This is a genomic window from Motilibacter aurantiacus, assembly GCF_011250645.1.
GTDB lineage: Bacteria > Actinomycetota > Actinomycetes > Motilibacterales > Motilibacteraceae > Motilibacter_A > Motilibacter_A aurantiacus.
In genome coordinates, this window is sequence record NZ_JAANNO010000004.1 from 114261 (window position 1) to 161343 (window position 47083).

Here is a 47083-nt window from a genome sequence, read left to right on the forward strand (position 1 = left end):
GGCTGCCCTTGTCGATCGCGAGGTCGACGTCCGTGAAGATCTCCAGCGAGCCGTACGACTTCGACAGCCCCGCCGCCATGAGCGGGGTCTTTCCGCACGGCGCCGGCTCCGGGAACCGCAGCTTGGCCACCTTGTCCGAGGCGCGGATGTCCTCGAGCCCGGACAGCATCTTCTCGGCCCGCTTGGCCATGCCCTGGGCGGCCTTGGCCTTGGTGGCCTTGGCGCCCATCTTCGCGGCCTGGGCGAGCAGCACCGACGCCTGCTTCTCCGCGTTGGCCCGCTCGCGCTTGCGGCGCCGCTCGTCCGCCTCGCGGGCCTCGAGGTACGCCTTCCAGCCCACGTTGTAGGTGTCGATCGTCGCGCGGTTCGCGTCCAGGTGGAGCACCCGGTTGACCGTCGCCTCGAGCAGGCCGACGTCGTGGCTGATGACGACCAGCCCTCCCTTGTGCCGCGGGAGGAACTCGCGCAGCCAGGCGATCGAGTCGGCGTCCAGGTGGTTGGTCGGCTCGTCGAGCAGCAACGTGGTGTCCGAGTCGGTCCCCGAGAAGAGGATGCGCGCGAGCTCGACACGGCGACGCTGGCCGCCGGACAGGGTGTGCAGCGGCTGGCCCAGCACACGGTCGGGCAGCCCGAGGCTCGAGGCGATCGTGGCCGCCTCGGCCTCTGCCGCGTAGCCGCCCTTGGCGGTGAACTCCGCGTCGAGGCGGGAGTAGCGGCGCATGGCGCGCTCGTGCGTCTCGGGGTCGACGCTCGCCATCTGGCCCTCGGCCTCGCGCAGGCCGCGCACGACCTCGTCGAGGCCGCGCGCGGAGAGGATCCGGTCACGGGCCAGCACGTCGAGATTGCCGGTGCGAGGGTCCTGGGGGAGGTAGCCGATCGCCCCCGAGTGCGTCACCGTGCCGGCCGCGGGCAGCCCCTCGCCCGCGAGCACCTTGGTGAGCGTCGTCTTGCCGGCCCCATTGCGGCCGACGAGCCCGACCCGGTCACCAGGGGCGATACGGAAGGAGACTTCCGACATCAGAATGCGGGAGCCGGCGCGCAGCTCCAGGCCAGTTGCGGTGATCACGAGGGGCTCTCCGGTACGGCGGGTCGACGGGCGGACGGGGGCGGCGTCCCGCAGCGGGCGGGGCCGGACGCCGGCGCGTCAGGGCGTACGGACGGAAGGCACGACAGCAGTCTACGCCAGCACGCAGCGGCGGCTCGGCCTGGTTTTCCGGCCTCACAATCAGCGCGTGACGTACCTAACGTCGCTGAACGGACGGTCAGGTACGGCGCATCCTTTGTCAGGGGCGGCGATCCGCCCGCCCTCGACAATCTCGCACTCCGAGGAGTAGCCCTTTGCAGTTCCGACGGCTCCCGCTCCCCCGCCCCTGGACCTCCCGCACCGCCCCCGGCCGCGCGACCTCGCTGCGCTCGCGCGGCGCCGCACTGCTGACCGCGGGGGCCACGGCCCTCCCCCTCGTCGCCGCCCTCCCCGCGCCCGCCGCCTCGGCGGCCACGGTGACGGTTCCCAAGGCGTACTTCGGGATGCACCAGACCGCCCTCGGCAACGGCGTCTTCCCCGGCGTCCCCGTCGGCTCGGTGCGGCTCTGGGACGTCGGGGCCCTCTGGCGCGACGTCGAGCCCTCCCGGAACCGGTGGGACTTCAGCAAGCTCGACACCGCCGTCGCCACGAGCATCGCCAAGAAGGCCCAGCCGATGATCGTGCTCGGCCAGACGCCCACCTGGGCCGCCTCCCGGCCGACGCAGGCCAGCCCGTACGGGCCGGGCGCGGCGTCGATGCCGCGCAGCCTCGCCTACTGGAGGGAGTACGTCACGAAGGTCGCCCAGCGCTACAAGGGCCGCGTCCGCACGTACCAGATCTGGAACGAGCCGAACGTCGAGACGTTCTGGACCGGGACGCCCGCGCAGATGGCCCAGCTGACCCGGGAGGCGAGCAGGATCATCAAGCGCGTCGACAGGAACGCCACCGTCGTGAGCCCGGGCTTCGCGACGCGCCGCCCGACCAACATCCCGTGGATGACCCGGTTCCTCAAGGCCGGAGGCGGCGCCGCCGTCGACGTCGTCGCCCTGCACCTCTACCCCGCTCCGACCGCCGGCCCGGAGGGCTCGGTCGCGCTGCTCAACTCGGCCAGGCAGGCGCTGCGCAGAGCCCGCGTCTCCAAGCCGATCTGGAACACCGAGGTCAACTACGGCGCCGGCTACAACGGCGCGCCGCCGCGCAGCTACTCGGACTCGACCGCCGCCTCGTACGTCTCGCGGACCCTGCTGCTGAATGCAGCCAACGGGGTGTCGCGCGTGTTCTGGTACGGCTGGGACACCCGCGGCTTCCTCGGCATCGACCTGAGCCGCGACAACCGGCAGACCCGGGCCGGGCAGGCCTACCGGATCACGCAGAAGTGGATGCAGGGAGCACGGCTGCAGGGGTGCACGGTGGACGGCCGACGTACCTACACCTGCACGCTGCGCTACTCGAGCCGCTCGTACGCCACGGTGATGTGGAACCCCTCGCGCGCCGTGCGCGTCCGAACCACGAAGTTCACGACAGGTGTCGAGTTCGTCAACGGCCGCACGCTGCGGTTCCGCGGCGCGCGCAACCAGACGGTCATCGGGAGCCCGGTGCTCCTGCGCAGCACCCGGCTCTGACGTATCGCGTCGGAACGCGGATGAACGTTTCCCCCGCTACGGCGCGTCTTTCGCAATAGGGCCCAGACGGCCCGCTAGAAAAGGACTCGTGAGGAGAAACCCAGTGCCACACCGTCCGCTCCGTGCCCGCCTCGCCGGCCTCGCCGCCGCCGCGGTCGCAGCCCCGCTGCTCGCAGCCCTTCCCGCGTCCACCGCGTCGGCCGCCACCGTCACCGTCCCCCGCGCGTACTTCGGCCTGCACCAGGCCACGCTCGCCAAGGGCGTCCAGCCCGGCCTCCCCGTCGGGTCCGCCCGCCTCTGGGACGTCGGCGGGCGCTGGAACGAGGTGTCGCCCGCCCGCGGAACCTGGAACTTCACGGCCCTCGACACCGCCGTGAACACGGCGAACCGGTACGGCGCGTCGCCGCTGGTCGTCCTCGGCGCGACGCCGGCCTGGGCGTCGTCGAAGGCCACGTCCCAGGACGTCTACGGCCTCGGCGCCGCGGCGATGCCCCGCAGCGTGACCTACTGGCGCGAGTACGTCACCGAGGTGGCGCAGCGCTACAAGGGCCGGGTCCGGGCCTACCAGATCTGGAACGAGCCGAACCTCTCCACGTTCTGGACCGGCACGGTCGCCCAGATGGTGCAGCTCACCCGCGAGGCGCGAACGATCATCAAGCGGGTCGACCCGACCGCCACGGTGGTGAGCCCCGGCTTCTCGCTGCGCAACCCGAGCGACCAGGCGTACTTCCGCACCTTCCTGCAGGCCGGCGGCGCGAGGTACTCCGACGTGATCGGGCTGCACCCCTACCCGGCGCCGACCGCCGGCCCGGAGGGCTCGCTCGCGCTGATCAACACCGCCAAGGCGGCGATGGCGACCAGCCGGGTGAGCAAGCCGATCTGGAACACCGAGATCAACTACGGCGCGCAGCTGAACAACGCAGGCGCGCCGCGGACGTACAACGACGCCAACGCCGCGTCGTACGTCGCCCGCACGCTGCTGCTCAACGCCGCCAACGGCGTCTCCCGCGTGTACTGGTACGCCTGGGACACGAAGGGCTACATGGGGATCGACCTGAGCCGTAACGGCCAGCCGACGCGGGCCGCCGAGTCCTACCGCATCGTCGAGCAGTGGATGCTCAACAACCAGCTGCAGGGCTGCACGACGGACCGGGCGCGGACCTACACCTGCGTCCTGCGGTTCCGCGACGGCAGCTACGGCAAGGTGATGTGGAACCCGTCGCGCACCATCCGGGTCCGCACGACGGCGTCCACGACCGGCATCCAGTTCATCAACGGGCGGACGCTCACCTTCAAGGGCGCCCGCAACCAGACGGTCATCGCCAGCCCGGTGCTCATCCGCTCGACGCGGCTCTGACGCTCCCGTCCCCCCGCACGGGCGGGCACCTGCATCCCGCAGGTGCTCGCCCGTTCGTGCGAGTGAGGCGCGTTCCGACCAAAGTCGTGGCGCCGGCTGCCGATCTGCGGGCGTGACCCCCGCCCGCCCGCGCGACCTGCTGGACGCCCCGCGCCCGGTACGCGTGGTCCTCGTGGCGGTGCTGGCCGGCTACACGCTCCACTTCGTCGTGGCCTCCCTGGGGCTGAACCGGAGCGGAGCGGGCGCGAGCGTCGACGCGCTCGCCGAGCTCTGCCTCTCCGTCACCGGCACGGTGCTGATCCTCGTGCGCGGCGCCGGGCGGTCGCGGAGCGGGCGGCTGCCCTGGCTCGTGTTCGGCGGCGGGCTGCTCGTCTACGGCATCGGCTCGCTCGCCATGTCCGGGCTCGTCCCGAACCGCACGCTCGTGGGCTCGGTCCGGGTGTCCGAGGCGTGCTGGCTCGCGCTCTTCCCGTGCTCGTTCGTCGCGGCCATGCTCATGCTGCGGGACCGGGTGTCCCGCCTGCCCTCCACCTTGTGGCTCGACGGCGTGATCGCCGGCCTGAGCGCCGCCGGGCTCGGCGTGCTGCTCGGCGCCTGGGCTCCTACCTCGGCCGGGGGCCGGCTCTCCACGGCGATGTTCCCGATCGCCGACCTGCTGCTCGTCATGCTCGTCGCCCTGATGTTCGCCGTCGCGGACTGGCGGCCCGAGCGCAACCTGCTCCTGCTCGGCCTCGGCCTGCTGGCCCAGACCCTGGGTGACACGGTGTGGCTGGCGCAGTCGGCTGCGGGCACCTACACCCCGCACAACCTGCTGCCCGACCTGCTCTACGGCAGCGCGGTGTGCCTGTGCCTGCTGGCCGCCTGGGCACGGCCGCGTGACCGGGTCACGCGGCCGCTGGCGTGGTGGGCGGTCCTCGCCGTGCCGACGGCGCTGGGCACCGTCGCCGTCGTCACCCTCGTGCTCGCGGGGCTGAGCCGGCAGCCGGCCTCCTGCGTGGCGCTCGCCGCCGCGGCGGTCGTGGGCGTCCTTGCGCGCGCGGTCCTCGCCGTGCGGGACGTGCACTCGCTGGCGCAGAGCAGGAAGGAGGCGCGGACCGACGAGCTCACCGGGTTGGCGAACCGGCGCGCCTTCCACGAGGCGGCCGAGCGCCACTTCGGCGACCATCCCGACGTGCCGGCGGCGGTGCTGCTCTTCGACGTCGACCGCTTCAAGGAGGTCAACGACTCGCTGGGGCACAGCGTGGGCGACGAGCTGCTCGTCGAGCTCGCCGCCCGCTGGTCGGCGTGCATCCCGGGCTCCGGGCTGCTCACCCGGCTGGGAGGTGACGAGTTCGCCGTGCTGATCCCCGCCGCGGGCGAGCAGGAAGGGCTCGCGCTGGCCAGCAGGCTGCGGCGGAGCCTCGACGGCCCGGTCGCCCTGGCCGGCATCGCCGTCCACGTGTCGGCCTCCGTGGGGGTCGCGGCGGGTGGGGCGGGCGAAGGCGTGGCGGAGCTGCTGCGCAGGGCCGACATCGCGATGTACGCCGCCAAGGCCGGCCCGGGAGCCCGGGCGTACTCCACCGTCGACGACGAGCGGCTGGACCGGCTGCGCCTCGGGGAGAGCCTGCGCGCGGTCCTCGGCGGCGAGGCGGGGCACGGGCGCCTCGTGCTGCACTACCAGCCCCAGCTGTGCCTGCGCAGCGGCGCGGTCCTCGGGCTGGAGGCGCTCGTCCGCTGGAGCCACCCGGGGCGCGGCCTGGTCGGCCCGGCGGAGATCCTGCCGCTGGCCGAGCTCATCGGGCGCGGGCGCGACCTGGCGCGCGCGGTCCTGGGGCAGGCGGTCGAGCAGGCCGCCCGGTGGCACGGCGCCGGGGCCCGGCCGAAGCTGTCGGTCAACCTCGCGCCGGCCGACCTGCTGATGCCCGACCTGCCCGACCTGGTGGCGTCGCTCCTGTGGCGGCACGGGCTCGAGCCCGAGTTCCTGGTACTCGAGATCACCGAAGACAGCTTCATGAAGGAGCGTGCGCAGACGCTGCGTGCGTTGGAGGCCCTGCGGAGGATCGGCGTGACGATCTCCATCGACGACTACGGGACGGGCTACAGCTCGCTGAGCTACCTGCGGGACCTGACGGCGTCCGAGCTGAAGATGGACCGCAGCTTCGTCGGCGACATGACCACGTGCCCCCGCTCGGCCGCGATCGTCCGCTCCACCATCGCGCTCGCCCACGACCTCGGCCTCGTCGTCGTGGCCGAGGGGGTCGAGACGCCCGAGACGGAGGAGGAGCTGCGCCTGGCCGGGTGCGACGTCGCCCAGGGCTACCTCTACGCGCGGCCGCTGCCCGCCGAGCAGGTCTCCCTGGAGGCGCGCGCCCTGCCGGCGCCGCTGCGCTGAGCTACGGGCCGGTGACCCCGTCGAGCAGCTGGCGGGCGGCGTCCAACTGCCCGAGATGACGGGCGTACTCCTGCAGCAGGTGGAAGAGGATGCGCCCCATGGGCGGCGCGGCCTCGGGCGTCGGGAACCGGCCCCCGACGGCCGACGGCTCGTCGAGCCCGGCAGCCGCGGTGATGGCACGCGACCGCTCCACCTGCGCGCGGTAGGCCGCGACGACGTCCGCGGTCGGCTCGTCCGGCTCGATGCGCCACTCGGCCGGCGTCCCGCCCGGCGGCCGGCCGAGGACGTCCTCGGCCAGAAAGCCCCACCGCAGCCAGCGGCGCTCGACCCACCCCAGGTGCTTGACGAGCGCCAGCACCGGCCAGCCGAGCCCCTCCACCGGGGTGCGCAGCTGCTCCTCGGTCAGGCCATCGAGCTTGCGGAAGAGCGCCTCGCGGTACCAGTCGAGGTAGCCCAGCAGCAGCGCCCGCGGGTCGGACTCCCCGACCGGCGGGCCGGCCAGCAGCGGGCCGGTGTCGGGTGGCGTCTGCACGCCGGCGACCCTAGCGGGCGACGGTCAGACGTTGAAGCCGAGCGCGCGCAGCTGGTCGCGGCCGTCGTCGGTGATCTTGTCCGGCCCCCACGGCGGCATCCACACCCAGTTGATGCGGACGTCGTCGACCATGCCGTGCAGCACCGAGCGGGTCTGGTCCTCGATGACGTCGGTCAGCGGGCAGGCCGCCGACGTGAGCGTCATGTCGAGGACGGCGGTCCGCGAGCGGTCGTCCACGGTGATGCCGTAGACCAGCCCCAGGTCGACCACGTTGATGCCGAGCTCGGGGTCGACGACGTCGCGCAGGGCCTCCTCGACCTCGTCGACGGTCGCCAGATCGACCGCGTCGACCGCAGCGTCCGTCCCGGTCGGCTGCGTCACGGGCTCCGTCATCGCACTGCCTCCTGCTCGTCGTTCGTGCTCTCGTGTGCAACCGCGCGGGCGGTCGCGTCCTTCCATGCCATCCAGCCGAGCAGGGCGCACTTCACCCGGGCCGGGTAGCGGGCGACGCCGGCGAACGCGACACCGTCGCCGAGCACGTCCTCGTCGGCCTCCGCGGCGGTGCCGCCCTGCAGGAGCGCCAGGAAGGAGTCGGCCGCCTGCATGCCCTCGGCCACGGTGCGGCCGGTCACCAGCTCGCTGAGCACCGAGGTCGACGCCTGGCTGATCGAGCAGCCCTCCCCGGCGTACGAGACGTCCTCGACGGTGGCCGAGTCGCCCGAGCCGGACAGCCTCACCCGCAGCGTGACCTCGTCACCACATGTGGGGTTCACGTGATGCGCTTCGGTCGTGAAAGGCTCGCGCAGGCCCTTGTGCCGCGGGTTGCGGTAGTGGTCGAGGATGATCTCCTGGTAGAGCGCGTCGACGCTCACCCGAACCACTCCTTCACCTTCGCCAGCCCCGTGACCAGCGCGTCGACCTCGTCCGTCGTGGAGTAGACGTAGAACGACGCGCGCGTGGTCGCGGGCACGCCGAACCGGTCGCACACCGGGCGGGCGCAGTGGTTGCCGACCCGCACGGCCACGCCCTGGGCGTCCAGCACCTGGCCGACGTCGTGCGAGTGGACCGGGCCACGGGCGGTGTCGAGCACGAACGAGACGGCTCCCCCGCGGTCGACCGGCGACCACGGGCCGATGACGCGCAGCCCCTCGACCTCCTGCAGCCGCTCCAGCGCGTACGCGGTGAGCGCCTGCTCGTGCGCGGCCACCGCGGCCATGCCGAGCTCGGTGAGGTAGTCGACCGCGGCGCCGAGGCCGACGGCCTGCGCGATCGGCGGGGTCCCGGCCTCGAACTTGTGCGGCAGCGCCGCGTAGGTCGAGCCGGCCATGGTGACGACCGAGATCATCTCGCCGCCGCCGAGGAAGGGCGGAAGCTCCTCGAGGACCGCGCGCCGGCCCCAGAGCACGCCGATGCCGGTCGGCGCGAGCATCTTGTGACCGGTGAACGCGACGAGGTCGACGCCGTCGGCGGCGAGCGCGGCGACGTCGTACGGCAGCTGCGGCACCGCCTGCGAGGCGTCCACGACCACGAGCGCGCCGGAGACGGCCTTGGCCCGGCGGGCGATCTCGGACACCGGGTTCACGGTCCCGAGGATGTTGGACACGTGCACCAGCGAGACGACCTTCGTCCGCTCGGTGAGCAGCTCGTCGAGCTGGGCCAGGTCGAGCCGGCCGTCGTCGGTGATGCCGATCCAGCGCAGGGTGGCGCCGGTCCGCTCGCACAGCAGCTGCCACGGGACGATGTTGGAGTGGTGCTCCATCTCGGTGACGAGCACCTCGTCGCCCGGGCCCACGCGGTACGGCCCCGCGCCCCACACCAGCACGTTGGCCACCAGGTTGAGCGCCTCGGTGGAGTTCTTCGTGAAGACGATCTCCTCGCGGGCCGCGCCGACGAAGGCGGCGACCTTGTCGCGGGCGCCCTCGTAGAGCGCCGTGGCCTCCTCCGCGAGGGCGTGCACGCCACGGTGGACGTTGGCGTTGTGCAGCGCGTAGTAGCGGTCGAGCGCCTCGAGGACCTGCCGCGGCTTCTGCGAGGTCGCGGCGCTGTCGAGGTAGACCAGCGGCTTGCCGTCGTGGACCGTGCGCGCGAGGACCGGGAAGTCCGCGCGCACGCGGGCGACGTCCAGCGGCGGCTCCGCGAACGGAGCCGCCGGGCCGGTGACGGCAGGAGACGTCACGAAGCCTTCTTCACGTACCGCTCGTAGCCCTCGGCCTCGAGCCGGTCGGCGAGCTCCTTGCCACCCTCCTCCACGACCTTGCCCTCGACGAAGACGTGGACGAAGTCGGGCTGGATGTAGCGCAGGATGCGGGTGTAGTGCGTGATCAGCAGGACGCCGGTGTCGCCGGTGGCGCGCACCCGGTTGACCCCGTCGCTGACGACCTTGAGGGCGTCGATGTCGAGGCCGGAGTCGGTCTCGTCGAGCACGGCCATCTTCGGCTTGAGCAGCTCGAGCTGGAGGATCTCGTGGCGCTTCTTCTCACCGCCGGAGAAGCCCTCGTTGACGTTGCGCTCGGCGAAGGCCGGGTCGATGCCGAGCCGGTCCATCGCCTCGCGGACCTCCTTGACCCAGGTGCGCAGCGCGGGGGCCTGGCCGCGCACGGCGGTGGCCGCGGTGCGCAGGAAGTTCGACACGGAGACGCCAGGGACCTCGACGGGGTACTGCATCGCGAGGAAGAGGCCCGCCCGCGCGCGCTCGTCCACGCTCATCGCGAGGACGTCCTCGCCGTCGAGCGTGACCGACCCGCCGGTGACGGTGTACTTGGGGTGGCCCGCGATCGAGTAGGCCAGCGTGGACTTGCCGGAGCCGTTCGGGCCCATGATCGCGTGCGTCTCGCCGGAGCGGATCGTGAGGTCGACCCCCCGCAGGATCTGCTTGGCACCCGTCTCGCCGGTGTCGACGGTGACCTGGAGGTCGCGGACCTCGAGCGTGGACATTGGAAGAAGGCTCCTCAGCTGGCTTCGTTGAGCGCGACCTCGACGTCGACGAAGACGTCGTCGCCGTCGACGGTCACGGGGTAGACGGGAACGGGCTTGGTCGCGGGCAGGCCGGACGGCTCGCCGGTGCGCAGGTCGAACATCGACCCGTGCAGCCAGCACTCGATCCGGCAGTCCTCGACCTCGCCCTGCGACAGCGGCACGTTCGCGTGGCTGCAGGTGTCGTGAATGGCGAAGACGCCCTCGGCGGTGCGCACGACGGCGACGGCGGTGCCGTCGACCGTCACGCGCTTGGGCTCGTCGAGCTCGAGCTCGCCGAGCGCGCAGACGCGCGAGCTCATGCGCCCTGCTCCGCGGGGGCGTACGCGGACGCGAGCTCGGCCTCGATCGAGCCGAGCAGCCGCTCCTGCAGCTCCGGCACGCGCACGCGCTGGACGAGCTCGGCGAAGAAGCCGAGCACGACGAGGCGGCGGGCCTCGATCTCCGGGATGCCGCGGGCCTGAAGGTAGAACAGCTGCTCGTCGTCGAAGCGGCCGGTGGCGCTGGCGTGGCCGGCACCCTCGATCTCGCCGGTCTCGATCTCGAGGTTCGGCACCGAATCCGCGCGCGCCCCGTCGGTGAGGACGAGGTTGCGGTTGAGCTCGTAGGTGTCGGTGCCCTCGGCCTCGGCCCGGATCAGCACGTCGCCGACCCAGACGGTGTGCGCCGAGTCGCCCTGCAGCGCGCCCTTGTAGAGCACGTTGCTGCGGCAGTTCGGGACCGCGTGGTCGACGAAGAGCCGGTGCTCCTGGTGCTGGCCGGCGTCGGCGAAGTAGAGGCCGAGCAGCTCGACGTCGCCGCCGGGGGCGTCGAACGCGACCTGCGGGGTCACCCGGACGACGTCGCCGCCGAGGGTGACCACCAAGTGCTTGAGCGTGGCGTCCCGGCCCAGCCGGATCGTGTGCTGGGACAGGTGCACGCCGTCGTCGTCCCAGTCCTGGACGGACACGAGAGTCAGCTGCGCGCTGTCGCTGACGAGCACCTCGAGGCCGGCGGCGTACGCCCCGCTGCCCCGGTGGTCGAGCACGACCGTCGCCTGGGCGAACGGGCCGAGCTCGACGAGGGTGTGCCCGAACGCGGTGCCGCCCTGGCCCTGCACGGTGAGGTAGGTCGGGCGCGAGGCCACGGCCTCGGCGGGGAACGAGACGACCGTCGCCTTCTCGAAGCCCGCCCACGCGCGCGCCGCGACCCGGTCGCCGGGCTTGCCGGCGCGGCCGAGCCGCTCGTCGTCGCGGCCGACGACCTCCACGCGCGCCTCGGGGGCGGCGTCGACGTCGACCCTGGCCTCGCCGTCGGCCCCAGCAGCGGCATCGCCGTCGCCCTGCAGGCCGCGCAGCCGGTCCAGCGGCGTGAACCGCCAGTCCTCCTCCCGGCCGGTCAGGGCCGGGAAGTCCGCCGGGTCGAACGACGCGGGACGGTCCGCGCGGTTGCGGACGTCGATCGCCGCACCGCCGTGGGAGTGCTCCTTGACGGCCACGCCCCCGGCGGGGGCCGCCACGACGGCCCCCGCGATCTCGGTACCGCTGGGAATTGCCTGCTCGGTCATCCGACCGCGCCCTCCATCTGAAGCTCGATGAGCCGGTTGAGCTCGAGCGCGTACTCCATGGGCAGCTCGCGCGCGATCGGCTCGATGAAGCCGCGCACGATCATGGCCATGGCCTCTTCCTCGCTCATGCCGCGGGACATGAGGTAGAAGAGCTGGTCCTCGCTGACCTTGGAGACCGTGGCCTCGTGCCCCATCTGCACGTCGTCCTCGCGGACGTCGACGTAGGGGTAGGTGTCCGAGCGGCTGATCGTGTCGACCAGCAGCGCGTCGCAGCGGACCGTGCTCTTGCTGTGGTGCGCGCCCTCCAGGACCTGGACCAGGCCCCGGTAGGACGTCCGGCCGCCACCGCGCGCGACCGACTTGGAGACGATCGAGCTCGAGGTGTGCGGCGCGGCGTGGACCATCTTCGACCCGGCGTCCTGGTGCTGGCCCTCGCCGGCGAACGCGACCGACAGCGTCTCGCCCTTGGCGTGCTCACCGACCAGCCAGACGGCCGGGTACTTCATGGTGACCTTGGACCCGAGGTTGCCGTCGATCCACTCCATCGTCGCGCCCTCGTGGCACACCGCGCGCTTGGTGACGAGGTTGTAGACGTTGTTGGACCAGTTCTGGATCGTCGTGTAGCGGCAGCGGGCGCCCTTCTTCACGATGATCTCGACGACGGCCGAGTGCAGCGAGTCGCTCGAGTAGATCGGCGCCGTGCAGCCCTCGACGTAGTGGACGTAGGCGTCCTCGTCGACGATGATCAGCGTCCGCTCGAACTGGCCCATGTTCTCGGTGTTGATCCGGAAGTAGGCCTGCAGCGGGATCTCGACGTGGACGCCCTTGGGCACGTAGATGAACGAGCCGCCGGACCACACCGCCGTGTTGAGCGCGGAGAACTTGTTGTCTCCGGTCGGGATGACCGAGCCGAAGTACTCCTTGAAGAGCTCGGGGTGCTCCTTGAGCGCGGTGTCGGTGTCGAGGAAGACGACGCCCTGCTCCTCGAGGTCCTCACGGATCTTGTGGTAGACGACCTCGGACTCGTACTGCGCGGCGACACCCGCGACGAGGCGCTGCTTCTCCGCCTCCGGGATGCCGAGCCGGTCGTACGTCGCCTTGATGTCCTCGGGGAGCTCCTCCCACGAGGCCGCCTGCTTCTCCGTCGACTTCACGAAGTACTTGATGTTGTCGAAGTCGATTCCGGTGAGGTCCGAGCCCCAGTCGGGCATCGGCTTCTTGCCGAACAGGCGGAGGCCCTTGAGGCGCGCCTCGAGCATCCACTCGGGCTCGTTCTTGCGGGCCGAGATGTCGCGGACGACGTCCTCGTTGAGGCCACGCCGGGCCACGGCGCCGGCCGCGTCCGGGTCGGCCCAGCCGTACTCGTAACGGCCGAGGCCCTCGAGCTCGGGGTGGGCGGTCTGGGTCATCGGGACGTCCCTCCAGACGGAGTGGTGGTGCGGGATGGCGAGCCCCCACGGACGTGGGGGCTGAGGTCGGAAGCAGCGGACGAGCCGCTGATGTGGGTCGTGCACACGTGCTCGCCGTGGGCGAGAGTGGCCAGCCGGCGCGCCGGCGCGCCGACGAGCCGGGCGAAGGACTCGGCCTCGGCGTCGCACAGCTGGGGGAACTGCGCGGCCACGCTCTGCACCGGGCAGTGGCCCTGGCAGAGCTGCGCGCCGCCCGCCGGCCCGGAGTGCACGCTGGCCGCGTAGCCGTCCGCGCTGAGGGCCGAGGCGAGGGCGCGCACCCGGTCCTCGACGTGGGGGCCGGCCGCGTCGACCGCGGAAGCGTAGCGGGACTCGATCTCCGCGGCGCGCGTCTGGGCGAAGGCCTCGACGGCCCGGTCGCCGCCGGTCGCTCCGAGGAACCGCAGCGCCGCGACGGCCAGGTCGTCGTACGCCGTCGTCATGGCGGCGTGCCCGCTGACCGTCAGCGCGAACTCCTTGGCCGGGCGGCCGCGCCGGCGGGGGCCGGCCACGCGCTGCTCGCGCGTCTCCACCAGGCCCGCCTCGACGAGGGCGTCCAGGTGGCGGCGGACGGCGGTCGGCGTCAGCCCGAGCTGCTCGGCGAGCGCCGCGGCGGTCGTGGGGCCGCCCTCGAGGATCGCGCGGGCGACCCGGTCGCGGGTGCGAGCGTCCGGCCCCTGGGGTCCGGCAGCGTGCTGCTGCACAGGGGCAGAGCTCTCCGAAGTATCGGCCACGCTTTGCACAACACAAGTGTGTCGTAAATAGCTTCCCGCTGCCGACAGCCGCGCGGTGGCCCTCGTCACGGAAGGCTGCCCTAACCGGAGCTGCGATCGCTGCCCAGGGTCAGTGGCACCTACCATCGGATGCGTGCCCACCCCTGCCGCCGTCGAGGTCACCGACCTCGTCAAGCGGTACGCGTCGGTGCGCGCGGTGGACGGGCTGAGCCTGCGCGTGGAGCGCGGGACGGTCACCGCCGTGCTCGGGCCGAACGGCGCGGGCAAGACGACCACGATCGAGACGTGCGAGGGCTACCGGCGCCCGGACGCGGGGCAGGTGCGCGTGCTCGGGCTGGACCCCGTGCGCGACGCGCGGCAGCTGCGGCCCCGGGTCGGCGTCATGCTCCAGGGCGGCGGGGTGCCGAACGCCGTGCGGCCCCTCGAGGTGCTGCGCCACGCCGCAGCCCTGCACGCGCACCCGCTCGACCCGCAGCTGCTCATCGAGCGGCTGGGCCTGCGCCCGGCGCTGGGGACGCCGTACCGCCGGCTCTCCGGCGGCCAGCAGCAGCGGCTGGCGCTGGCGCTCGCGGTCATCGGCCGCCCCGAGCTGGTCTTCCTCGACGAGCCCACCGCCGGGCTGGACCCGCAGGCCCGGCACGCCACGTGGGACCTGGTCAACGACCTGCGCGCCGCCGGGGTCACCGTGGTCCTCACCACGCACCTGCTCGACGAGGCCGAGCGGCTCGCGGACATGGTCCACGTCATCGACGCCGGGCGGGTCGTCGCGTCCGGCACCCCGGCCGAGCTGACGGCCCGCGGCCCGGACGAGTCGCTGACCTTCGACGCCCGGCCCGGCCTCGACCTCGCGGACCTGCTGCTCGCGCTGCCGGAGGGCGCCTCCGCGGTGGAGGCGCTGCCGGGCCGCTACCGGGTGGCCGGCCCCATGACGCCGCAGACCCTGGCGACGGTCACCGCGTGGTGCGCCGCCCACGGGGTGATGCCGGAGGGGCTGTCGGTGGGACGCCGCACACTGGAGGACGTGTTCCTCGACGTCACCGGCCGGGAGCTGCGCGCGTGACGGCCGTCCCCTCGGCCGCGACGGCCCCGCTGAGCGGCGCGGCGTCCGCGTTCGCACCGCGCCCGGGAGCGGCGCCGGCGCGCCGCATGGTGCTCGCCCAGGCGGCCTTCGAGCTCAAGATGCTGCTGCGCAACGGCGAGCAGCTGCTGCTCACCATGGTCATCCCCGCGCTGCTGCTCGTCGTCGGGGCGACCGTGGACGTCGGCGACCTCGACCCCGGCACGCGACGGGTCGACGCGATCACGCCCGGGGTGCTGGCGCTCGCGGTGATGTCGATCGCCTTCACCGGCCAGGCGATCGCGACGGGCTTCGAGCGCCGCTACGGCGTGCTCAAGCGGCTCGGCTCCACCCCGTTGCCCCGGTGGGCCCTGCTGACGGCCAAGGCCCTGGCCGTCCTCGCGGTCGAGGCGCTCCAGGTCGTCCTGCTGGGCGGCACCGCGCTCCTGCTCGGCTGGCACCCGCACGGCAACCCTGCCGCCGTCGTCGTCCTCCTCGTCGCCGCGACCGCCGCCTTCACCGCGCTCGCCCTGCTCATGGCCGGGACCCTGCGCGCCGAGGCCACCCTTGCCGGCGCCAACCTCGTCTGGGTGCTGCTGCTGCTGGCCGGCGGCGTCGTCGTCCCGCTCTCGGACTATCCCGCGGCCGCCGCCGGCGTGTTCGAGCTGCTGCCGCTCGCCGCGCTCTCGGAGGGGCTTCGAGCAGTGCTCGAGCACGACGCGGCCCTCCCCCTCAAGGACGTCCTGGTGCTGCTGGCCTGGGCGACCGGCGCCGGCGCCCTCGCCGCCCGCTTCTTCCGCTGGGAGTGATCCTCGCGACGCCGTTCGGCGACGCCCCCCACCCGCCTGCGGCTTACCCTTGACGGCGTGCCCGACCTGCTCCGCCGTGCCCCGTTGATCGGGAACCCGACCTGGCGCACGGTGCGCCTGCTGGCCTGGGCCTCCGTCGTCGCGAACGTCGTCATCGTCGTCACCGGCGGCGCGGTCCGACTCACGGCCAGCGGCCTCGGGTGCCCCACCTGGCCCAAGTGCGGCGAGGAGTCGTACGTCACCCACGGCGAGCTGGGCATCCACGGCGCCATCGAGTTCGGCAACCGGCTGCTGACGTTCGTGCTCGCGTTCGTCGCGGTCCTGACGCTGATCGCAGCCGTCCGCGCCCGCCCCCGGCGCAGCGGCCCGGTCCGGATCGCGCTCGCGCTCTTCCTCGGCATCCCGCTGCAGGCCGTCATCGGCGGCATCACGGTCCTCACGAAGCTCAACCCGTGGGTCGTGATGCTGCACTTCCTGCTCTCCATGGTGCTGGTCGGCCTGGCCACCCTGCTCGTCCAGCGGGCCGACGAGGGCGACGGCCCCGCTCGGCTCGTCGTGCACCCGATGCTGCACCGTCTCGGGCTGGCCATCCTCGCGGTCACGGCGGCCGTGCTCTACCTGGGCACGGTCGTCACCGGCAGCGGCCCGCACGCCGGGGACCTGGACGCCAAGCGCACCGGGCTCGACCCCGACCGGATGAGCCAGCTGCACGCGGACGGCGTGTTCCTCATGGTCGGGCTGACGCTGGCGATGGTCTTCGCGCTCGCCGCGGTGAGCGCGCCGCCGAGCGCCCGCCGCGCCGCGCTCGTGCTGCTCGGGGTCGAGCTGGGCCAGGGCGTCATCGGCTTCGTCCAGTTCTTCACCGGGCTCCCCGAGGTCCTCGTGGCGCTGCACATGCTCGGGGCCGGCGTCACGGTCGTCGCCGCCGTGCGCCTCGTGCTCGCGCTGCGCGTCCGGGCGGCCGAGCTGCCCGTCCCGCGCCGTCCCGCCGCCGCGTCCGTCCCCTCGTCCGCCGCCGCGTCCTGACCGCCCCCGAGGAGCATCCGTGCGCGCCATCGCCTACACCCGCAGCGGCGGGCCCGAGGTCCTCGAGCTGACCGACCGGCCGCTGCCCGAGCCCGGGCCGGGCGAGGTCCGGGTCCGGGTCCACTACTCCGGGGTCAACCCCACCGACTGGAAGGCGCGCGAGGCCGGCGGCCCCGGCCAGCCGCTGAAGTTCGCGTCCGTGGTCCCCCACCAGGACGGCTCCGGGGTGGTCGACCGGTCCGGGAGCGGCACGTCCCTCGAGCCCGGCCAGCGGGTGTGGCTCTGGGAGGCGGCGTGGCAGCGGGCCGACGGCACCGCCCAGGAGCACGTCGTGCTCCCCGAGCGGCAGGCCGTCCCGCTCCCGGACTCGGCGGGGCTCACGCTCGGCGCGAGCCTCGGCATCCCCGCGATGACGGCCCACCGCTGCCTCACCCTGGGCGACGGGCTGCCCGGCCGGCTCGCCCCCGGCGCGCTCGACGGGCGCACCGTGCTCGTCCAGGGCGGCGCCGGCGCGGTCGGCAACGCCGCGATCCAGCTCGCCCGCTGGGCCGGCGCCCGGGTCCTCACGACGGTGAGCAGCCCGCAGAAGGCACGGCTCGCCTCAGCGGCCGGCGCGCACGAGACCGTGGACTACCGCCGCCACGACGCGGCGACGCTGCTGCGCACCCTGGCCCCCGAGGGCGTGGACACGGTGGTCGAGGTCGCCCCGGCGGCCAATGCCGCGCTCGACCGCGCGGTGCTGGCCCGCCACGCGACGGTGGCGATCTACGCCAACGACGGCGGCAACGAGCTGGCGCTACCCGCCCCCGAGCTGCTGTCGTCGAACAGCCGCTGGCAGTTCGTCCTCGTCTACACCATGCCCGAGGCCGCCAAGCTCGACGCCGTCGCTGCGATCGGAGCGGCCGTCGCGGACGGTGCGCTGCAGGCCGGCGAGCACGCCGGGCTTCCGCTCCACGTGTTCCCGCTGGCAGCGACCGCGCAGGCTCACGAGGCCGTGCGCAACGGCACGGTCGGCAAGGTGCTGGTCGACGTCAACGCCTGAGCGGGCGCGGCCGGCAGGGTGAAGGCGAAGACCGAGCCGCCGGCGTCGGCGGGGCGTACCCAGATGCGGCCGCCGTGCCGCTCGACGATCCGCTGACAGGTCGCCAGGCCGATGCCGGTGCCGTCGTAGCCCCGGCGCGTCTCGCGGTGGAACATCCGGAAGATCCGCTCGGTGGCGTCCGGCGGGACGCCGATGCCGTTGTCCGCGACGCTGATCACCCACCCGCCGCCCTCCGCGGGCTCGGCGCTGACCGTGACGCGCGGAGACACGCCGGGCACCACGTACTTCACGGCGTTCCCGACGAGGTTGGCCAGCACCTGCCGGAGCAGGGCGCGGTGGGCGTACACCTCGCCGAGCTGGCCGGCGCGCACGGTGCCACCGGTCCGGGCCAGCGTCGGCCCGAGGTCGGCCACCACGTCCGCCACGAGGTCCGCGAGGTCGACCGGCGAGAGCCGCAACGGCTCGCTGCCCGCGCGCGCGTACGTCAGCAGGTCGTCGATGAGCGTGCGCATCCGGTCGGCGTTGCGCCGCACCGCGTCGAGGGCCTGGACGCCCTCGGGCGGGAGCGAGCCCCCGCACAGGTCGAAGAGCAGCTCGCTGTAGCCGGAGATCGACGTGAGCGGGTTCTTCAGGTCGTGCGCGACCGCGGCGGTGAAGCGGTCCAGCTCGGCGTTGGTGCGGGCCAGGGCGTCGTTGAGCCCGGACAGCTCGGCGTTGGCCCGGCGCAGCTCCTCGCGGGCGCGACGGCGGGCGGTGACGTCCTCGACCTGCGTGACCGTGTAGAGCGGGGCACCCTCTTCGTCGCGGACCACCGCGACGTTGACCGAGACCCAGACGGCCTCGCCGTCGGCGCGGACGTACCGCTTCTCCAGACGGACGCGCTCCTGCTCGCCGCTCATCAGCAGCCTGCCCCACTCGGCGTCCTGGGCGCGGTCGTCCGGGTGGGTGATGTCCGCGACGGTGAGCTGCAGCAGTGTGCTCCGGCTCATCCCGAGCATGCGGCAGAGCGCGGGGTTGACGTCGAGCAGCCGCCCGAAGCCGACGGAGTGCAGGTCGGCCATCTGCACCCCGGTCGGCGCGTTGACGAACGAGAGCCGGAACCGCTGCTCGGCCTCGCGCAGGGCCGCAGCGGTGCGCCGCTCCTCGGTGACGTCGCGGTGCGCGCTGATGGTGCCGGTCAGCCGGCCCTGCTCGTCGCGCAAGGCGACGACCACCGCCTCGGCGACTCCCGCCGGGCGCCCCCGCCGGGCGAACGGGAAGTCCCCGCGCCACTCCCCGTCGCGGCGCAGCGCGTCGGCCACCCCGGCGAGGGCGGCCTGCCCGGGGGACGCCTCGCCCGGCCGCCGGCCCAGCAGGTCCGCTCGCGTGAAGCCGGTCATGTGCTCGGCCGCCGCGTTGCAGTCCAGCACGGTGCCCGTGGCGTCGGTGATGAAGACGGCGTCCGTGATCGCCGAGAACACGACCGCCTGCCGTTCCAGCTCGGCCTCGGCTCGCGTGCGGTCGGTCACGTCGGAGAAGACGGCGACGGCGCCGTGCAGCTGGCCCGACCGGAGCGGGTGCGCGCTGACCCGGAGCACGCGCGCACCGCCGCGTGCCGCCTCGTGCACCAGCAGGTCGACGTCGTCGCACGACTGCCCGGCGAGGGCGCGCCCGAGGGGCAGCTCCTCGGCGGGCAGCTGGGTCGCCCCGTCGGCGGTGAGGGTCTCGTAGTGCTCGTGCCAGGTCTGCAGCGGGAGGCCCGTGCCGGGCGTGCCGAGCATCGCGCGGGCCGCACGGTTGTGGACCAGGTAGCGGCCGTCGCCGTCGATGACCGACACGCCGTCGCTGATGCTCTCGAGGACGTCATGGAGCAGGTCGGCCTGCCGGCGTGACTGCCGCTCCGCCGCCTGCAGCTCCTCCGTGACGGCCTGCCAACGGGCCAGCGCCCGCTCGCGGGCCACGGCCAGGGCGAGCACCAGCGCTGCGAGCAGCACCGTTGCGACACCACCGCCGGCCCCCACCACCACGTCGAGCGGGACCAGGCCGGAGGACGGGGCAGGCGCGGGCGAGGCGGCCACGGTGAGGGACCAGGTGCGGTCGACCACCGGCACCTGCACGCTGCGGCGTACCGCGCCGGGCGCGATCTCGCCGTGCCGGGGGGCGTCGCCCGGCCCGCGGGAGACCACCGTCGCGACCGCCACGGGGTGGCCGGAGGAGTCCGACGCCGTGAGCATCACCGCGCCCACGGGGCCGGAAGCGTCCCCGAGCAGCGCGCGGACCAGGTCGTCGCCCCGCAGGCTCAGGATCACCCAGCCGCGGAAGCGCTGCCCGTCCGTGACCACCGGTGCAGCGAGGACGACGGCGAGCTGGCGGCGCTCAGCGGCGAGGGACCGGTCGCGCGGGAGCACCAGCGGGCTCGACACGGCCGGCCGGCCCGACGCGCGGGCGCGCACCAGCACCGCGGCCAGCTCGGGGACCGTCGAGGCGTCCCACCCGGTGGGGACCGTCCGGCCGTCGAGCGCGTGCGCCAGCACCACCGTGTCGGCATTGCCGCGCGGCTCGACGTACGCGGTGCCGGCGGCACCGGGAAGGCGCGCGGCGGCCAGGGAGGAGCTCAGCGAGTCGAAGTACACCGGGTCGGGCGCGGTGCTGCGCGTGGACAGCGCGGCCGCCGCCTGCCGCACCGCGTCGGCGTAGCGGCGGGCCTCCGCCGTCAGGGCGGTCTGCGCCGCGGCCAGGGGGCGCTCGAGCCCTCGGACGGCCGCGTCGCGCTCGGCGCCCCGGGCGAGCAGCGCCGCGGGCAGGACGAGCGCGGCACCGACGAGCAGGACGGCCAGCGCCAGCAGCGGAGCCCGCCGGCGCGGCCCGGGGGGACGGCGCGTCGCGGGGCTCACGAGCCACCCATCGGCCGGTTCGGCCCCGGGCCTGAGCCGGTCGACGCGGTCAGTGCCGCGTGCGTCCCGGCAGCGGGGCCGGCAACGGCGGCGGGGTGCCCGGGGCCCGGCCGTCGGCGGGGAACGCGGCCCGCGCCGTCGTGCCCACGCCCGGCTCACTGACGAGGTCGAGGGCCCCGCCGTGGGCGCGGGCCACCTCCCGGGCCACGGCCAGGCCCAGCCCCGCGCCCTGCGGGCCGTGCAGCCGGGGCGCGCTGCCCGAGACGAAGCGGCCCAGCACGCGGTCGCGCTCGGCGGGGGGGATGCCCACGCCGGTGTCGGCGACGTCGATGACGGCCCAGCCCTCGACGACGCGCGCCTCGAGCCGGACGGCGCCCCCGCTCGAGGTGAAGCCAACGGCGTTGCACACCAGTGCCTCGACCATGCGGACGAGGCGGGCACGGTCCCCGCGAGCCGGCGTCCGGGTCCCGGCCACCACGGCCAACGTGATACCGGCCCGGGCGGCCGCCTCCGCGCGCGCGGCCGCTGCGTCCTCCGCCACGTCGGTGAGGTCCACGGGGCCGCAGTCCAGGGCCAGCTGCCCGTCCCCCGCCCCGGCACCGGCGACCAGCAGCAGGTCCTCCACCAGTCGCAGCAGCCGCTTGGCGCCCGCCTCCGCGGTGTGGGCGGCCTCCGCCTGCGGCGGGGTCAGTGGCCCGGCCACCCCGTCGAGCAGCAGCTCCAGGTGGCCCAGGGTCGAGGTCAGTGGCGTGCGCAGCTCGTGGGACATGAGCGCGAGGAACGCGTCCCGCGCGTCCGCCTGGTCCGGCCCGGGCAGCGCGCGTCCGGCGTCCTGACCGGGCGCGTCGGGGAGCGCCCGGCCGTGCTGCGCGCGGTAGCCGGTCATGACGCACCCTTCGGTCGCGTCCTATCCCGCCGAAGGCATCGAGCCGTGGATCACCCGAGTGCCGCAGCCGCGCGAGGCCGGGCCGCTCAGTGGAGCAGCGGGTCGATCGCCACGGCGAGGAAGAGCAGTGACAGGTAGCTGATGGAGCCGTGGAAGAGCCGCATCGGCTTCAGGCCGGCACCGCGCGCTCCCGACCTGGCCCGGCGCAGCAGCCGGTGCGCCTCGGCGAGGAACGCCGCACCCAGTGCGAGGGCGGCCGCCGCGTAGACCCAGCCCGTGCCCGCGACCGGCCAGAGCAGCAGGCTGCAGGCCACCATCGCCCAGGAGTAGGCGACGACCTGCCGCGCGACCGTCACGTCGGAGGCGACGACGGGCAGCATCGGCACCCCGGCCGCGGCGTAGTCCTCGCGGAAGCGCATCGCCAGCGGCCAATAGTGCGGCGGGGTCCAGAGGAAGATCACCCCGAACAGCACGACCGGGGCCCAGGACAGCGACCCGGTGACCACCGCCCAGCCGATGAGGACGGGCATGCAGCCCGCCGCGCCGCCCCAGACGATGTTCTGCGGAGTGCGCCGCTTGAGCAGCAAGGTGTAGACGAGCACGTAGAACGCGATGGTGGCGAGCGTCAGGCCGGCGGCGAGCAGGTTGGTCAATGCGGCGAACAGCCCGACGGAGACCACGCCGAGCCCGAGGCCGAACACCAGAGCCTGTCGCGGCGTCACCGCCCCGGTCACCAGCGGCCGGCGCTCCGTGCGGTGCATGACCGCGTCGATGTCGCGGTCGATGTAGCAGTTGAGAGCGTTCGCGCTCCCGGCGGCGAGCGTGCCCCCCACCAGCGTGACGAGCACGTCGCGCAGCGAGGGAACCCCGCCCGCGGCCAGGATCATCGTCGGCACGGTGGCGACGAGCAGGAGCTCGACCACACGCAGCTTCATGAGCGCGATGTACGCCCGCAGCTGCGCCGCCAGGCCACGGCGGCTCGCGGCCCCCGTCCCGGTCGTCAGGGATGCCCCGGTCGTCGCAGCGGTCGCTGACGTCGCGGAGTCCAGACCTGCCCGCGGAGCCGCGAGAGCGTGCGGACGCGGGTCGACTGCCGTCACTGGCACCTCGTCGAGCATGGGGAGCACCGCCTGCAACGGCGCGCGGACGGGAGTCAGCCTAACCGTCGGTGGCGCAGGGACCGCGCCGGGGACACGTGACGGGCGACACCCGCGCCCGCGGCCACCGGCCGGGCGTCGGGGCGCGGTGATCAGGGCATGACCCCTCAGGAATAGGGTCTGGGCGCGTAGATGCTGGCCCAAGGGGCAGCAGGTCGTCGAGGCCGTCCGGCCGACGGCGTCCCGCGACGGCTCGGCAGAGGCCCGCAGTGATGTTGGACGTTGTGGAGGGAGACCGGCAAGTGGCGAACACCGACACCAAGGGCAGCGAGGCAGCCCCCGCGCTGGAGTGGTCCGAGAAGGACCGGAAGGTCGTCGACGTCGCCCGCGCGCTGGCGATGGACGCTGTCCAGCAGGCGGGCTCCGGGCATCCCGGCACCGCGATGAGCCTGGCCCCCGTGGCCACGCTGCTCTTCCAGCGCCTGCTCCGTCACGACCCCAGCGACCCGCAGTGGGTCGGCCGCGACCGGTTCGTCCTCTCGGCCGGGCACGCGAGCATCCTGCTCTACAACCAGCTCTACCTGTCCGGCTACGGCCTCGAGCTCGACGACCTCAAGCACCTGCGCCAGTGGGACAGCCTGACCCCGGGCCACCCGGAGCTGCACCACACCAACGGTGTGGAGACGACGACGGGCCCGCTCGGGCAGGGCATCTCCACGGCGGTCGGCTTCGCGATGGCCGCGCGGCGTGAGCGCGGCCTGTTCGACCCGCAGGCGGCGCCCGGCGAGAGCCCCTTCGACTCCACGATCTACGTCATCGCCGGCGACGGCGACATGCAGGAGGGCGTCCAGGCGGAGGCCGTGAGCCTCGCCGGCCACCTGCGCCTCGGCGACCTCGTCGTCCTCTACGACGACAACCACATCTCGATCGACGGCAACACCGACGTCGCGTTCAGCGAGGACGTCCTCGCCCGCTTCGAGTCCTACGGCTGGCACGTCCAGCGCGTGGACGACGCCCAGGACGTCGACGCGCTGTACGCAGCGCTCACCGCCGCCCGCGACGAGCGGGACCGGCCGAGCCTCATCGCGGCCCGCTCGATCATCGCCTGGCCCGCCCCCAACGCCCAGAACACCGCGAAGGCGCACGGCTCCGCGCTCGGCGAGGCCGAGGTCGCGGCGACCAAGGAGGTCCTCGGGCTCGACCCGGCCAAGACCTTCGACGTGCCCGAGGACGTGCTCGCGCACGCCCGCCAGGTCGTCACCCGCGGCAAGGCGCTCCGCGAGGAGTGGGAGAAGTCCTTCCTCGCCTGGCGCGACCGCGAGCCCGAGGGCGCCAAGCTCTACGACCGGCTGCTCACCCGCCGCCTGCCCAGCGGCTGGGACGAGGCGCTGCCGTCCTTCCCCGCGGGCAAGGACGTCGCCACCCGCAAGGCCAGCGGCGACGTGCTCAACGCCATCGCCCCGGTGCTCCCGGAGCTGTGGGGCGGCTCGGCCGACCTGCACGAGTCGAACCTGACGCTCATCCACGGCGAGCCCTCGTTCGGCCACCCCGACTCCGGCGCGGCGAACGTCGACCTCTACGGCCGCAACGTGCATTTCGGGATCCGCGAGCACGCCATGGGCGCGGCGATGAACGGCATCGCCATCCACGGCAACACGCGCTTCTACGGCGGCACCTTCCTCGTCTTCAGCGACTACATGCGCGGCGCCGTCCGGCTTGCCGCGATCATGAAGGCGCCGGTCACCTACGTGTGGACCCACGACTCGATCGGCCTCGGCGAGGACGGCCCGACCCACCAGCCGATCGAGCACCTCTGGTCGCTGCGGGCCATCCCCGGCCTCGACGTGGTCCGCCCGGCGGACGCGAACGAGACCGCGATCGCGTGGCGCGAGATCCTCGAGAAGGACCGCGGGCCGGCGGCGCTCGCCCTCACCCGGCAGGGCGTCCCGACGTACGACCGCTCCCCCGCAGGCCCGTACGCCAGCGCCGAGGGCGTGACCAAGGGCGGATACGTCCTGATCGACTCCTCCGCCACCACCCCGCACGTGGTCCTCATCGCCACCGGCTCCGAGGTCCAGATCGCCGTCGCCGCGCGCGAGCAGCTCGAGGCCCAGGGCATCCCGACCCGCGTCGTCTCGATGCCCTGCGTCGAGTGGTTCGAGGAGCAGGACGACTCCTACAAGCAGAGCGTCCTCCCGCCGGCGGTCCGCGCCCGGGTCAGCGTGGAGGCCGGCATCGCGCAGGGCTGGTGGAAGTACCTCGGCGAGTCCGGTGAGGCCGTCAGCATCGAGCACTTCGGCGCGAGCGCCTCCTACAAGGTCCTCTACGAGCAGTTCGGCTTCACCGCCGAGCGCGTGGTAGCGGCCGCTCAGGCCAGCATCTCCAAGGCCGGGGTCATCCCCGGCAGCACGACGGGCAACTGACCCGCCGCTCGTCCACCCGCGAACGACAATTCGCAGTAGGAGGCACCAGGTGTCCGACTCTCTCCGCCAGCTGTCCGAGCAGGGGGTCGCGGTCTGGCTCGACGACCTGTCGCGGGCCCGGCTGCAGACCGGCAACCTCGAGGAGCTCGTCCGCGAGCGCTCCGTCGTGGGCGTCACGACCAACCCAGCCATCTTCCAGAAGGCGATCTCCGGCTCGGAGGTCTACTCCGACCAGCTGCGCGACCTCGCGCTGCGCGGCACCGACGTGGGCGAGGCGCTGCGGGCGCTCACCACGTACGACGTCCGCTGGGCGTGCGACGTGCTCCGGCCGCAGTGGGAGGCCTCGGGCGGGCGCGACGGCCGGGTCTCGATCGAGGTCGACCCGCGGATCGCCCACGAGACCGACCGCACCGTGGCCGAGGCCAAGGCCCTCTGGTGGCTCGTGGACCGCCCCAACCTGCTCATCAAGATCCCGGCCACCGTCGCCGGCATCCCCGCCATCGCCTCGACGCTGGCGGAGGGGATCAGCGTGAACGTCACGCTGATCTTCAGCCTCGAGCGCTACGAGGCCGTCATGAACGCCTACATCGAGGGGCTCGAGCGGGCGCAGGCGAACGGCCACGACATCTCGAAGATCGAGAGCGTCGCGTCCTTCTTCGTCAGCCGCGTCGACACCGAGATCGACAAGCGGCTGGACAAGATCGGCTCCGACGAGGCGAAGGCCCTGCGCGGCAAGGCGGCGAACGCCAACGCCCGGCTCGCCTACCAGCTCTACGAGAAGGTCTTCTCGGGCGAGCGCTGGGAGGCGCTGAAGGCCGCTGGGGCCAAGGCGCAGCGGCCGCTGTGGGCCTCGACCGGCGTCAAGGACCCCGCCTACGACGACACGATGTACGTCGTCGAGCTCGTCGCGCCGGACACCGTCAACACGATGCCCGAGGCGACACTGCAGGCGGTCTTCGACCACGGGCAGGTCCGCGGCAACACGATCGCCGGGTCGTACGAGGCCGCGCAGCAGGTCCTCGACGACGTGAAGGGCGTCGGCGTGGACTACGACGACGTCGTGCGCGTGCTCGAGGAGGAGGGCGTCGACAAGTTCGAGGTCGCCTGGAACGAGCTGATCGAGTCCGTGAGTGGCGAGCTCGAGCGCATGGGCGCCGAGGTGATGCCCGCCGGCGCCACCAAGCCTGCGGGCTCGGGCCCGGCGTCGGCCAGCCCGGAGGGCTCGTCCAAGTAGGCCGCGCGCGGCCCCCGTACGAGCGGAAGCAGCCCCATGACAGCTGCGGAGACAAGAGAAGAGGCGCAGTGACAGCGAGCGAGGCGAACCCGCTCCGCGACGTGCGGGACCGGCGGCTCCCCCGGGTCGCCGGCCCGTGCGGGCTGGTCATCTTCGGGGTGACCGGAGACCTGTCCCGCAAGAAGCTCATGCCGGCCATCTACGACCTGGCCAACCGCGGGCTGCTCCCGCCCGGCTTCGCGCTGGTCGGCTTCGCCCGGCGCGACTGGGAGGACCAGGACTTCGCGCAGGTCGTCCACGAGGCGGTCAAGGAGCACGCCCGGACCCCCTTCCGCGAGGAGGTCTGGAAGCAGTTGTCGGAGGGCATCCGTTTCGTCTCCGGCGAGTTCGGGGACCGGGCGGCCTTCGAGACGCTGCGCGAGACGATCCGCAACCTGGACGAGAAGCGCGGGACGCAGGGCAACCACGCCTTCTACCTGTCGGTCCCGCCGAGGTACTTCCCCGACGTCGTGCAGCAGCTCAAGGAGACCGGCCTCGCGGACGGCCCCGAGCACGCGTGGCGCCGCGTCGTCATCGAGAAGCCGTTCGGCCACGACCTGGCCAGCGCCCAGGAGCTGCAGCGGATCGTCGGCGAGGTGTTCGACCCGTCCTCGGTCTTCCGCATCGACCACTACCTGGGCAAGGAGACGGTCCAGAACATCCTCGCGCTGCGGTTCGCGAACGAGATGTTCGAGCCGATCTGGAACCGCGGCTACGTCGACCACGTGCAGATCACGATGGCCGAGGACGTCGGCATCGGGGGCCGCGCCGGCTACTACGACGGCATCGGCGCCGCCCGTGACGTCATCCAGAACCACCTGCTCCAGCTGCTCGCCCTGACCGCGATGGAGGAGCCGGTCTCCTTCGACGCCCGGGACCTGCGCCTGGAGAAGCTCAAGGTGCTCAACGCCACGCACGTCGGCGCGGACATCAGCCGGTCGACGGCCCGCGGGCAGTACACCCGCGGCTGGCAGGGCGGGGAGCTGGTGCCGGGCTACCTCGAGGAGGAGGGCATCCCGGCCGACAGCATCACCGACACGTACGCGGCGGTGCAGCTGGAGATCGAGACGCGCCGCTGGGCGGGCGTGCCGTGGTACCTGCGCACCGGCAAGCGCCTGGGCCGCCGGGTCACGGAGATCGCGGTCGTCTTCCACCGCGCGCCGCACCTGCCCTTCGCCCGCAACCAGGTCGAGGAGCTCGGGCAGAACGCGCTCGTCATGCGCATCCAGCCGGACGAGGGCATGACCGTCCGCTTCGGGTCGAAGGTGCCGGGCACGTCCATGGAGGTCCGGGACGTGACGATGGACTTCGCCTACGGCGAGTCCTTCACCGAGTCGAGCCCGGAGGCCTACGAGCGGCTGATCCTGGACGTGCTGCTCGGCGACCCGCCGCTGTTCCCGCGGCACGAGGAGGTCGAGGCCTCCTGGCGCATCCTCGACCCGATCGAGCAGCACTGGGAGAGCGTCGGCAAGCCCGACACGTACCCGGCCGGGACGTGGGGCCCGAAGTCCTCGGACGAGATGCTGGCCCGCAACGGGCACGTGTGGAGGCGGCCGTGAGCACCTGCGTGCCGAGCCCCTTCGAGTCCGATCGCGCCCGGAGGCCGCAGTGAACATCGACCTCACCGACACCACGGCCAGCAAGATCTTCGGTGCCCTGCTCGACGCCCGGCGCCGCAGCGGCAGCCCGGCGATGGGCGCGGTGCTCACCCTGGTGATCGTCACCGACGAGCAGGGGCACTACGACGCGCTCAAGGCCGCGACCTCGGCCTCGCGCGAGCACCCCTCGCGCATCCTCGTGGTCGTCGCGCGCCCCGGCCGCGGCGCCGCCCGCCTCGACGCGGAGGTCCGCACCAGCGGCGAGACCGGCCCCGGCGAGGTGGTCCTGCTCCGGCTGCACGGCGAGCTGGCCGAGCATCCCGACAGCGTCGTCCTGCCGCTGCTGCTGCCGGACGCGCCGGTCGTCGTGTGGTGGCCGGGCACCGCGCCCGAGGACCCGGCCCAGCACCCGCTGGGGGCCATGGCGCAGCGCCGGATCACCGACTCGGCATCCTGCCAGTCGCCGCTGGCCGAGCTGGCCAAGCGGCGCTCGGGCTACTCCGAGGGCGACACCGACCTGTCCTGGACGCGGCTGACGCCGTGGCGGACCCTGCTCGCCGGCGCTCTCGACCACCCGGCCGCGCCGATCACCGGGGCCATGGTCGCGGCCGAGGAGCAGAGCCCGAGCGCCGAGCTGCTCGCGCTCTGGCTCGGGTCGCGGCTCGGCGTCCCGGTCCAGCGCGTGGTCTCGGACGGCCCGGGGATCACCGCGGTGACCCTCACGGCCGAGGGCGAGGGAGTCCGCATCGAGCGCGGTGACGGCAGGGTGGCCCAGATCCAGGTCCCCGGCTCCCCCGAGCGCTCGGTGGCGCTGCCGCGCCGGCCGCTCAGCGAGCTGCTGGCCGAGGAGCTGCGCCGGCTCGACGCGGACGAGGTCTACGGCGAGGTGCTCGGGCTGGTCGGCGCCGGCAGCCCCGTGGGCGCGGGCGCATGACCGGTCCCAGCGTGGTCGTCGCCCCCGACAAGGAGGTGCTGGCCGCGGCGATCGCCGCACGGCTGATCACGGCCCTCGCCGATGCGCAGGCACTGCGCGGGACGGCCTCGGTCGTGCTCACCGGCGGCGGGATCGGGCTGGGGGCACTGCGCGCGGTCGCAGCCTCCCCCGCGCTCGGGGCCGTCGACTGGTCGCGGGTGGACTTCTGGTGGGGCGACGAGCGCTACCTTCCCGCCGGCGACCCGGAGCGCAACGAGACCGGTGCCCGCTCCGCCCTGCTCGACGTGCTGGAGGTGAGCCCCGCCCGCGTCCACGTCATGGGCGCGGCCAGCCCCGACGGCCCGGAGATCGCTGCCGAGGCGTACGTCGCGGAGCTCGCCACCGCAGCGCCGGAGGGCTCCGCCGTGCCGGCGTTCGACGTCTGCCTGCTCGGGGTGGGCCCGGACTCCCACGTCGCGTCGCTCTTCCCCGAGCACCCGGGCACCCAGGACACCCGTCCGGCCTTCGCGGTCCACGGCTCGCCGAAGCCGCCGCCCGTCCGCATCAGCCTGTCGTTCGAGGCGATCCGGGCAGCTCGGGAGGTCTGGCTGCTCGTGGCCGGGGCCGAGAAGGCCGATGCCGTCGCCCTGGCGCTCTCCGGCGAGGCCGGCGAGCGCCAGGTACCGGCGGCAGGGGCGTACGGCACCGAGCGGACGCTGTGGCTGCTGGACGCGGCGGCTGCCGGCAAGCTGCCGCGCTGAGTGTCGACCCGGGCCGGGCGTCCCTGTACGCAGGGGCGGCCGGCCCGGCGTCGTCCAGGCCTTCAGGCCCGGAGACTCTAGAACTTCTCCTCAAGAAGATCCCTCGTCCGGCCGATCGAGCCCCCGGGTGGACGCAACGTCCACGCGACGAGACGGGGGCACGATGCGCCGACGCAGGACCACAGCCGCACAGACGCCGATGCCGCGCGACGTCGAAGCGCTCGAGCAGGTGCTGCTCGCCTTCGACGGCGGTCTGGCGGACATGCAGGACGCGCGGGTGAAGACCACCTCCGCGCTCGTCGAGGCGCTCGGCCTGGCGTACGGCGCGCGATGGGTGCCGGGCGAGGGCGGCAGCTTCGACCTGGCCTACGAGACCGGTGAGCTCGTGCAGACGATGGCCTCCGCGGCGGGCGGCCTGCGGACGCTTCCTCCGGACGTGGGCCTGCTCGGCCGTGCGCTCTCCACGCGCCGCCCGGTCATCGTCTCGGCGCCCGAGGCGGGCGCGAAGTGCCTGCGGTGGCAGGCGGCGCACCAGGCAGGCGCCGTCGAGGGAGCGCTCATCCCCATGCTCGAGGGCAGCACCGTCGTCGGGGTCGGCGAGTTCTACAGCCGGCGCCCGCTCCCCTACTTCGGCAACGAGAAGTGGGCCGCGATCGGCCGCATCATGGCCCTCGCCCGCAACCAGGCGCTGGTGACGACCTCGCTGCGCGAGACGCTGGACGACCGGCAGGCCGTCACCACCGTGGTGACGAAGGTCGGCGAGGCCCGTGACGAGGGGTCCGCGCTCCAGGTCGCGCTGGAGACGGTGCGCACCGCGTTCGGCTGGGCGTACGGGTCGTTCTGGCGGCTGCAGCCGGAGGAGAACGTCCTGCGCTTCGACGTCGAGTCCGGCACCGCGGGCGAGGAGTTCCGGCGGGTGACGCTCGCGGCCTCCTTCGCCGAGGGCGTGGGGCTCTCCGGGCGCGCGTGGAAGGCCCGCGACCTCGTCTTCGTGCACGACCTGGCCCAGGTGACCGACTGCGTGCGCGCCCCCGCCGCCCAGCGCGCCGGCGTCCGCTCCGGGGTCTGCTTCCCCATCGTCGACGGGGACCTCGTGATCGGCACGATGGACTTCTTCACCACCGAGAGCATCGAGCTGTCGGAGTCGCGGGCCGCCGCCCTGCGCAACGTGCAGCAGCTCGTCTCCCAGCGCCTCGCCGTGCTGCGGCGGGCCGAGGAGGACGCGAAGCGCGCCCGGCTGCTCTTCGACACCGTGTCCCGGCTGCGCGCCGCCACCGACGACGCGGGCCGGGTGGCCGACGAGGCGGTGCAGCGCTCGTCCACCATGACCGGCGAGGTCGAGGGCCTCGCCGCGGCGTCCGCCGCGATCAACGACGTCATCAAGATCATCTCAGGCATCGCCGACCAGACCAACCTGCTCGCGCTCAACGCGACGATCGAGGCGGCACGGGCCGGTGAGGTGGGCCGAGGCTTCGCCGTCGTCGCCAACGAGGTCAAGGAGCTGGCCCGCGAGACCGGGGATGCGACCAAGCGCGTCGCCGACCAGGTCGCGGGAATCCAGGCCAGCAGCCAGACGGTCGCGAGCGGCATCCACGCCACGAGCGAGATCATCGGCCAGCTCGACGAGGTGCAGGCCCGGATCGCCGAGGTGCTCGAGGAGCAGGCCCGGATGGCCGGCAACCTCTGACCCCCGGTGCTGCAAGGAGGCGCCCCTCCCGCCCGTAGCTCGCCGGAGGGGCGCCGTCCCCCGGTACGTCGCCCGAGGCCTCAGCCGACGTCGACGAAGATCGGGTTGCTGTAGAACCAGGTGTCCAGCCACGGGTCGTCGTCGCCCCGCACGCCGGCCAGCGGGCCGGCCGGGTCGATGTCGGCGCCCAGCAGCCCGACACCGTGCCGCCGGCCGTCGCTGCCGCGCAGCCGCAGGTAGAACGAGGACTCGAGCTTGCGCAGCTGCACGCGCAGCGTGTAGGTCCCCGTCCGCCCGGTGACGTCGACCCGCTCGACGACCCGGGTGTCCGGCGCGCGCCAGCTGTCCCGGTCGGCCGCCGGCCCGGTCACCGCCCCGCGGATGACGTCGACGTGCGCGAGCTGCGGCAGCACGCCGTGGAAGTTCGGACGGCTCGCCGTCGTCACGGTGACGTAGAGGCTCATGCGGTCGCCCCTGCGGACGCGCAGCCGCCCGCCGAGCGTGACCGGCTCGAGGTCCTGCCGGTCGGAGACGGCCCAGACGTCGAGCCCGTCGATCAGCTGGCCGTGGTCGACCCAGACCCGGCCGGCGCGCAGCCCGTCCATGACCTGCCGGTAGCCGTAGCCGCTGACGCCCACGTGGGTCCGGCTGAACTGGCCGGGCCAGAAGTCGCTCCCGGGCTGCGGGCTGCTCGTCTGCACCGGGTCGGGCAGCTTGCCGGTGCTCTCGAAGGTCTTCCCGGCCGGGTAGCTGCCGTTGGCCCAGGTGTCGAACACCGTGCGGTGGCTGTCGGAGTTCGAGGTGATGGAGAAGAGCTTGCCCTCGGCGAGCATCGCGTCCCACATCCCGCCGACGGTGGCAGTCATCCAGTCGAACCCCCCGTACGTCACGTACGCCGCGGCCGGGTAGCCGGCCCAGGACTGGCTGGTGGGCGAGTTCTCGTACTCGCCGCGGACGCTGTTGCTGCCGCGCCAGCCGGGCAGCGCCGCACCCTGCGCGCCGGGCGCGCCCTCCATGCCCACGAACAGGGACGGGTCGGCGTCGCGCCAGTTGCGCAGCTCGTGCGGGGAATCGATCCCGAGCCGGGCCGGGTGGTTGGCGAGGAGCAGGGCGTCGTCGATGACCCCCGCCCGCTTCTGCTCGGCCAGCCACCTGACCGCCTCGACGGCCTTCGCCTCGTTGTCGGCGGTCGCCGGGTTGCCCGCCGCGCCCTCGGTCCAGTTGTTGAGCCGGCCGTCCCAGCGGCGCTCGAACTCGCGCAGCACGCTCGCCTCGTTCGCGCCGGGCGCGACCAGCACCGTCGCGTGCTCGGCGGCGGGGATGTACCACTCGAGGCCCTGGAAGATCAGCATGCGGGGGTTCTCCGCGCGTGCGGTGGCGATCTCGGCCCGCTCGAGCTCCGCACCGATGTCCCGGTGGCCCACGTGGGAGTGCTCGGTGTACGCCATCCAGTCCAGCCCGAACTGGGCCGCGCGCATCGCCTGCTGGGAGAGGGTGTACTTCGCGTCGTTGCTGTAGACCGTGTGCACGTGGTGGTCGCCCACCAGGTAGGCGTACGTCGGGGGCGGCACGTCCCGGTCCCCGGCGCTGACCTTGGTGTCCGCGGCCAGCGCGGGGGCTGCGCCGCCCAGGGCGGAGGCGCCGAGGAACCCGGCACCGAAGAGGCCGGCCCGCTGCAGGAGGCCGCGGCGCGACAGCCCCTGGGCGTCGAGGACGTCAGCGGGTACGCCGGGGTCGGCCCACTCGGGGAGCTGCCGGGGGTGCTGGTCGGGGTTCTGCATGCGCTGCGGGCCTTCCTCGCGTGACGGGCGAGGCGCACGGTAGGCAGCGCAGATGTCGCGGAGCTTTCCGGTGCGCGGCGCGGGGGTGTACGCGCCCCGGACGCACGTGCGACGCACGCGTCGGGTACCGGCAGGGGGCTGTCCATCGGGCAGCAACGCCGAAGGGGCGGCCCGGGACCCGGGCCGCCCCTTCGAGGAAGCAGTGCTACTCGCCGCGCCGCTTGCGCAACTGCTCGAGCGCCTCCGCGAGGATCGCCTCGCCGTCGGACTCCGTGCGACGCTCCTTCACGTAGGCCAGGTGCGTCTTGTACGGCTCGGTGCGGGGCGGCTGCGGCGGCTTCTCCCGGTCCTGCCCGGCCGGCAGCCCGCAGCGCGGGCAGTCCCAGACCTCGGGCGGGGCCACGCCGGGCTCCTCGGCGAAGCTCGGCACGGACTCGTGCCCCTTCGCGCACCAGTAGGACACGCGGACCCGGGGAGCGGTGTCACCGCGCTCCGCCTCGCCCATGGGGCCCGCGCCGACGCGACTGCCCCGAATGGCATTGCCACTCGCCACGCTGGTTCTCCCCTGCTCGACTGAAGGGTGCTCGACAACGACCGGCCGCAGCGGCCGGCCTCCCCGATGGGGCCGGACGTCAGACCTTGGCGAGCAACCCGAGGGCGACCACGCACGCGAGCCAGATCAGGCCGATGCCGATCGTCAGCCGGTCGAGGTTGCGCTCGACCACGCTCGAGCCGCCCAGCGAGGACGACACGCCACCGCCGAACATGTCGGACAGGCCACCGCCCTTGCCCTTGTGGAGCAGCACGAGCAGCACCAGGAGCGCGCTCGTGACGATGAGCACGCCGGAGAAGATCATCTCGGTGATGGACAACGCGGGGGCCTTTCGTCAGCTCGTCGCACGACAGCGTACGACGAGGAAGGGCGCTGGGGGACGCACTCGGGCGGACGGCGTCGAACGTGCCGCCCGCCCGAGCAGGGGAACAGGGACTACGCCGTCTCGCCGAAGCGGACGATCTTGACGAAGTCCTCGGCGTCGAGGCTCGCGCCGCCGACGAGGGCGCCGTCGACGTCCTTCTCGGCCATGATCGCGCCCGCGTTGGAGCCCTTCACCGAGCCGCCGTACAGCACCCGCACACCGTCGGCGACGTCGCCGGACCAGGTCTCGGCGAGCTGGTCGCGGATCGCCGCGCACACCTCCTGCGCGTCCTGCGGGGTCGCGACCTCACCGGTGCCGATCGCCCAGACCGGCTCGTACGCGATGACGACCTTGCGGACCTCGTCGGCCGCGAGGCCGGCGAGCCCGCCGCCGAGCTGGCTGAGGCAGTGCCCCACGTGGCCGCCGGCCTGGCGGACGTCGAGCCCCTCGCCGATGCACACGATCGGGGTCAGGCCGTGCCGGAGCGCGGCCTTCACCTTCTCGCTGACCAGCGCGTCGTCCTCGCCGTGGTACTGGCGGCGCTCGGAGTGCCCCACCACCACGTAGGTGCAGCCCAGCTTGGACAGCATGACACCGGAGATCTCGCCCGTGTAGGCGCCGGAGTCCTTCGCCGACACGTCCTGTGCGCCGTACACGAGCTTGAGCTCGTCGCCGTCGACCAGCGTCTGCACGCTGCGCAGGTCGGTGAACGGCGGGATCACCGCGACCTCGGCGCGCTCGAAGTCCTTGTCCTCGAGCCGGAAGGCGAGGTCCTGGACCAGCCGGATCGCCTCGAGGTGGTTGAGGTTCATCTTCCAGTTGCCCGCGAAGAGCGGCTTGCGGGCAGAAGTCGTCGCCAAGGTCATGCCTCCAGGGCTTGCAGGCCGGGCAGGGTCTTGCCCTCGAGGTACTCGAGGCTCGCCCCGCCGCCGGTCGAGATGTGGCCGAACGAGCTCTCGTCGAAGCCGAGAGCACGGACGGCAGCAGCCGAGTCGCCGCCGCCCACGACGGTCAGGGCGCCGGCGCCGGTCGCGTCGGCCAGCGCCTGCGCGACCGCGCGGGTGCCGCCTGCGTAGGGCTCCATCTCGAAGACGCCCATGGGGCCGTTCCAGAAGATGGTGCGCGCATCGGCCAGCTTGGCGGCGAAGAGCGCGCCGGACTCGGGGCCGATGTCCAGGCCGAGCCGGTCGGCCGGGATGGCCTCGGCGGGGACGACCTGAGGGTCGGCGTCGGCCGCGAACGCCGTGGCGGCCACGATGTCGACCGGGAGGACGAGCTCGACGCCGGACTCCTGCGCGCGCTGCAGGTAGCCCGTCACCGTCTCGAGCTGGTCCTCCTCGAGCAGGCTCTTGCCGACCTCGTGGCCCTGGGCCTTGAGGAAGGTGAAGAGCATGCCGCCGCCGACGAGCAGCTTGTCCCCCGACTGCATGACGCCGAGCAGGTTGTCGATGACGCCGAGCTTGTCCGAGACCTTGGACCCGCCCAGGACCACGGCGTACGGGCGCTCGGTCTGCGTCGTCAGGCGCTTGAGCACCTCGACCTCGGCCTCGACGAGCCCGCCGGCCACGTGCGGGACGCGCTGCGGGACGTCGTAGACGCTCGCGTGCTTGCGGTGCACGGCGCCGAAGCCGTCACCGACGTAGGCGCCGTTCTCGCCGAGCAGGGCGACCAGCGCGTCGGCGAACCCGCCGCGCTCGGCGTCGTCCTTGCTCGTCTCGCCCGCGTTGAAGCGCAGGTTCTCCAGCAGCGCGACCTCGCCGTCGCCGAGCCCCTCGACCGCGGCGCGGGCCTGCGCCCCGACGGTGTCGGTGGCGAAGGCGACCGGCCGGCCGAGCACCTCGGACAGCCGCGCCGCGACCGGCGCCAGGGTGTACTTGTCGTCAGGCGCGCCCTTGGGGCGGCCGAGGTGGGCGACGACGACGACGCGGGCACCGCGCTCGGCGAGCGTGGAGATCGTCGGGGCGCTGGCCCGGATGCGGCCGTCGTCGGTGATGCGGGCCCCGTCGAGCGGGACGTTGAGGTCGGAGCGCACGAGCACGGTCCGGCCGCGCACGTCCCCGAGGTCGTCCAAGGTCTTCACAGCACAAGGTCCTTTCCGCACGACGACGGCGACCCCCGGGCTGGCCAGGAGCCCGGGGACCGCCGCGTTCGTGGAACTAGGGGTGAAGCCAGGGGGCTCGCGTCAGAGCGAGCTGCCGACCAGCTTGCTCAGGTCGACGAGGCGGTTGCTGTAGCCCCACTCGTTGTCGTACCAGCCGAGCACCTTGACCTGGTTGCCGTTGGCGATCGTGAGCGAGGCGTCGAAGATGCAGGACGCCGGGTAGGTCACGATGTCGCTGGAGACGATCGGGTCCTCGGTGTACTCGAGGATGCCCTTCAGCGGGCCCTCGGCCGCCGCCTTCATCGCGGCGTTGACCTCGTCCTTTGTGACCTCGCGCTCGAGCTCGACCGTGAGGTCGGTCGCCGAGCCGGTCGGCACCGGGACGCGCAGCGCGTAGCCGTCCAGCTTGCCCTTGAGCTCCGGGATCGCGAGCGAGATGGCCTTCGCCGCACCGGTGGTCGTCGGGATGATGTTGGTCGCGGCGGCGCGGGCGCGGCGCAGGTCCTTGTGCGGGAAGTCCAGGATCACCTGGTCGTTCGTGTACGCGTGGACCGTGGTCATGAGGCCCTTGACGATGCCGAAGCTCTCGAGCAGCACCTTCGCCATCGGGGCGAGGCAGTTCGTCGTGCAGGACGCGTTCGAGATGATGTTGTGCGACGCGGGGTCGTACTTGTCGTCGTTCACGCCCATGACGATGGTGATGTCCTCCTCCTTCGCAGGAGCGGAGATGATCACCTTCTTGGCGCCGGCGCTGAGGTGCTTGCCCGCGTCCGAAGCGGTGGTGAAGCGGCCCGTCGACTCGATGACGATGTCGGCGCCCAGCTCACCCCAGGGCAGCGCACCCGGGTCGCGCTCGGCGAGCGCCCGGATCTTGGTGCCGCCGACGACGAGGTTGTCGTCGTCGTAGGACACCTCGCGGTCGAGCCGGCCGAGGATGCTGTCGTACTTCAGCAGGTGGGCGAGGGTCTTGTTGTCCGTGAGGTCGTTGACCCCGACGAACTCGATGTCGGCTCCCTGCGCGAGGGCGGCGCGGTAGAAGTTGCGCCCGATACGGCCGAAGCCGTTGATGCCAACGCGAACCGTCACTTGATCTCCTCGGAATAGCTCCTGTCTGCAGGCGCACCCTACCGCGCGCAGGCCACAGGCTCCCGGGCGGTCCGGCCCGTGGACGAGGGAGGAAGGTCATTCCCTCTCGGGCCGGCTGCCACTCCCCCGCGGGCCCGTAGTCAAGCCCGCGCCGTCAGGCCAGCATCTCCGGGGTGATGGAGGCCTCGGTCGTGGGCAGGCCGTTGTCGACGGCCCGCTTGTCGGCCATCGCGAGCAGCCGGCGGATGCGGCCCGCGACCGCGTCCTTGGTCATCGGCGGGTCCGACAGGGCGCCGAGCTCCTCGAGGCTCGCCTGCTTGTGCTGGAGCCGCAGCTCCCCGGCGACCCGCAGGTGCTCGGGGACCTCGTCACCGAGGATCTCGAGCGCCCGCTGCACCCGCGCCCCGGCCGCGACCGCGGCCCGCGCCGAGCGGCGCAGGTTGGCGTCGTCGAAGTTGGCCAGCCGGTTGGCGGTGGCCCGCACCTCGCGGCGCATCCGCCGCTCCTCCCAGGCGAGCACGGACTCGTGGGCGCCGAGCCGGGTGAGCAGGGCGCCGATGGCGTCCCCGTCGCGGACGACGACGCGGTCGACGCCGCGCACCTCGCGCGCCTTCGCGCTGACGTTGAGCCGGCGGGCCGCCCCGACGAGCGCGAGCGCCGCCTCGGGGCCGGGGCACGTGACCTCCAGCGACGACGAGCGCCCCGGCTCCGTCAGCGAGCCGTGGGCGAGGAACGCTCCGCGCCAGGCCGCCTCCGCGTCGCAGACGCCGCCGGACACGACCTGGGCGGGCAGCCCGCGGACGGGCCTGCCCCGGCCGTCGAGCAGCCCGGTCTGGCGGGCGAGGGACTCCCCGTCCTTGACGACGCGCAGCACGTAGCGGCTCCCTCGTCGCAGCCCGCCGGGGGCCACGACGGCGAGCTCGGAGGCGTGGCCGTACACCTCGGCGATGTCGCGCCGCAGCCGACGCGCCGCCGCTCCCGTGTCGAGCTCGGCCTCCACCACGATCCGGCCGTTGACGATGTGCAGCCCGCCGGCGAACCGGAGCAGGGCCGACACCTCCGCCTTGCGGCAGCACGACCGCGTCACCGGGAGCCGGCTGAGCTCGTCCTTCACTGCCGCGGTCATCGCCATGGGGCAGCTCCTCCTCCGACAATCGATGCGTACGCGGCGGCGAGCAGGCCCGGGTCGTGCCGCGGCGACCCGTCCGGCACGCCGACCCGCTCCAGGACCAGGCGGCCACCGGCCGACGCGACCACGTCCTCCAACGCCACGCGGTCGGCCACGGTAGCCGGGTCGGCGAGCACGACGTCCAGCTTCAGGCCCGGGGCGTGCGCGAGCAGCACCTCGACATGGGCCTCGGGGGTGAACCCCTTGGTCTCGCCCGCCTGGGCGGCGAGGTTGAGCACGAGCAGCCGGCGGGCCTGCGTCTCCAGCAGGGCCCGGGCGAGCCCGGGGACCTGCAGGTGCGGCAGCACGCTGGTGAACCACGAGCCGGGGCCGAGGACCACCCAGTCGGCGGCGCGCAGCGCGGCCACGGCCTCCGCGCACGCCGGGGGCCGCTCGGGCATGAGCTGGATCCCGAGCACACGGCCCTGGGTGGTCGCGGCGGCCACCTGGCCGCGGACCACGGAGACCTCGTCCGGGCGCGCGGGGTCGGCGCCCAGCACGGTGGCCGCGATGTCCAGCGGCACCTCCGCCATCGGCAGGACGCGCCCCTCGCAGCCGAGCAGCCGCCCCATCCACTCCAGCGCGGCCACGACGTCCCCGCCGAGCCGCTCCCAGAGGGCGACGAGCAGCAGGTTGCCCAGCGCGTGGCCGTGCAGCTCACCGCCACTGACGAAACGGTGCTGCACCACGTCGGCCCAGGTGCGGCCCCACTCGTCGTCCCGGCACAGGGCGGCGAGCGCCTGGCGCAGGTCCCCGGGCGGCAGGACGCCGAGCTCGGAGCGGAGCCGGCCGCTCGAGCCGCCGTCGTCGGCCACCGTGACCACGGCGGTCAGCGACCTGGTCACCCGGCGCAGGGCCGACAGCGAGGCGGCGAGCCCGTGACCGCCACCGAGAGCGACGACGCGCGGCCCTTCCTGGGCGGCGGTGCCGGCGCTCACTCGCGGCCCAGGTCGCGGTGGACGATTGTGACGTCGGCCCCCGCCGCGCGCAGCCGGCGGGCGAGCTCCTCCGAGATCGCGACCGACCGGTGCTTGCCGCCGGTGCAGCCGACCGCCACCGTGGCGTAGCGCTTGCCCTCGCGCTCGTACCCCGCGGTCACGATGCCCAGGACGTCGGTGAAGCGGTCGACGAACTCGCCGGCCCCCTGCTGGGACAGGACGTAGTCGCGGACCTCGGGGTCGCGGCCGGTCTGCGGGCGCAGGGCGGGGACCCAGTGCGGGTTGGGCAGGAAGCGGCAGTCGACGACAAGGTCGGCGTCGACGGGCAGGCCGTACTTGAAGCCGAACGACATGACGGTGGCCCGGACGCCGGGGCGTGCGGTCTCGTCGAAGGCCCGGCGCACCACGTCCGCGAGCTGGTGGACGTTGAGCCCGCTCGTGTCGACGACCACGTCGGCGTCCCCGCGCACATCCTCCAGGAGCCGGCGCTCGGCGAGGATGCCGTCGAGGATCCGCCCGCCCTCCTGCAACGGGTGGGGGCGGCGTACCGACTCGAACCGGCGCACGAGGACGTCGTCGGAGCAGTCGAGGAAGAGCGTGCGGACGGGCATCCCGAGCCCGGCGAGGTCCTCCAGCGCGGCCCGCAAGTCGTGCGAGAACGCGAGGCTGCGCACGTCCACGACCGCCGCCATGCGCGGGACGGTGCCGGCGGTCCGCCCGGCGAGGTCGGCCAGCCGAGGCAGCAGCGACGGCGGCAGGTTGTCGACGACGTACCAGCCGAGGTCCTCGAGGGTGTTGGCCGCCGTGCTTCGCCCGGCCCCGGACATGCCGGTCACCAGGACCAGCTCGACCGGCGCGGCCGTGAGCGGGTCGTGCGGCTCGTCGTCCTCCTGCGGAGGGGCCGCCGCGGCGTCCTCGCGTGTCGCGTCCACTACGCGGTCCCTTCCGTCCCGATGGGTACGCCTCCGGCCACGGCGCGGCCCGGATCCGGGGCGCCGGGGCCGGAGCCCTCCCGGCCGTCGTCGTCCCCCTCGGACGAACGCCCACCGGGGCCGGACAGCATCCCACCAGGTACCGGCTCCGGCAGCCCCTGCCGCCCGCCCCCGAGCGCGCTCACGACCGCCTCGGCGGTCCGCGGGCCGAACCCGGGCAGGGACGCGATCTCCTCCGCCGTCGCCTGGGTGAGCCGCTTCACCGAGCCGAAGTGGCGCAGCAGCGCCTTGCGGCGCGCCTCCCCAAGCCCGGGCACGTCGTCCAGCGCGCTGGCCCGGACCGACCTGGCCTTGCGCTGCCGGTGGAAGGCGATGGCGAAGCGGTGCGCCTCGTCGCGGACGCGCTGCAGGAGATAGAGCCCTTCGCTGCTGCGCGGAAGGATGACGGGGTGGTCGTCGTCCGGCAGCCACACCTCCTCCAGCCGCTTGGCGAGCCCGCAGAGCGCCACGTCGTCGACGCCGAGCTCGTCGAGCGCCCGCTGGGCGGCCGCGACCTGCGGCGGGCCGCCGTCGACCACGACGAGGTTCGGCGGGTACGCGAACTTGCGCGGCCGCCCCGTCTCGGGGTCGATGCCGGGCGGGGCTCCCGCGCCGGGGGCAGCATCGGCCGCGCCCTCGCGGCCGTCGGGCACGCCCGCCGGGGCGGCGTCGAGCGGGTCGAGGACGGACAGGCCCCCGGGCTCGACGCCCGCCTCACCGGTGCGCTCGCGCTCGTCGAGGTAGCGGCGGAACCGGCGCGTGATGACCTCGTGCATGGAGGCCACGTCGTCGGAGGCCCCGTTGAGCCCTCGGATCGCGAAGCGGCGGTACTCGCTCTTGCGGGCCAGGCCGTCCTCGAACACCACCATCGAGGCGACCACCTCGTCGCCCATCGTGTGAGACACGTCGAAGCACTCGATACGCAACGGCGCGGACTCCAGGCCCAGCGCCTCCTGGATCTCCTGCAGGGCCCGGCCGCGGGTCGTGAGGTCGCTGGCCCGGCGCGTCTTGTGCAACGCGAGCGCCTGCTGGGCGTTGCGCGCGACCGTTTCCATCAGCGCCTTCTTGTCCCCGCGCTGCGGTACCCGGAGGTCGACCCGCGCGCCGCGGACGAGCCGGAGGATCTCGCTGACGACGTCGGGGTCCTCGGGCAGGGCCGGGACGAGCAGCTCGCGCGGGACGTCGTTGCCCGCGTCGAGGTAGAACTGCTCGACGAACCGCTCGACGAGGTCCCCGGTCTCGAGGTCCTCGACCTTGTCCACGACGAAGCCGCGCTGCCCGCGCACGCGGCCCCCGCGTACGTGGAAGACCTGGACCGCCGCTTCGAGCTCGTCCTCGCTGAAGGCCACGACGTCGGCGTCGGTGCCCTCGGGCAGCACGACGGCGCTCTTCTCCATCGCCCGCTTCAGTGCGCCGATGTCGTCGCGCAGCCGGGCGGCCCGCTCGAACTCGAGCTCGTCGGAAGCCTCCTGCATGCGCTGCTCGAGCCGGCGCACGAACCGTGTCGTCGAGCCGGCCATGAAGTCGCAGAAGTCGTCGACGATCTGCCGGTGCTCGTCGGCGCTCACCTTGCCGACGCAGGGAGCGGAGCACTTGTCGATGTACCCCAGCAGGCAGGGGCGCCCGACCTGGGAGGCACGCTTGAAGACGCCGTTGGAGCAGGTGCGCGCGGGAAAGACGCGTAGCAGCAGGTCGAGGGTCTCGCGGATGGCCCAGGCGTGGGCGTACGGGCCGAAATAGCGCACCCCCTTGCGCTTGGGCCCGCGCATGACGGTGAGCCGGGGGAACTCGTCGGAGACCGTCACGGCGAGGCTCGGGTAGCTCTTGTCGTCGCGGTACTTGACGTTGAAGCGCGGGTCGAACTCCTTGATCCAGGAGTACTCCAGCTGGAGCGCCTCGACCTCGGTGTTGACGACCGTCCACTCGACGCTCGCGGCCGTCGTGACCATCGTGGCCGTCCGCGGGTGCAGCCCGAGGACGTCCTGGAAGTAGTTGTTCAGCCGGTTGCGCAGGCTCTTGGCCTTGCCGACGTAGATGACCCGGCCGTGGGCGTCGCGGAAGCGGTAGACGCCCGGGGAGTCCGGCACCTCCCCCGGGGCGGGGCGGTAGCTCGCGGGATCGGCCATGGAGTCCGATGCTACGTTCGCGCGCCGACGGGCCGGCGCCGTCGGGAGCCCCCGACAGCGCCGGGCCGGTGCCGAACGGTCAGCCGTTCCCCGTCGAGAGGATGTCCTCGCGGACGGCCACCGCGAGCGCCTCCAGCTTGGAGTGCACGCCGAGCTTCGCCAGCAGGTTCGCGACGTGGTTGCGCACGGTGTTCACGCTGACCGCGAGCTCCTTCGCGATCGCCGCGTTGCCGAGGCCCTCGGCGATGAGGGCGAGCACCTCCAGCTCACGGGGGGTGAGGTCCGACCCCAGACCGCTGCGGGCGCGGTGCAGCCGGGGAAGCAGCCGCGACAACAGCGCGGGGCTGACGAGCACCTCGCCGGCCGCCGCGGCGCGCACCGCCGCGATGAGGTCCTCCATCTTCCCGGTCTTGAGCAGGAAGCCCGAGCACCCGGCCTCGGTGGCCGCGACCAGGGTCGCGTCGTCGGTCACGGCGGTGACGACCACGACCTTGGCGCTCGGAGCCAGCGACTTGAGCTTCGGGATCTCGTCCACGCCGAGGCCGTCGGGCAGCCGGTGGTCCAGCAGCACGACGTCCGGCGGGTCGACCGCCACCCGCGACCGCGCGCCGGCCAGCGTGCCCACCGTGCCGACCACCTCGATGTCGCTCTCCTGCTCGAGCGCGAGGGCCACGCTCGAGGCCACCATCTCGTGGTCGTCGACGACGAGGACGCGGATCCTGCGGTCGTCCCCGTTGGCAGTCATGGTCGACATTGTGCCCGTGCCGACGGATGCGCTGTCGGCCACCTAGCGCACCGCCGCCTTCGCCCGGGCGGTGCCGCGCGGGCGGGGGGCCGGCCGGGCGCCGCCGGCCGTGCGCAGCCCCTGCCCACCGCCCATGCCGAGCATCTCGCGCAGGAAGCGGCCGGTGTGGCTGGTCGGGTGCGCGGCCACCTCCTCCGGAGTGCCTGTGGCGACCACGGTGCCGCCGCCCGTGCCGCCCTCCGGGCCCATGTCGATGACCCAGTCCGCGCTCTTGATGACGTCGAGGTTGTGCTCGATGACGAGCACGCTGTTGCCCTGGTCGACGAGCCGGCCGAGCACGCCGAGCAGCTTGCTGATGTCCTCGAAGTGCAGGCCGGTCGTCGGCTCGTCGAGCACGTAGATGGTGCGGCCGTTGGAGCGCTTCTGGAGCTCGGAAGCGAGTTTCACGCGTTGCGCTTCACCTCCGGACAGCGTCGGCGCCGGCTGGCCGAGGCGGACGTAGCCGAGGCCGACGTCCACGAGCGTCCGCAGGTGACGGGCGATGGCCGGGACGGCCGAGAAGAACTCGGCCGCCTCCTCGATCGGCATGTCGAGGACCTCGGCGATCGTCTTGCCCTTGAAGTGCACCTCGAGCGTCTCGCGGTTGTAGCGGGCGCCGTGGCACACCTCGCACGGGACGTAGACGTCCGGGAGGAAGTTCATCTCGATCTTGATGGTGCCGTCGCCGGAGCACGCCTCGCACCGGCCGCCCTTGACGTTGAAGGAGAACCGGCCGGGCAGGTATCCGCGGACCTTCGCCTCCGTCGTCTCCGCGAAGAGCTTGCGCATGTGGTCGAAGACGCCCGTGTAGGTCGCCGGGTTGCTGCGCGGGGTGCGGCCGATGGGGCTCTGGTCGACGTGCACGACCTTGTCGAGGTGCTCCAGCCCGGTGACCGTGCGGTGGCGGCCCGGCACCTGGCGGGCCTTGTTGAGCTTGTTCGCGAGGACCGTGTAGAGGATGTCGTTGACGAGCGTCGACTTGCCCGAGCCGCTGACACCGGTCACCGCGACCAGCTGCCCCAGTGGGAAGGCGACGTCGACGCCGTTGAGGTTGTGCTCGCGGGCCCCCTTGACCACCAGCTCGCGCCCCGGGTCACGGGGCCGCCGCGTGGCCGGGGTCGGGATCGACTTGCGGCCGGAGAGGTACGCCCCGGTCGGGGAGTCCGGGTTCGCGAGCAGCCCGGCGACGTCCCCGCTGTGGACGACCTGCCCTCCGTGCTCGCCGGCTCCCGGGCCGATGTCGACCACCCAGTCGGCGGTGCGGATGGTGTCCTCGTCGTGCTCCACGACGATCAGCGTGTTGCCGAGGTCGCGCAGCCGGGTGAGGGTGTCGATGAGCCGCCGGTTGTCGCGCTGGTGCAGCCCGATCGACGGCTCGTCGAGGACGTACAGCACCCCGACGAGGCCGGACCCGATCTGGGTGGCCAGCCGGATGCGCTGCGCCTCGCCGCCGGACAGCGTGCCCGCGGCCCGGTCGAGCGAGAGGTAGTCGAGCCCTACGTCGAGCAGGAAGCCGAGCCGCGCCCCGATCTCCTTGAGCACCCGCTCGGCGATCTGGCGCTGGCGCGGGGTGAGCTCGAGGTCGGCGAGGAACCCGGCGCACTCGCGGATCGGCAGGGCGCACACCTCGGCGATCGACCTGCCGCCGACCGTGACGGCCAGGATCTCCGGCTTGAGCCGGGCCCCCTTGCACGCGGGGCAGGGGATCTCCCGCATGTAGCCCTCGTAGCGCTCGCGGCTCCACTCCGAGTCCGTCTCCGAGTGCCGGCGCTTCACGAACGGGATCGCGCCCTCGAAGCCGGTGAAGTACGACCGCTCGCGGCCGAAGCGGTTCTTGTACTTCACGTGGACCTGGTAGTCCAGGCCGTTCATCACCGCGTCCCGCGCCCGCTTCGGCAGCTTGCGCCACGGCTCGTCCAGGCTGAAGTCGAGCGACTCGGCCAGCGCCTGCAGCAGGCGGACGAAGTAGTCCGCCGACTGGCCGACCGCCCACGGCGCGACCGCGCCCTCCCGCAACGACAGGTCCTCGTCCGGGACCAGCAGCTCGGGGTCGACCTCGAGCCTGGTGCCGATGCCGGTGCACTCCGGGCACGCCCCGTAGGGCGCGTTGAAGGAGAAGGACCGCGGCTCGAGCTCCTCGAACGACAGGTCGTCGTAGAGGCAGGCCAGGTGCTCGCTGTAGACGCGCTCGCGGTTGGGGTCGTCCTCGGGCAGGTCGACGAAGTCGAAGACGACGAGCCCGCTGGCCAGGCCCAGCGCGGTCTCCACCGAGTCGGTGAGCCGCCGCTTGGCGGAGGCCTTGACCGAGAGCCGGTCGACGATCACCTCGATCGTGTGCTTGTAGCGCTTGTCGAGCTTGGGCGGCTCGCTGAGCTGGACGACCTCGCCGTCGACGCGGGCGCGGCTGTAGCCCTTGGTCTGGAGCTCGCCGAAGAGCTCGGCGTACTCCCCCTTGCGGCCGCGGACCACGGGCGCGAGCACCTGGAAGCGCGTGCCCTCCGGGTGCTCCATCACGCGGTCGACGATCTGCTGCGGGGTCTGCCGGGCGATCGGCCGGCCGCACTTGGGGCAGTGCGGCGTGCCCGCCCGGGACCAGAGCAGGCGGAGGTAGTCGTAGACCTCGGTGATCGTGCCCACCGTTGAGCGCGGGTTGCGGCTGGTCGACTTCTGGTCGATCGACACCGCCGGCGACAGGCCCTCGATGAAGTCGACGTCGGGCTTGTCCATCTGCCCGAGGAACTGTCGGGCGTAGGACGAGAGCGACTCGACGTAGCGGCGCTGGCCCTCGGCGAAGATCGTGTCGAACGCCAGGCTCGACTTGCCGGACCCGGACAGGCCGGTGAAGACGATCAGGCTGTCCCGGGGGAGGTCCAGGGAGACGTCCTTGAGGTTGTGCTCGCGCGCACCACGGACGATCAGGCGGTCGGCCACGGGCCCCTCTCGCATCTGCTGTGGGTAGTGCTCGGCCGCGCACGGGTGTGCGCCGGTCGATGTGCACGGACGTGCACGGGCTCCTGAACGGGGGCCGCGATCCATGCTAGGTGCCGCCACCGACAGTCGCCCGGGCCGCGATTGACGGCTCCCGCAGGGCCAACCGGCCGGACATGTCGGCTATGCCGACACCCACAAGCAGACGGCAACCGAGCGGCAACTGGATCTTCCTAACGTCGGCCCGGCCGCGGGAACCGCGGTGACCCGACGCTGCAGAAGGAACCATGAGCCCGAAGACCAGCACTCCGCAGAGCCCCGCCCTCGACCGCCGCACCCTGCTGAAGCGAGCGGGTGTCGCCGGTGCCGCGGCGGTGTGGGCCGTGCCCACGATCACCAGCACGGGCACCGCCTGGGCCGTCGGCAGCCCCGCGCCCGGCGGCGGCGACCCGGGCCCGGTCGCGACCGGCACGGTCAAGGGCAAGGTCGTCGACGGCGCCACGCTGCGGCCGATCCGCGGCGCAGCCGTCACCGCCGGCAGCGCGTCCACCACCACGGCAGCTGACGGCGCGTACACGCTCGCCGGGGTGGTCAGCGGCTCCGCGACGGTCACCGTCCAGGCGGCCGGCTACACGACCGCCACCGCCCAGGTCGACGTGCCCGCCGACACGACCACCACCCGGGACTTCGCGCTCTCCTCGGCCGGCAGCTTCCGCGCCATCCTCTCGTGGGGCAACGTCTCCGACCTCGACCTCTACGTCAGCGGCCCCAAGCCGGACGGCACCCGGTTCACCGCGGCGTACAACAACACCCGGCCGGTGCCCTACGTCTCGCTCGACGTCGACTCGCGCAACCCCGGCGGGACCGAGACGACCACGATCACGGTCGACACCCTGGGCGGCGCCTTCGTCCCGGGCGAGTACCGGGTCTGGGTGAACAACTACTCGGGCAGCCCCGCGTACGACGTGAACGGCGCCCGGCTGGCCCTCTTCGGCCCGGTGGCGCAGCTCGGCACGTGGGAGGCCGCCTCCGCGAGCGGGCTCGCCACGGACCGCATCTGGAACGTCGTCGCCTTCACGGTGGCCGCTGACGGTTCGGTGACCTCGCTCGACGTCCGGCAGCAGCGCCGGGCCGACGCCGCCGGCCTCTGACCGCCCTCGTCCTGACGCTAGTCCTGCGCTAGTCCTGCCCTAGTCCTGCGCTAGTCCTGCGCTAGTCCTGCGCTAGTCCT

General features: G+C 73.4%; 39 protein-coding genes (1 of these 39 running past the window's edge). 14 read left to right on the top strand and 25 right to left on the bottom strand.

The window, feature by feature from the left end; all coding sequences use genetic code 11:
• A protein-coding gene (locus G9H72_RS09205; RefSeq protein WP_166170153.1) for an ABC-F family ATP-binding cassette domain-containing protein crosses the window boundary here: on the bottom strand, positions 1–1066 show its 5' portion. Its footprint begins 542 nt before the window's first position; the window shows 1066 of its 1608 coding nt (coding positions 1–1066); the start codon lies at positions 1064–1066; its stop codon lies off the left edge, out of view.
• 272 nt (positions 1067–1338) lie between these two features.
• Between G9H72_RS09205 and G9H72_RS09210 the strand changes: the two genes are divergently transcribed.
• From G9H72_RS09210 to G9H72_RS09220, 3 genes are all read left to right on the top strand, one after another.
• Positions 1339–2646: a glycosyl hydrolase gene (locus tag G9H72_RS09210; RefSeq protein WP_166170155.1), complete on the top strand. Its 1308-nt coding sequence runs from the start codon at positions 1339–1341 to the stop codon at positions 2644–2646.
• Between the two features lie 103 nt (positions 2647–2749).
• Entirely contained in the window at positions 2750–4003 is a 1254-nt protein-coding gene (locus G9H72_RS09215; RefSeq protein WP_166170158.1) for a GH39 family glycosyl hydrolase, read from the top strand.
• A gap of 112 nt (positions 4004–4115) precedes the next feature.
• A complete protein-coding gene (locus G9H72_RS09220; protein ID WP_166170160.1) occupies positions 4116–6374 on the top strand; it encodes a putative bifunctional diguanylate cyclase/phosphodiesterase in 2259 nt (752 codons plus the stop codon).
• Position 6375: 1 nt separating this feature from the next.
• On the opposite strand, the gene G9H72_RS09225 is transcribed toward G9H72_RS09220, so the two are convergent.
• From G9H72_RS09225 to G9H72_RS09265, 9 genes are read right to left on the bottom strand one after another with little or no spacing between them, the layout of a single operon-like run.
• Positions 6376–6906: a DinB family protein gene (locus G9H72_RS09225; protein ID WP_166170162.1), complete on the bottom strand. Its 531-nt coding sequence runs from the start codon at positions 6904–6906 to the stop codon at positions 6376–6378.
• A gap of 24 nt (positions 6907–6930) precedes the next feature.
• A complete protein-coding gene (locus G9H72_RS09230) occupies positions 6931–7299 on the bottom strand; it encodes a metal-sulfur cluster assembly factor (protein ID WP_166170164.1) in 369 nt (122 codons plus the stop codon).
• On the bottom strand, positions 7296–7778 hold the full coding sequence (sufU, locus tag G9H72_RS09235; protein WP_166170166.1) for a Fe-S cluster assembly sulfur transfer protein SufU: 483 nt from the start codon (positions 7776–7778) through the stop codon (positions 7296–7298). Before sufU ends, G9H72_RS09230 begins: the two co-directional genes overlap by 4 nt.
• A complete protein-coding gene (locus tag G9H72_RS09240; protein ID WP_331272130.1) occupies positions 7775–9082 on the bottom strand; it encodes a cysteine desulfurase in 1308 nt (435 codons plus the stop codon). Before G9H72_RS09240 ends, sufU begins: the two co-directional genes overlap by 4 nt.
• A complete protein-coding gene (gene sufC / locus G9H72_RS09245; RefSeq protein ID WP_166170168.1) occupies positions 9079–9840 on the bottom strand; it encodes a Fe-S cluster assembly ATPase SufC in 762 nt (253 codons plus the stop codon). The genes G9H72_RS09240 and sufC overlap by 4 nt, the downstream gene beginning before the upstream one ends.
• Positions 9841–9854: 14 nt before the next feature.
• Positions 9855–10181 carry a non-heme iron oxygenase ferredoxin subunit gene (locus G9H72_RS09250; protein ID WP_166170170.1) on the bottom strand — a complete coding sequence of 109 codons (327 nt, stop codon included), beginning with the start codon at positions 10179–10181 and terminating at the stop codon, positions 9855–9857.
• The gene (gene sufD / locus G9H72_RS09255; protein WP_166170173.1) at positions 10178–11425 is read right to left on the bottom strand and encodes a Fe-S cluster assembly protein SufD; all 1248 of its coding nucleotides are present in this window, start codon (positions 11423–11425) and stop codon (positions 10178–10180) included. Before sufD ends, G9H72_RS09250 begins: the two co-directional genes overlap by 4 nt.
• Positions 11422–12834 carry a Fe-S cluster assembly protein SufB gene (gene sufB / locus G9H72_RS09260; protein WP_166170175.1) on the bottom strand — a complete coding sequence of 471 codons (1413 nt, stop codon included), beginning with the start codon at positions 12832–12834 and terminating at the stop codon, positions 11422–11424. The genes sufD and sufB overlap by 4 nt, the downstream gene beginning before the upstream one ends.
• The gene (locus G9H72_RS09265) at positions 12831–13577 is read right to left on the bottom strand and encodes a helix-turn-helix transcriptional regulator (RefSeq protein WP_331272131.1); all 747 of its coding nucleotides are present in this window, start codon (positions 13575–13577) and stop codon (positions 12831–12833) included. The genes sufB and G9H72_RS09265 overlap by 4 nt, the downstream gene beginning before the upstream one ends.
• Positions 13578–13740: 163 nt before the next feature.
• On the opposite strand from G9H72_RS09265, the gene G9H72_RS09270 reads away from it, so the two are divergent.
• From G9H72_RS09270 to G9H72_RS22920, 4 genes are all read left to right on the top strand, one after another.
• Entirely contained in the window at positions 13741–14667 is a 927-nt protein-coding gene (locus tag G9H72_RS09270) for an ABC transporter ATP-binding protein (RefSeq protein WP_166170179.1), read from the top strand.
• Between the two features lie 86 nt (positions 14668–14753).
• A complete protein-coding gene (locus G9H72_RS09275; protein WP_166170556.1) occupies positions 14754–15473 on the top strand; it encodes an ABC transporter permease in 720 nt (239 codons plus the stop codon).
• 57 nt (positions 15474–15530) lie between these two features.
• Complete coding sequence (locus G9H72_RS09280) at positions 15531–16499, top strand: COX15/CtaA family protein (protein ID WP_331272133.1); 969 nt, start codon at positions 15531–15533, stop codon at positions 16497–16499.
• 19 nt (positions 16500–16518) lie between these two features.
• The gene (locus G9H72_RS22920; RefSeq protein WP_166170182.1) at positions 16519–17541 is read left to right on the top strand and encodes an NADPH:quinone reductase; all 1023 of its coding nucleotides are present in this window, start codon (positions 16519–16521) and stop codon (positions 17539–17541) included.
• Here G9H72_RS22920 and G9H72_RS09290 read toward each other — a convergent pair.
• The 3 genes from G9H72_RS09290 to G9H72_RS09300 all read right to left on the bottom strand — a co-directional run bounded on the left by G9H72_RS09290 (position 17484) and on the right by G9H72_RS09300 (position 22400).
• Entirely contained in the window at positions 17484–20414 is a 2931-nt protein-coding gene (locus G9H72_RS09290; RefSeq protein ID WP_166170184.1) for a PAS domain S-box protein, read from the bottom strand. The two genes, G9H72_RS22920 and G9H72_RS09290, sit on opposite strands and share 58 nt — an antisense overlap.
• Before the next feature lie 49 nt (positions 20415–20463).
• Entirely contained in the window at positions 20464–21300 is an 837-nt protein-coding gene (locus tag G9H72_RS09295; RefSeq protein WP_166170186.1) for a sensor histidine kinase, read from the bottom strand.
• 86 nt (positions 21301–21386) lie between these two features.
• Positions 21387–22400 carry a heme o synthase gene (locus tag G9H72_RS09300; protein WP_407939576.1) on the bottom strand — a complete coding sequence of 338 codons (1014 nt, stop codon included), beginning with the start codon at positions 22398–22400 and terminating at the stop codon, positions 21387–21389.
• Between the two features lie 269 nt (positions 22401–22669).
• Here G9H72_RS09300 and tkt point away from each other — a divergent pair, with 269 nt between their 5' ends.
• From tkt to G9H72_RS22370, 6 genes are all read left to right on the top strand, one after another.
• Positions 22670–24820 (top strand): transketolase, encoded by a 2151-nt coding sequence (gene tkt, locus G9H72_RS09305; protein ID WP_166170560.1) that lies wholly within the window; start codon positions 22670–22672, stop codon positions 24818–24820.
• 49 nt (positions 24821–24869) lie between these two features.
• Entirely contained in the window at positions 24870–26054 is a 1185-nt protein-coding gene (gene tal / locus G9H72_RS09310; protein ID WP_166170191.1) for a transaldolase, read from the top strand.
• A 68-nt stretch (positions 26055–26122) separates the two neighbouring features.
• Positions 26123–27652 (top strand): glucose-6-phosphate dehydrogenase, encoded by a 1530-nt coding sequence (zwf, locus tag G9H72_RS09315; protein WP_166170193.1) that lies wholly within the window; start codon positions 26123–26125, stop codon positions 27650–27652.
• A 49-nt stretch (positions 27653–27701) separates the two neighbouring features.
• Positions 27702–28625: a glucose-6-phosphate dehydrogenase assembly protein OpcA gene (opcA, locus tag G9H72_RS09320; protein ID WP_166170195.1), complete on the top strand. Its 924-nt coding sequence runs from the start codon at positions 27702–27704 to the stop codon at positions 28623–28625.
• Positions 28622–29365 carry a 6-phosphogluconolactonase gene (gene pgl / locus G9H72_RS09325; RefSeq protein ID WP_166170197.1) on the top strand — a complete coding sequence of 248 codons (744 nt, stop codon included), beginning with the start codon at positions 28622–28624 and terminating at the stop codon, positions 29363–29365. The genes opcA and pgl overlap by 4 nt, the downstream gene beginning before the upstream one ends.
• 163 nt (positions 29366–29528) lie before the next feature.
• Positions 29529–31052 carry a methyl-accepting chemotaxis protein gene (locus tag G9H72_RS22370; protein WP_166170200.1) on the top strand — a complete coding sequence of 508 codons (1524 nt, stop codon included), beginning with the start codon at positions 29529–29531 and terminating at the stop codon, positions 31050–31052.
• A gap of 80 nt (positions 31053–31132) precedes the next feature.
• Here G9H72_RS22370 and G9H72_RS09335 read toward each other — a convergent pair whose 3' ends face one another.
• The 12 genes from G9H72_RS09335 to uvrA form a co-directional block, all read right to left on the bottom strand.
• On the bottom strand, positions 31133–32833 hold the full coding sequence (locus G9H72_RS09335) for a histidinol-phosphatase (RefSeq protein WP_166170202.1): 1701 nt from the start codon (positions 32831–32833) through the stop codon (positions 31133–31135).
• Positions 32834–33038: 205 nt separating this feature from the next.
• On the bottom strand, positions 33039–33386 hold the full coding sequence (locus tag G9H72_RS09340; protein ID WP_166170204.1) for an RNA polymerase-binding protein RbpA: 348 nt from the start codon (positions 33384–33386) through the stop codon (positions 33039–33041).
• A 79-nt stretch (positions 33387–33465) separates the two neighbouring features.
• Positions 33466–33690, bottom strand: coding sequence for a preprotein translocase subunit SecG (gene secG / locus G9H72_RS09345; protein WP_166170562.1), 225 nt, complete (start codon positions 33688–33690; stop codon positions 33466–33468).
• A gap of 131 nt (positions 33691–33821) precedes the next feature.
• The gene (gene tpiA / locus G9H72_RS09350; protein ID WP_231126701.1) at positions 33822–34610 is read right to left on the bottom strand and encodes a triose-phosphate isomerase; all 789 of its coding nucleotides are present in this window, start codon (positions 34608–34610) and stop codon (positions 33822–33824) included.
• Between the two features lie 2 nt (positions 34611–34612).
• On the bottom strand, positions 34613–35830 hold the full coding sequence (locus G9H72_RS09355) for a phosphoglycerate kinase (RefSeq protein WP_166170208.1): 1218 nt from the start codon (positions 35828–35830) through the stop codon (positions 34613–34615).
• Positions 35831–35932: 102 nt separating this feature from the next.
• On the bottom strand, positions 35933–36937 hold the full coding sequence (gap, locus tag G9H72_RS09360; RefSeq protein ID WP_166170210.1) for a type I glyceraldehyde-3-phosphate dehydrogenase: 1005 nt from the start codon (positions 36935–36937) through the stop codon (positions 35933–35935).
• A 154-nt stretch (positions 36938–37091) separates the two neighbouring features.
• Positions 37092–38069, bottom strand: coding sequence for a DNA-binding protein WhiA (whiA, locus tag G9H72_RS09365; RefSeq protein ID WP_166170213.1), 978 nt, complete (start codon positions 38067–38069; stop codon positions 37092–37094).
• The gene (locus G9H72_RS09370) at positions 38060–39043 is read right to left on the bottom strand and encodes a gluconeogenesis factor YvcK family protein (RefSeq protein WP_331272135.1); all 984 of its coding nucleotides are present in this window, start codon (positions 39041–39043) and stop codon (positions 38060–38062) included. Before G9H72_RS09370 ends, whiA begins: the two co-directional genes overlap by 10 nt.
• Positions 39040–39975, bottom strand: coding sequence for an RNase adapter RapZ (gene rapZ / locus G9H72_RS09375; protein ID WP_331272136.1), 936 nt, complete (start codon positions 39973–39975; stop codon positions 39040–39042). Before rapZ ends, G9H72_RS09370 begins: the two co-directional genes overlap by 4 nt.
• Positions 39975–42140 carry an excinuclease ABC subunit UvrC gene (gene uvrC / locus G9H72_RS09380; protein ID WP_166170215.1) on the bottom strand — a complete coding sequence of 722 codons (2166 nt, stop codon included), beginning with the start codon at positions 42138–42140 and terminating at the stop codon, positions 39975–39977. The genes rapZ and uvrC overlap by 1 nt, the downstream gene beginning before the upstream one ends.
• Before the next feature lie 79 nt (positions 42141–42219).
• The gene (locus tag G9H72_RS09385) at positions 42220–42885 is read right to left on the bottom strand and encodes a response regulator transcription factor (protein WP_166170217.1); all 666 of its coding nucleotides are present in this window, start codon (positions 42883–42885) and stop codon (positions 42220–42222) included.
• Positions 42886–42927: 42 nt separating this feature from the next.
• The gene (gene uvrA / locus G9H72_RS09390; RefSeq protein ID WP_166170568.1) at positions 42928–45855 is read right to left on the bottom strand and encodes an excinuclease ABC subunit UvrA; all 2928 of its coding nucleotides are present in this window, start codon (positions 45853–45855) and stop codon (positions 42928–42930) included.
• A gap of 284 nt (positions 45856–46139) precedes the next feature.
• On the opposite strand from uvrA, the gene G9H72_RS09395 reads away from it, so the two are divergent.
• A complete protein-coding gene (locus G9H72_RS09395) occupies positions 46140–47003 on the top strand; it encodes a carboxypeptidase-like regulatory domain-containing protein (protein ID WP_166170219.1) in 864 nt (287 codons plus the stop codon).
• Positions 47004–47083: the final 80 nt, after the last annotated feature.

What these genes read in the sequence shown, in the direction of transcription:
- G9H72_RS09230 (WP_166170164.1), bottom strand. Translation starts at nt 7,299, where the DNA reads ATGACGGAGCCCGTGACGCAGCCGACCGGGACGGACGCTGCGGTCGAC.
- sufC (WP_166170168.1), bottom strand. Translation starts at nt 9,840, where the DNA reads ATGTCCACGCTCGAGGTCCGCGACCTCCAGGTCACCGTCGACACCGGC.
- G9H72_RS09250 (WP_166170170.1), bottom strand. Translation starts at nt 10,181, where the DNA reads ATGAGCTCGCGCGTCTGCGCGCTCGGCGAGCTCGAGCTCGACGAGCCC.
- sufD (WP_166170173.1), bottom strand. Translation starts at nt 11,425, where the DNA reads ATGACCGAGCAGGCAATTCCCAGCGGTACCGAGATCGCGGGGGCCGTC.
- sufB (WP_166170175.1), bottom strand. Translation starts at nt 12,834, where the DNA reads ATGACCCAGACCGCCCACCCCGAGCTCGAGGGCCTCGGCCGTTACGAG.
- G9H72_RS09275 (WP_166170556.1), top strand. Translation starts at nt 14,754, where the DNA reads ATGGTGCTCGCCCAGGCGGCCTTCGAGCTCAAGATGCTGCTGCGCAAC.
- G9H72_RS09295 (WP_166170186.1), bottom strand. Translation starts at nt 21,300, where the DNA reads ATGACCGGCTACCGCGCGCAGCACGGCCGGGCGCTCCCCGACGCGCCC.
- tkt (WP_166170560.1), top strand. Translation starts at nt 22,670, where the DNA reads ATGTTGGACGTTGTGGAGGGAGACCGGCAAGTGGCGAACACCGACACC.
- pgl (WP_166170197.1), top strand. Translation starts at nt 28,622, where the DNA reads ATGACCGGTCCCAGCGTGGTCGTCGCCCCCGACAAGGAGGTGCTGGCC.
- G9H72_RS22370 (WP_166170200.1), top strand. Translation starts at nt 29,529, where the DNA reads ATGCGCCGACGCAGGACCACAGCCGCACAGACGCCGATGCCGCGCGAC.
- G9H72_RS09335 (WP_166170202.1), bottom strand. Translation starts at nt 32,833, where the DNA reads ATGCAGAACCCCGACCAGCACCCCCGGCAGCTCCCCGAGTGGGCCGAC.
- secG (WP_166170562.1), bottom strand. Translation starts at nt 33,690, where the DNA reads ATGATCTTCTCCGGCGTGCTCATCGTCACGAGCGCGCTCCTGGTGCTG.
- whiA (WP_166170213.1), bottom strand. Translation starts at nt 38,069, where the DNA reads ATGGCGATGACCGCGGCAGTGAAGGACGAGCTCAGCCGGCTCCCGGTG.
- uvrC (WP_166170215.1), bottom strand. Translation starts at nt 42,140, where the DNA reads ATGGCCGATCCCGCGAGCTACCGCCCCGCCCCGGGGGAGGTGCCGGAC.
- G9H72_RS09385 (WP_166170217.1), bottom strand. Translation starts at nt 42,885, where the DNA reads ATGACTGCCAACGGGGACGACCGCAGGATCCGCGTCCTCGTCGTCGAC.
- G9H72_RS09395 (WP_166170219.1), top strand. Translation starts at nt 46,140, where the DNA reads ATGAGCCCGAAGACCAGCACTCCGCAGAGCCCCGCCCTCGACCGCCGC.